Origin of the sequence: Corynebacterium sp. MSK004, assembly GCF_030232515.1 — a bacterium.
Taxonomy (GTDB): Bacteria; Actinomycetota; Actinomycetes; order Mycobacteriales; family Mycobacteriaceae; genus Corynebacterium; species Corynebacterium hesseae.
The window spans coordinates 1-41,152 of record NZ_JASPKB010000013.1; the positions used below are offsets into that span (position 1 = coordinate 1).

General features: G+C 60.9%; 38 protein-coding genes and 5 tRNA genes. 27 read left to right on the forward strand and 16 right to left on the reverse strand.

Translation table 11 applies throughout. The annotated features are described in order from the left end of the window. The coding region (locus QP999_RS12765; RefSeq protein WP_284848436.1) for a hypothetical protein at positions 1-185 on the forward strand (185 nt) is incomplete at its 5' end. 226 nt (positions 186-411) lie between these two features. Here the strand turns inward: QP999_RS12765 and QP999_RS12770 are convergent. Together QP999_RS12770 and QP999_RS12775 are read right to left on the reverse strand one after the other, a co-directional pair. Continuing rightward, on the reverse strand, positions 412-828 hold the full coding sequence (locus QP999_RS12770; RefSeq protein ID WP_284848437.1) for a hypothetical protein: 417 nt from the start codon (positions 826-828) through the stop codon (positions 412-414). A 409-nt stretch (positions 829-1,237) separates the two neighbouring features. After that, positions 1,238-4,066: an ExeM/NucH family extracellular endonuclease gene (locus QP999_RS12775; protein WP_284848438.1), complete on the reverse strand. Its 2,829-nt coding sequence runs from the start codon at positions 4,064-4,066 to the stop codon at positions 1,238-1,240. 230 nt (positions 4,067-4,296) lie between these two features. Here QP999_RS12775 and purS point away from each other — a divergent pair, with 230 nt between their 5' ends. From purS to QP999_RS12795, 4 genes are all read left to right on the forward strand, one after another. After that, positions 4,297-4,527: a phosphoribosylformylglycinamidine synthase subunit PurS gene (gene purS, locus QP999_RS12780; protein WP_070522888.1), complete on the forward strand. Its 231-nt coding sequence runs from the start codon at positions 4,297-4,299 to the stop codon at positions 4,525-4,527. Next, complete coding sequence (gene purQ / locus QP999_RS12785) at positions 4,527-5,189, forward strand: phosphoribosylformylglycinamidine synthase subunit PurQ (RefSeq protein WP_070532362.1); 663 nt, start codon at positions 4,527-4,529, stop codon at positions 5,187-5,189. Before purS ends, purQ begins: the two co-directional genes overlap by 1 nt. 27 nt (positions 5,190-5,216) lie before the next feature. After that, entirely contained in the window at positions 5,217-7,514 is a 2,298-nt protein-coding gene (purL, locus tag QP999_RS12790; protein WP_284848439.1) for a phosphoribosylformylglycinamidine synthase subunit PurL, read from the forward strand. Between the two features lie 128 nt (positions 7,515-7,642). Next, a complete protein-coding gene (locus QP999_RS12795) occupies positions 7,643-8,329 on the forward strand; it encodes a DUF3800 domain-containing protein (protein WP_284848440.1) in 687 nt (228 codons plus the stop codon). Positions 8,330-8,518: 189 nt separating this feature from the next. Here the strand turns inward: QP999_RS12795 and QP999_RS12800 are convergent, their stop codons facing one another. After that, the gene (locus tag QP999_RS12800) at positions 8,519-9,586 is read right to left on the reverse strand and encodes an alpha/beta hydrolase (protein WP_284848441.1); all 1,068 of its coding nucleotides are present in this window, start codon (positions 9,584-9,586) and stop codon (positions 8,519-8,521) included. 244 nt (positions 9,587-9,830) lie between these two features. Between QP999_RS12800 and trhA the strand changes: the two genes are divergently transcribed. Beyond that, positions 9,831-10,532, forward strand: coding sequence for a PAQR family membrane homeostasis protein TrhA (gene trhA, locus QP999_RS12805; protein ID WP_284848449.1), 702 nt, complete (start codon positions 9,831-9,833; stop codon positions 10,530-10,532). Between the two features lie 44 nt (positions 10,533-10,576). Here the strand turns inward: trhA and QP999_RS12810 are convergent, their stop codons facing one another. The 3 genes from QP999_RS12810 to QP999_RS12820 all read right to left on the reverse strand — a co-directional run bounded on the left by QP999_RS12810 (position 10,577) and on the right by QP999_RS12820 (position 14,723). Further along, positions 10,577-11,215 (reverse strand): DUF6891 domain-containing protein, encoded by a 639-nt coding sequence (locus QP999_RS12810; RefSeq protein ID WP_284848442.1) that lies wholly within the window; start codon positions 11,213-11,215, stop codon positions 10,577-10,579. Between the two features lie 96 nt (positions 11,216-11,311). Continuing rightward, the gene (locus QP999_RS12815) at positions 11,312-13,396 is read right to left on the reverse strand and encodes an acyl-CoA dehydrogenase family protein (RefSeq protein WP_070524789.1); all 2,085 of its coding nucleotides are present in this window, start codon (positions 13,394-13,396) and stop codon (positions 11,312-11,314) included. Between the two features lie 28 nt (positions 13,397-13,424). Continuing rightward, the gene (locus tag QP999_RS12820) at positions 13,425-14,723 is read right to left on the reverse strand and encodes an acetyl-CoA C-acetyltransferase (RefSeq protein WP_284848443.1); all 1,299 of its coding nucleotides are present in this window, start codon (positions 14,721-14,723) and stop codon (positions 13,425-13,427) included. Between the two features lie 185 nt (positions 14,724-14,908). On the opposite strand from QP999_RS12820, the gene QP999_RS12825 reads away from it, so the two are divergent. Both QP999_RS12825 and QP999_RS12830 read left to right on the forward strand, forming a co-directional pair. Further along, positions 14,909-16,249 carry a 3-oxoacyl-ACP reductase gene (locus tag QP999_RS12825; RefSeq protein WP_284848444.1) on the forward strand — a complete coding sequence of 447 codons (1,341 nt, stop codon included), beginning with the start codon at positions 14,909-14,911 and terminating at the stop codon, positions 16,247-16,249. After that, complete coding sequence (locus QP999_RS12830) at positions 16,250-17,179, forward strand: MaoC/PaaZ C-terminal domain-containing protein (protein ID WP_284848445.1); 930 nt, start codon at positions 16,250-16,252, stop codon at positions 17,177-17,179. A 38-nt stretch (positions 17,180-17,217) separates the two neighbouring features. On the opposite strand, the gene QP999_RS12835 is transcribed toward QP999_RS12830, so the two are convergent. Next, positions 17,218-18,252, reverse strand: coding sequence for an acyl-CoA thioesterase (locus tag QP999_RS12835; protein WP_070522918.1), 1,035 nt, complete (start codon positions 18,250-18,252; stop codon positions 17,218-17,220). 33 nt (positions 18,253-18,285) lie between these two features. On the opposite strand from QP999_RS12835, the gene QP999_RS12840 reads away from it, so the two are divergent. From QP999_RS12840 to purM, 3 genes are read left to right on the forward strand one after another with little or no spacing between them, the layout of a single operon-like run. Further along, complete coding sequence (locus QP999_RS12840) at positions 18,286-18,690, forward strand: sterol carrier family protein (protein WP_070522921.1); 405 nt, start codon at positions 18,286-18,288, stop codon at positions 18,688-18,690. Positions 18,691-18,724: 34 nt separating this feature from the next. Beyond that, positions 18,725-20,218, forward strand: a complete 1,494-nt coding sequence (gene purF, locus QP999_RS12845; RefSeq protein ID WP_154762622.1) for an amidophosphoribosyltransferase — start codon at positions 18,725-18,727, stop codon at positions 20,216-20,218. 14 nt (positions 20,219-20,232) lie between these two features. Then, positions 20,233-21,285: a phosphoribosylformylglycinamidine cyclo-ligase gene (gene purM, locus QP999_RS12850; protein WP_284848446.1), complete on the forward strand. Its 1,053-nt coding sequence runs from the start codon at positions 20,233-20,235 to the stop codon at positions 21,283-21,285. 108 nt (positions 21,286-21,393) lie between these two features. On the opposite strand, the gene QP999_RS12855 is transcribed toward purM, so the two are convergent. Together QP999_RS12855 and ygfZ are read right to left on the reverse strand one after the other, a co-directional pair. Then, the gene (locus QP999_RS12855) at positions 21,394-21,621 is read right to left on the reverse strand and encodes a DUF3073 domain-containing protein (protein WP_070532434.1); all 228 of its coding nucleotides are present in this window, start codon (positions 21,619-21,621) and stop codon (positions 21,394-21,396) included. A gap of 187 nt (positions 21,622-21,808) precedes the next feature. Beyond that, complete coding sequence (gene ygfZ, locus QP999_RS12860) at positions 21,809-22,870, reverse strand: CAF17-like 4Fe-4S cluster assembly/insertion protein YgfZ (RefSeq protein WP_144676638.1); 1,062 nt, start codon at positions 22,868-22,870, stop codon at positions 21,809-21,811. A gap of 30 nt (positions 22,871-22,900) precedes the next feature. Between ygfZ and QP999_RS12865 the strand changes: the two genes are divergently transcribed. Then, positions 22,901-23,788 (forward strand): aminodeoxychorismate lyase, encoded by an 888-nt coding sequence (locus QP999_RS12865; RefSeq protein ID WP_070522936.1) that lies wholly within the window; start codon positions 22,901-22,903, stop codon positions 23,786-23,788. Positions 23,789-23,805: 17 nt separating this feature from the next. Here QP999_RS12865 and QP999_RS12870 read toward each other — a convergent pair whose 3' ends face one another. Then, the gene (locus QP999_RS12870; protein ID WP_070522940.1) at positions 23,806-24,480 is read right to left on the reverse strand and encodes a heme-binding beta-barrel domain-containing protein; all 675 of its coding nucleotides are present in this window, start codon (positions 24,478-24,480) and stop codon (positions 23,806-23,808) included. A 63-nt stretch (positions 24,481-24,543) separates the two neighbouring features. On the opposite strand from QP999_RS12870, the gene QP999_RS12875 reads away from it, so the two are divergent. Further along, positions 24,544-25,584 carry a diacylglycerol/lipid kinase family protein gene (locus tag QP999_RS12875; RefSeq protein ID WP_070522944.1) on the forward strand — a complete coding sequence of 347 codons (1,041 nt, stop codon included), beginning with the start codon at positions 24,544-24,546 and terminating at the stop codon, positions 25,582-25,584. Between the two features lie 67 nt (positions 25,585-25,651). Here the strand turns inward: QP999_RS12875 and QP999_RS12880 are convergent, their stop codons facing one another. Further along, positions 25,652-26,497 (reverse strand): LmeA family phospholipid-binding protein, encoded by an 846-nt coding sequence (locus QP999_RS12880; RefSeq protein WP_070522947.1) that lies wholly within the window; start codon positions 26,495-26,497, stop codon positions 25,652-25,654. Positions 26,498-26,530: 33 nt separating this feature from the next. Between QP999_RS12880 and mshD the strand changes: the two genes are divergently transcribed. The 5 genes from mshD to pstB all read left to right on the forward strand — a co-directional run bounded on the left by mshD (position 26,531) and on the right by pstB (position 31,684). Further along, entirely contained in the window at positions 26,531-27,445 is a 915-nt protein-coding gene (gene mshD / locus QP999_RS12885) for a mycothiol synthase (RefSeq protein WP_284848447.1), read from the forward strand. A gap of 186 nt (positions 27,446-27,631) precedes the next feature. After that, the gene (gene pstS / locus QP999_RS12890; RefSeq protein ID WP_070522954.1) at positions 27,632-28,741 is read left to right on the forward strand and encodes a phosphate ABC transporter substrate-binding protein PstS; all 1,110 of its coding nucleotides are present in this window, start codon (positions 27,632-27,634) and stop codon (positions 28,739-28,741) included. Positions 28,742-28,890: 149 nt separating this feature from the next. Continuing rightward, complete coding sequence (pstC, locus tag QP999_RS12895) at positions 28,891-29,940, forward strand: phosphate ABC transporter permease subunit PstC (RefSeq protein ID WP_070522957.1); 1,050 nt, start codon at positions 28,891-28,893, stop codon at positions 29,938-29,940. A gap of 13 nt (positions 29,941-29,953) precedes the next feature. Next, positions 29,954-30,871 (forward strand): phosphate ABC transporter permease PstA, encoded by a 918-nt coding sequence (gene pstA, locus QP999_RS12900; protein ID WP_070563989.1) that lies wholly within the window; start codon positions 29,954-29,956, stop codon positions 30,869-30,871. 39 nt (positions 30,872-30,910) lie between these two features. Further along, positions 30,911-31,684 (forward strand): phosphate ABC transporter ATP-binding protein PstB, encoded by a 774-nt coding sequence (gene pstB / locus QP999_RS12905; RefSeq protein WP_070532392.1) that lies wholly within the window; start codon positions 30,911-30,913, stop codon positions 31,682-31,684. A 98-nt stretch (positions 31,685-31,782) separates the two neighbouring features. Here the strand turns inward: pstB and phoU are convergent, their stop codons facing one another. After that, positions 31,783-32,511, reverse strand: a complete 729-nt coding sequence (gene phoU / locus QP999_RS12910; RefSeq protein ID WP_070563986.1) for a phosphate signaling complex protein PhoU — start codon at positions 32,509-32,511, stop codon at positions 31,783-31,785. Positions 32,512-32,577: 66 nt separating this feature from the next. Beyond that, the gene (gene dusB, locus QP999_RS12915; protein ID WP_284848448.1) at positions 32,578-33,723 is read right to left on the reverse strand and encodes a tRNA dihydrouridine synthase DusB; all 1,146 of its coding nucleotides are present in this window, start codon (positions 33,721-33,723) and stop codon (positions 32,578-32,580) included. A 176-nt stretch (positions 33,724-33,899) separates the two neighbouring features. On the opposite strand from dusB, the gene scpC reads away from it, so the two are divergent. Both scpC and QP999_RS12925 read left to right on the forward strand, forming a co-directional pair. Next, the gene (gene scpC / locus QP999_RS12920) at positions 33,900-35,402 is read left to right on the forward strand and encodes a succinyl-CoA:acetate CoA-transferase ScpC (protein ID WP_070522973.1); all 1,503 of its coding nucleotides are present in this window, start codon (positions 33,900-33,902) and stop codon (positions 35,400-35,402) included. Positions 35,403-35,492: 90 nt separating this feature from the next. Further along, a tRNA-Lys gene (locus QP999_RS12925) sits at positions 35,493-35,565 on the forward strand. 66 nt (positions 35,566-35,631) lie between these two features. Here QP999_RS12925 and QP999_RS12930 read toward each other — a convergent pair. Continuing rightward, positions 35,632-35,964, reverse strand: a complete 333-nt coding sequence (locus tag QP999_RS12930; protein ID WP_070563984.1) for a metal-sensitive transcriptional regulator — start codon at positions 35,962-35,964, stop codon at positions 35,632-35,634. A gap of 83 nt (positions 35,965-36,047) precedes the next feature. On the opposite strand from QP999_RS12930, the gene QP999_RS12935 reads away from it, so the two are divergent. From QP999_RS12935 to QP999_RS12955, 5 genes are all read left to right on the forward strand, one after another. After that, positions 36,048-36,123, forward strand: a tRNA-Glu gene (locus QP999_RS12935). A 34-nt stretch (positions 36,124-36,157) separates the two neighbouring features. After that, positions 36,158-36,234 (forward strand) — tRNA-Asp (locus QP999_RS12940). Between the two features lie 251 nt (positions 36,235-36,485). Beyond that, positions 36,486-36,559: transfer RNA gene (locus QP999_RS12945), tRNA-Asp, on the forward strand. A 20-nt stretch (positions 36,560-36,579) separates the two neighbouring features. Then, a tRNA-Phe gene (locus QP999_RS12950) sits at positions 36,580-36,652 on the forward strand. Between the two features lie 52 nt (positions 36,653-36,704). Further along, the gene (locus tag QP999_RS12955) at positions 36,705-37,007 is read left to right on the forward strand and encodes a GNAT family N-acetyltransferase (RefSeq protein WP_070522980.1); all 303 of its coding nucleotides are present in this window, start codon (positions 36,705-36,707) and stop codon (positions 37,005-37,007) included. Positions 37,008-37,019: 12 nt separating this feature from the next. Here QP999_RS12955 and epsC read toward each other — a convergent pair whose 3' ends face one another. Together epsC and cysK are read right to left on the reverse strand one after the other, a co-directional pair. Then, positions 37,020-37,583 carry a serine O-acetyltransferase EpsC gene (gene epsC, locus QP999_RS12960; protein ID WP_070532406.1) on the reverse strand — a complete coding sequence of 188 codons (564 nt, stop codon included), beginning with the start codon at positions 37,581-37,583 and terminating at the stop codon, positions 37,020-37,022. A gap of 120 nt (positions 37,584-37,703) precedes the next feature. After that, positions 37,704-38,642, reverse strand: a complete 939-nt coding sequence (gene cysK, locus QP999_RS12965; RefSeq protein WP_491523165.1) for a cysteine synthase A — start codon at positions 38,640-38,642, stop codon at positions 37,704-37,706. Between the two features lie 253 nt (positions 38,643-38,895). On the opposite strand from cysK, the gene ramA reads away from it, so the two are divergent. After that, positions 38,896-39,735 (forward strand): acetate metabolism transcriptional regulator RamA, encoded by an 840-nt coding sequence (gene ramA / locus QP999_RS12970; RefSeq protein WP_070522991.1) that lies wholly within the window; start codon positions 38,896-38,898, stop codon positions 39,733-39,735. A gap of 21 nt (positions 39,736-39,756) precedes the next feature. Continuing rightward, complete coding sequence (gene murA / locus QP999_RS12975) at positions 39,757-41,025, forward strand: UDP-N-acetylglucosamine 1-carboxyvinyltransferase (RefSeq protein ID WP_070523021.1); 1,269 nt, start codon at positions 39,757-39,759, stop codon at positions 41,023-41,025. The last annotated feature ends 127 nt before the right edge of the window (positions 41,026-41,152 follow it).

Below are 41,152 nucleotides of genomic sequence, written 5' to 3' on the forward strand. Positions count from 1 at the left end.
AAACGTCCAAAAAGCCACTAGACATCCCGTCCAAAAACATCCTGGACTCCGTGTCCAAAAAGTCGCTAGACATCACAAAGCTAGTTCTTGTGGCTAACTTCAAACAGATCATCGCGATGTGCATTGAAGGTGATGGGGTCTTTACAGGTTTACAGCCAACTGCCCGTGTAAACACATGCAGATAAGCGTTTGGCGCTCTTGGGGCAGAGGTTTAAAAGCGTTCATTTGTTTGAAAATGATGTTTTGCTGCTGTCATTAAATGCGCCAGCTTCTCATACGGGCGCGTACGAAAGTACGGTTCCCTCTCGAATTAGGTGTGGTTCATTGAAAAGCGTGTGCCCCCGGGAGGTTTCCCTGGGGGCACGTGCGTGTTTCTCTTAGCTCTTTAGAACCAAGAAAGTTAGGGCCAATCTACTTAACAACAGTCTTTACCATTACCGGCTCGTCATTCACGGTTACTTCCTGACTACCCTCGAGCGCTCGCGCGGAGGAAAGACTGGAAAGCCCTGAACAAGATGCGTTGATGGTATGCGAACCAGGTTCCAACGCGTAGAAGTACACGCCTTTGGCATTAGTCGTGTGTACCTTTTCCTGCGAAAGGCCAAGAAGCTTACATTCGCCTGCCGGGTTACCACTGGAGGTTACAACGCGAATCGTTGATTCTCCTGCATTAGGCTTGGACTGCCCATCGTTGGGGAGGCCTTGGCCGACACTGATTGCAACAACTAGGGAAATAATGCCCAGAACGGTACCAATGAGTCCGAGAAGGTTACTGGGGTTATTAATGAGAGCTTGAACCTGAGCTGGAACCGGGATCTGTGGTTGCATTGTTTTGGATCTCCTTAATGTCATTGAAGGTATTTAGCATGCTTGGGCTTATACGTAGGGCACTGTTTTCAGGGCAGCCGAGATCGCTGATGCCATGCGTGTGAATGCCGATGGCAGCGTTGTCTGTGGCATAGACCGGAGAACCGCTTTGTCCGCCTGTGGTGTCTAAGCTATAGCAAAGTCGAGTTTGGGTTCCTGGATGAAGGATTCCGAAGAGAGAACTTCATGAGTGTCCTTTGCAGGAGAGAGATGATTTGTGGGGTGAGCTGGGGTAAGTCCCTTTCACCTTGTAGTGAATTATGAGGCATCGAAAAGGAGCCTGCAACCGTCAGGCGGTTTGATGTTGCCTTGTGCTCCCCCCAAAAAAAGGGGAGGGGTGGCCTCTTGTTTCATCGGGTCCGGCTGGTCTCTATTCAGATTCGGTTGGGGCGCAGGCCGCGCCGATGATGCCAAGCGCAGCCAGCAGGCCGAGGCCACCGACGGCGTACTGAGCTTCGCGCGGGATGTTGCGGGTCATCGACTCAATCTGCTTCCGGACAGGCTCGAAGCCCGGGATGTTGAACTGCGTGTTGGCAAACCCAAGGAAGGCAACCGGAATGGCGAGGGCTGCGGGGATGGTGAGGCCGAGGGCAGTCGGCAGGCAGTGCTCGCCGGCAGAAGAACCGGAGCTGTGAGTTGGCTTGGTGTCAACCTTGTCGTCATCGTCGGTCTGATCCGGCTCCTCCGACGGAGCCGGCTCCTCAGACGGGTCCGGCTCGTCGGTCGTGGTGCAGTCCTTGAGCTGGTTATCGGTGCGCTTCACCGTCGCAAGGTTAAAGCCCACCTTGACCGGGTCGTGGTCGGAGGAGCGGTAGGGGTTATCGGCCTCAAAGACATCGCCGCCGGTGTAGTTGCGGCGGGAGTATTCCATGGCGATGGGCTCATCGGAGTTGATGTTCCAGGTCTGCGCGGCCTGAGCATCTACGTGCTCGTTGGCCAGGATGTGGTCCAGTGAGCCGAGGCGGCCGGAGAACTGGTAGGAGGCCACGTTCTGCCAGTCCTCTTGCGCGTTGAGCTCTTCCACCGGGATGGTGTAGCCGGCGTTGCGGAAGACGGAGATGGCATCTTCCTTGGAGTAGGTGTTCAAATCACCCATGACAAAGGTGGCCTTCTTCTGCCACTGCGGTTGCTTGGCCAGCCCGTCGAGGACGGCCTGGGCGTGGGCGTTGCGCACGTTGGGGTTGTCGCCTTGGCCGTCGCCGGTATCGGCATCACCGTTCGCTACCGATCCCTTGGATTTGAAATGGTTGGTCACCACCACGAAGGAATCGGGACCTTCAACAGCGCACCTATCGGAAACAGGCTGGAACTCCGCGGCGAGCGGGGTGCGGGCGGTGCCCTTGAAGCGGGCGTCCTCAAGCAAGGTGGCCTCACCCACCGGCTTAACGCGGTCCTTCTTGTAGATGATCGCGGTGCGGATGACGTCCGTATCGGCTGACGCGTTCGCCGGGGCCTTGACGTAGTCCCATTTCTCAGAACCCGCGCGGGAGTTGAGCTCACCCACGAGGTACTTCACGGCGTCATCGTAGGAGCCCCCCACGGTATTCGCGGCGTTCTCGATCTCAGACAGGCCAATGACATCGGCATCAAGGCCCTCCAGCGCGGTGAGGATCTTGCCCTTCTGGTCATTGAACGCGGACTCGGACCACGCACCGCGGAAGGTCCCGCTATCGGAGCCCACGCCGTTGCCAAAACGGTCCTTATACGCCTTCGCGCCGTTGTCCTCGCCCAAGTTGATGAAGAAGTTGAGCACGTTAAACGCCGCCACGGTGTAATCGCCGTCCACCTGCGGGGCCTCCGGACGGGCCGGGTCCCACGTAATCGGCAGGTCCGCGGCGGCAGAGTCACCGGTAATCATCGCGGTGGGTTGGAAGCGCCACTGCTCGTGACCGTAGCCCAGGATGACGCCGGAGTCCGCGAACTCCACCTGGTTGGTGGTGCGGATGGTCTTGACCTCCGAGCCGTTCTGCATGATGTAGGGCAGCTTCGTCGAGGCGCCATCACGGGAGAAGTCGCGCGTGGAGCCGTCGTCCAAAATGACGTACTTCGCCGCGTTAGCAGCCTCCATGTCCTTTTGTTCTTGGGTGCCCGGGGAGACGATGTCGGTGGGCTGACGCAGAGCCTCGGTGCCTGGAGCCAAGCCCAGCTCGCCGTAGCGGTTGAGACCGTAATTGTCGGTCACGGTGTGCACGCCAGGCTTGAGCAGCATGGACTCGAGCTTCTCGCGCTCCTCATCACCTTCCGGCAGGGCGTCGATTGCAAGTGGGGTGACGGCGGGGAGGGCGTCGTCAAGCGTGGAGCCGGCGCTCAGGGCAATCTGGGTCTGCCCAAAGTACTCATCAACGGTGCCGGTGACCTCGACGGAATCCCCGATGGCCGGGTAGAAGCCGGTGCCACCGGTGTAGACGAAGACGGCCTCGGAGGCCTCGGTCGGCGCGGTCTGGCCCGTGCCCGGGGTCTGGATGGTGAAGCCGTTGAGGGACTTCTCACCCTGCCACACCGCGGTAACCACACCTTGGGTGGTGACGTTCTGGCCCTTGAGCGGGGACTCCGCGCCGGTTCCCTGAATCTCCGGGATGGTGACGGTGGAACCCGGCTCAGCCGGGGTTGGGTCCGGTTGCGGGGCCGCGCCGCCGGCAGACTTCGGCGTCGGCGCTGCAGCGCTGAAGTCTGCGGCATTGTCGTCGGTGTCGGAGCCCTCGGCGTCGCGCTGCGCGGAGGTGGAGTTGTCCAGTGCCTGGGCGGGGGAGCCCTCGCTTATCGACGCCTCCCCGTACCCCACGATGTCCACCTCGGCCCCGGAGGCGTCGTAAAGCTTCACCGAGCCCTTGGAGCCGGACAGGTTCAGGTTCCCCTCTGCATCAGGGGAAGGAAGCGGCTCCCCGGTGTCGCCGCCACCTTCCTGGATGAGGAAGTAGCCCCCAGCCGGGAGGGAGCCGGATAGCTCGTGCTTTCCGCCAGAGTTGCCAGAAGCGGATAGGTACTCCACGGACCAGCCAGTGAGGTCGAGGTCAGCGGAGGTGGGGTTATAAAGCTCGATGAAATCATTAGTAAACGCCGCCCCCTTGTTGCCGCCGCCACCGTAGACCTCAGAGATAACGGCGTTGGAGCCGTCCGCCGCCGCACCGGCCTGAGGTGCGACGATGCAGGTAGAGACAAGAGCAGCGATGGCGAGTGAGCCAATGCGTGTGAGATGCATGAGAGGTTCCTTGGATAGGTGAGAACAGGACAATGCATCTCGTTCTACCCGGGTTTCGCACCGAGTGATACCGGAGCGCACTAGGTGAGCTGGGGGTTAAGGTGGGATTCCCCAAGAATTCTTCAGCCGTTTGGTTTGAATTCATCACCCCCAAAGATTCCGAATCTTTCTTGCCGGCGGGATAGACTGGCGGGGCACCTATACTCACGCACAGTAAGGCAAAAATTTTCATGGCTCGTGTAGTTGTCAATGTCATGCCCAAGGCCGAGATCTTGGACCCGCAAGGTCAGGCCGTTGTTCGCGCGCTGGGCCGCCTGGGGGTTGCTGGTGTCAGCGACGTGCGCCAGGGCAAGCGCTTTGAAATTGAAGTCGATGATTCGGTCAGCACCGAGGAGCTGGAGAAGGTTGCTTCCACCCTGCTGGCCAACACCGTGATCGAGGACTACGAGGTCATCCAGTAATGAAGATCGGCGTTATTACCTTCCCCGGCACGCTTGACGACGTCGACGCGGCCCGCGCCGCCCGCACCGCCGGCGCCGAAGTCGTGTCCCTGTGGCATGCGGACGAGGACCTGCGCGGCGTCGATGCCGTCGTGGTTCCCGGCGGTTTTTCCTACGGTGACTACCTGCGCTCCGGCGCGATTTCGGCGCTCGCCCCGGTGATGCGCGCGGTCGTCGATGCCGCTAACAAGGGCATGCCGGTGCTCGGCATCTGCAACGGCTTCCAGATTCTGACGGAGGCTGGCCTGCTGCCCGGCGCCCTGACCCGCAACCAGGGCCTGCATTTCCACTGCGTGGATACCTACCTCGAGGTGGAGAACGCACAGACCTCCTGGACCAGCGAGTTTGCGCAGGGGCAGCGCATCCTCATCCCGGCGAAGCACGGCGAAGGCCGTTTCCAGGCGGATGCGGAGACCGTGGAGCGCTTGGAGGGCGAGGGCCGCGTGGTCTTCCGCTATACCGATAACTTCAACGGCTCCATCAATGGCATTGCCGGCATCACCAACGAGGCCGGCAACGTGGTGGGGTTGATGCCGCACCCGGAGCATGCCATCGATCTTCTCACCGGCCCGTCCACCGACGGTCTGGGTTTGTTTGTGTCCGCCCTCAAGGTCGTCGCTTAACCCGCGCCGACGGTTAAAGGAGAAACAATGACCGTACACAACGACACCGTCGAGCAGGCATCCGCGCAGCCTGAACTGGACCAGCCCTACCGCGAATTGGGCCTGAAGGATGACGAATACGCGCACATCCGCGAGATCCTGGGTCGCCGCCCGACCGATGCCGAGCTGACCATGTACTCGGTGATGTGGTCGGAGCACTGTTCTTATAAGTCCTCCAAGGCGCACCTGCGCTACTTTGGCGAGACCATGACGGAAGAGATGGGCTCCAAGATCCTCGCCGGCATCGGTGAGAACGCCGGCGTGGTGGACATCGGAGACGGCAACGCCGTGACCTTCCGCGTGGAAAGTCACAACCACCCCTCCTACGTGGAGCCGCACCAGGGCGCCGCGACGGGCGTGGGCGGCATCGTCCGCGACATCATGGCCATGGGCGCGCGCCCGATTGCCGTGATGGATCAGCTGCGCTTCGGCCCGGCGGATGCGCCCGACACCAAGCGCGTTCTGCCGGGTGTTGTCGACGGCATTTCGCACTACGGCAACTGCTTGGGCTTGCCCAACATTGGCGGCGAAACCATTTTTGATGAATCTTATGCCGGCAACCCGCTGGTGAACGCGCTGTGCGTGGGCACGCTGAAGGTCGAGGACCTCAAGCTGGCCTTCGCTTCTGGTACCGGAAACAAGGTGATGCTCTTTGGCTCGCGCACCGGCCTCGACGGCATCGGTGGCGTGTCCGTGCTGGCGTCTGACACCTTCGAGGATGGCGCGGAGCGCAAGCTGCCGGCTGTCCAGGTGGGTGACCCGTTCGCGGAGAAGGTTCTCATCGAGTGCTGCCTGGAGCTGTACAAGTCCGGCATCGTGGTGGGCATCCAGGATCTGGGCGGTGCGGGCCTGGCCTGTGCCACCTCCGAGCTGGCTGCGTCCGGCGACGGCGGCATGGAGATCAACCTGGACAACGTCCCGCTGCGTGCGAAGAACATGACCGCCGCAGAGATCCTCGCTTCCGAATCCCAGGAGCGCATGTGCGCCGTGGTGACCCCGGAGAACGTGGAGAAGTTCAAGGAGATCTGCGCGCACTGGGACGTCACCTGTGCCGAGATCGGTGAGGTCACCACCGGCAAGCACCTCATCATTCGCCACCAGGGCGAGGTCGTCGTCGATGCCCCGGCACACACCATCGCCAACGAGGGGCCGGTGTATGACCGCCCCTACGCGCGCCCGGAGTGGCAGGATGCGCTGCAGGAATTCGAGGGCGTCGAGAAGCAGGACATCACTGTGGCGCTCAAGAAGCTCGTGGCCTCCCCGGCACTGTGTTCACGTGATTTCATCACTGAGCAGTATGACCGCTACGTGCGCGGCAACACCGTGCAGTCCCACCACGCGAACGCTGGTGTTCTGCGCATTGATGAGGAGACCGGCCGTGGTATCGCGGTGTCGGCTGACGCGTCTGGCCGCTACACCAAGCTGGACCCGAACATGGGCGCACGCCTGGCTCTGGCGGAGGCCTACCGCAACGTCGCCGTCACCGGCGCCCGCCCGGTCGCCATCACCAACTGCCTCAACTATGGCTCCCCGGAAAACCCGGACGTGATGTGGCAGTTCCGCGAGTCCGTGCATGGGCTTGCTGACGGTGCCGTGGAACTCGGCATCCCCGTGTCCGGCGGCAACGTCTCCTTCTACAACCAGACCGGCGAGGAGCCGATCTTGCCGACGCCCGTCGTGGGCGTCCTGGGCGTTATCGACGACGTCCACAAGTCCATCGGCAACGAGCTCGGTCTCGTGGAGGAGCCGGAGGTTCTCGTGCTCCTGGGTGAGACCAAGGATGAGTTCGGCGGTTCCATCTGGCAGCAGGTCAGCGCTCGTGAGCAAGGAAATGACTCGGAGAATGGTTTGAATGGTCTGCCGCCGCAGGTGGACCTGGCCAACGAGCAGCGCCTCGCGGACTTCTTCGTGGGTAACGAGGGCTTAACTGCAGCTCACGACCTCTCTGAGGGCGGCCTTGCTGTCACCGCATTCGAGATGGCTAAGCGCAGCGGCGTAGGCCTGAGCCTGGACCTGTCCAAGGTTCACGAGGATGCCTTCGTGGCAGCCTTCTCCGAGTCCGCCTCCCGCGTGCTGGTAGCAACGACCGCTGACCGCGTCGACATGCTGCTGCAGCGCGCCGAGGAGTGCGGCGTTCCGGCCGTCGTCGTGGGCCAGACCACCGACAACGGTGAGCTGGAGCTCGGCGGCGAGTCCATCGCCGTTTCTGATCTGCGCGAGGCATGGGCAGCAACCCTGCCGGACCTCTTCGGCCACGCGGTGGGCGCCAACTCCGTCGTGGAGTAGACCACACATACAACACTGCAACCGGGCAGGGTTCTCGCCAAGGCGAGGCCCTGCCCGCACTGTCTAATTGCTCCAGTCAGCGTTGTAGACTGTTAGCAATAGCTGCGTACGGGGGCTGGGGAACAGAGATGGAAGACGTGAAGAGAAAAAGAACTTTGTATGTTTTTCTCGATGAGTCGGGGGATATGCAGTTTGGTGCAAAAGCCTCCACGCACTTCTTAATCACAGCATTTTGCACTTTCGATCCAGCAGGCACTGCGATAGGACTGCAAGCGCTGAAGTATGAACTTATGGCAGCGGGGAGTAAAGACCTTGAGTTTCATGCAACAGAAAATTCGAAGGGAACGCGAAAGCGGGTAATAGACCGAATTAATGAGCTTGATCGGTGCCGTGTCCACACGATCTGGGTGGATAAGCGAATGACGCATCCGACTTACCAGTCTCCACCGCAGCTTTTAGGGCTCTTTGCAGGTGCAATGGGGAAGTGGATTAATGCGGTGTGGGGAGACTCAGAGGTAAGCGACGTAATTTTAATTTTCGACTCGGTTCTTACTGGCAAGGAAAGATCGGCATTTGAAAAGAGGATAAAGCCTCTGTTGAAAGGTCTACAGCTAAAGTTCCGTGTGCTCTTTCATCCAGTAAAACAGGATTTGAACGGTCAGATTGCTGACTACTTTTCTTGGTCCTGGTTTCAGAAAATGGAACGAGGCAAGGGACAGTACGTTCAAGCACTTTCGCAGCGGCACAATTGGGATCAATTCAATATGTTTTCGGCGGGAAAGACCTATTACTGGAGTGGTCCGGTCCGAAAATAAGCGACCGCCCCACCTACCGGCGTAAGCCGGAAAGCCTTCAGGGGCTCTTTCAGTGGGGCGGAACCTTTCGCCTTGAGTTTAGACCTTCATCGTGTGGGGAGGCAAGGGAGCTATTAGGAAATGCCGAAGGCAGGAGCGAGGGGCCGGCCCCGCCCGCCGTGAGGCGGCAACCTCCTAGGAACCAACCAACTAAGCGCCGATGGTGCGGGCGATGGTCTGATCCCAGCTCAGCTTCATCTGGTGGGAGAAGAGGTTGAAGGTGTGCGAGCCCTGGGGGCTGAAGTAACGGTTCACTCGCACCCCGGCATTGCGGGCGTTGCGGGTGAATTCCTCTGAGCACTGGTTAGCAACCGTCTCTACCGCGCAGGGTCCGAGCCACTGAGCGGGGTTGTTGGTGCCATCGATAGGACCCGGAGTGCCGGAGGCCGAGCCCACGAAGACCTCGACGTCGCGCAGACGCCCAGGGTTGGCGTTGGGGTCGTGCTCGAACCACTGTGGGGAGCCCGGCAGGCCCCATGCATTGAAGGAAGATCCGCCGCCATAGGCGATCATCGCGGTGGAGGTAGGGAAGCCAATCGCGCCGGAGCGCACCGGACAACCGGAGTAGGAAGCCGCTGCTTTGTAGCGCTGTGGGGCGTGGCCGGCGATGTCAAGTGCGGCGCCGCCCGTGGAAGAAATGCCGCCGATGGCATCGCGACCGGTGCCGTGGAACTCGGCGTCGATTAGCGGGGGCAGTTCAGCGGTCATGTAGGTGTTCCACTTGTTGACTCCCAGGATGGGATCCTCGGCATTCCAATCGGTGTAGAGAGAGTAGGCGCCGCCGAGCGGCATAACGACGTTGACGTTTTTGCCCACGGCCCAATTGCGAATATCGGAGTGGGTCATCCAGTTCATGCCCGCCTGGCCGCCTTCCACGCCGGGAAGCAAGTAAAAGGAGGGGCGCGGCTTATCGCCCTCGGGGAGCAGAACGTTATTAGCAATTACCGCGCGATTGGCCGGGGACCACACGTCCACCACCCAGTGGTTGCCGCCCATATGGCGCTTTGCGGTGATGAAGGGCTTGTCACCCAGCCAGGGCTGCGGGTTGGTCACGCGCGAGGAGGCCTCGCCGAGGGTGCTGGACTGTGCGGAAGCGGAGCCGACGCCTGCCGCCGCGGCCGTCCCCAGCGCCATCATGGCAGCCGCGAGCAACGCCGCAGCGCGGCGAGAGTGTGAGACAGCCGCGGTGCGGCGAGAACCTGAGACATAGGAAAGCATAATGCGCGTAGTTTACGCCGTTAGCGCAATCGAACGGCAACTCTAAGCAGAAAAACTGGTGCTAATTTTTCCCTCCACCCTTGTCTGCTGTGGCGCGCGGCCGTATATTTACGGGTACGTAAGTTTTGGGGGTGAATGCGTTTTGCGCATGACCCGCACTTCAGGCAAGGCAAGGCCCCTCACTATGAACGCACCCAGTGCCCAGATATCCTCCCCGCAAGAATCAACGGTTGAAGAAGGCTCTATGCGCGATCACAGCACAATGGAGCAGCTCATCCAGCGCACCTATTGGATGGCGGACCGCGGCCCACGCCCACTAACACGCGGCTGGGGCCACTTCTTTGCGGCCATCGCGTCCCTGGTCGCATCGACGGTTCTGATTACTTTCGCGTGGATGACGCTGCCGTGGTGGCAGGGGCTCGCGGTGACGGTCTATGGCGTCGGCGTGGTTGGCCTCTTTACGGTCTCGGCGTTGTACCACCGCTGGCCGTGGGTATCTATGCGCGCGGTGCAGTGGTGGCGGCGTGCTGACCATGCGACGATTTCGGTGTTCATCGCGGCGACCTACACGCCCTTGTGCGCCATCGTGCTGGAGCCAACGCAGGCGTTGTGGATGCTGACCTCGGCGTGGGTGGGCGCCATCATGGGGGTTGTCTTGAATCTGGTGTGGATCAATCACCCACGCTGGCTGGACGTGGTGGTCTACTTGGTGCTGGGATGGCTCATCCTGCCGCTATTGCCGAACTTGTGGCAGTCCGCAGGGCCGGCCGTCGTGTGGCTGCTTTTTGCGGGTGGCGTGGTCTATTCAGTGGGTGCGTTGATGTACGGCTTCAAGTGGCCGGGGCGCAACGCACGTTGGTATGGCTACCACGAACACTTTCACACCGCGACGATTGCCGCGGCGGTCGTGCACATGGTAGCCATCTGGATGGTTGTCGCGGGCTAGCCGAATGCGGGGGCTAGCTTTATGGGCTCTATGGAAAGCGCCTATTAGGCGTTGGTGAGGTCCTCCGCGAGGGGGAATTCGACGACTAGGCCTTGGCACAGCACGCGTGCGTTAGGGGTGCCATCCCACGTGGGGTTGAAACCAACCGCACGTAGCGCTTCGACGAGTTGCTCGCCAACGGCCACAGGTGTGCTGAGCTCGTCATCGGTTTTCATGGTGCCGAAACCAAAGAAAAGGTCTCCGGTGTGGATCAACCTGTCGACGTCCTGCATGTGGCAATACACGTATCCTGCGGCATCCTCTTCTTCCGCCTTTTCGGCGCCGCATTCAGCGCCGTCGGAGGCGTCCCAGCCTTCGTCGAAGCTGAAAGCTAGGTTGCGCTGCTGCAGTTCATCACGGAGGGCGTCGAGACGTTGTGCGTCTGCGGACTTCTCAGTGACTTTCTGCGCGTATTCGGCGGCCACTTCATCGATGATGGAATCGAAATCTTCAGGAAACGGTTCTTCGCGGGTGCTTTCCCATTCAGAGGGATCGTCGAGAAGTTCGAAGAAGTCGTTATGAATGTCCTGGCGTGAATGGCCGTGGCACAGATGAAGCGAGATGTCGTTGCGGAGGGTACCGGAGACCAAGATGTCTTCGGAAGGTGGGAAGGAACTGGAGAACATGGCGTGTGATGTGGTCATGCCTGTGGACGGTAGATGCGTGATACTGCGCGTGACTGAAAAGCAGGGAGGGCACCCCGCCAGGTGGCGGAGGTGCCCTCGAGATGCGTGGAGTGACTAGACGTGGAGCGGATCCACACCAGCCTCGGTGAGCATCGGGATGTTGTGGACCTCAGGCGGGACGCCGAAGGCATCCACGAGAACGACGGACCACGGTGCCAGCGAATCAACAAGGTCGTTGATGGCGGCGCGGGCAGCCTTGATGCGGCCAGCCGGGATCAGGTTGTGCTCCTGGTACCAGCCCGCGTGCTGAACCAAGGTGTCGAAGACGAAGAGGTGGCGCAGCTGCTCAAAGACCTGGCGCGCCAGCGAACCTTCCTCAAGACGCTCCTCTGCCTCAATCATGGCCTGGACCAACAAAGTATCCACACGAGCCCAGCCGGCGGCGATGAGGTGATCCTGGCACTGGTCAACGATGGCAGCAGCCTGCACCTTATCGGCCTTGCGGGCCGGCTGGATGCGGCGCACGAGGGAGAAGAGGATGGACTGGGCGCGGTCGTCGATCAGCTTGGCCTGGTAGGTGGCGTCGAAAAGCGAAGCCTCAGAGGGATTCACGCGGTCCACCAGGCTTTGCAGACGGGTGGTGAAACCGTAGCGGCGACGAACCACATCGGTGGCGGTGGAGGCTGCGTACTTCACGGTGTCCCACGGGCTCATGTCATTCATCGCGCGGCCATAAGCGGTGAGCAGGTTCTTGCCCACCATCTGAATGAGCACCGTGTTATCACCCTCGAAGGTCGCGAAGACATCGGAATCGGCGCGGTAGGTGGTCAGGCGGTTCTCTGACATATAGCCGGCGCCGCCGCAGGCCTCGCGGCATTCCTGAATGGTGCGTGTAGCGTGCTGGGTCTGTGCAGTCTTGATGGCTGCGGCCAGAGACTCCATCTCGCGAGAGGCGAATTTCTGCTCTTCGGTCGGTTCCGTCACAGACCAGGTACCAGCCTCGTGCTGATCGTTTTGCTCCTGGTAGCGCTCCAGAATCTGGTTGTAGAGCAGGTGCAGTGCGTACGTACGGGCCAGCGGAATGAGCAGGCGGCGGCGGTGCTGGCGGTGCTCGATGAGGCGCTTTTCCGCGCCGGTGGCGCCTTCGAACTGGCGGCGGCGGTTGGCGTAGCGAATCGCAATGTCCAGGGATGCCTCGGTGGCGGCACCCGCTGCGCCGGATACGCCGATGCGGCCGCGGATGAGAGTGCCCAGCATGGTGAAGAAGCGAGCATTCTTGGACTCGATGGGGGAGGAGTACTTGCCGTTCTCGTCCACATCGGCGAAGCGGTTGAGCAGGTTTTCGCGCGGCACGCGGACGTTGTCGAAGCGCAGGGTGCCATTATCGACGCCTACCAAACCACCCTTGTGGCCATGATCGCCCAAGGTAACGCCTGGCAGCTCCTTGCCTTCTTCATCGCGGATGGGGACGATGATGGCGTGGACGCCGTGGGAGCGGCCGTCGCTATCCGGGGTGATGAGCTGGGTGAAGACGACGGCCGCGCGGCCATCCTTGGCGGCGTTACCGATGTAGTTCTTCACCGCGGAATCGGAGGGGGTGTTGATGATGAACTCATCGGTATCTGGGTCGAAGGTGGCGGTGGTCTCGAGGGATTGCACATCGGAACCATGGCCGCGCTCAGTCATGGCGAAACAGCCCGGCAACTCCAGGCTGGCGGCCTTCTCAACCCACTTGAGGTGGCGCTCGGTGCCTAGCTGATCCAGCGCTCCACCCCACAGGCCCCACTGCACACCGGACTTAATCGCCAACGAACCGTCGACCCACGCCAAGCCCTCGAGCGTGAAGGTGGAGAGATTTGGCTTGCCGGCACCGCCGTTGGCGCGGCGCAGGCCGTGGTTGAATCCGCCGAAGTCACGAACCTTGGAGAGGTTCTCAAAGGTGTGTAGGCGCTGCTCCGCCATGGGTAGATCCGGGTTCGGGAAGAGCGAAGGATCGTTGAGGAAGGTGCGCAGCTCCTGGCGGAAGGCGGCGTGGGGGCCGTCGAGAAGCGCGGCAAGCTCGGTGGCGACGGAAGGCTTGGGGGTGGTGGGCAGGCGGTGTGGGCTGCGGGCCTCGGCCTTGGGTGCGTCGGTGGAGGCCTGGTTGTTGAGCTCTGGGGAGACGGGTTTCTTGTCCGAGGAGGACTTGGTGAGTGCCATGGTGGGGTCCTTTCTGGGAGGGAAGTTTTTAGCGCTCGACGATGGCCGCGACACCCTGGCCGCCGGCGGCGCAGATGGAAATGAGGGCGCGTCCGCCGCCGTTTTCTTCAAGAATCTTGGCGGTGGTGGCGAGGATGCGGGTGCCGGTGGCGGCGAAGGGGTGGCCGGCAGCTAGGGAAGAGCCCTTGACGTTGAGCTTGGCGCGGTCGATGGGGCCCAGCGCGGACTGCAGGCCGAGGCGCTCGCGGCAGTAGGTTTCGTCCTCCCATGCAGACAGGGTGGCGAGTACCTGGGAGGCGAAGGCTTCGTGGATCTCGTAGAAATCGAAATCCTGCAGGCTCAGATTGTTGCGCTCCAGCAGGCGAGGAACCGCGTAGGTAGGGGCCATGAGTAGGCCATCTGGGCCGTGGACAAAGTCGACGGCCGCGGTTTCGGAATCCACCAGGAAGGCGCGGGGCTCGATGTTGTGCTCAGCCGCCCACTCTTCAGAGCTGAGGAGAGCGACGGAGGCACCGTCGGTCAGCGGCGTGGAGTTGCCTGCTGTCATCGTCGCCTGTGTGCCGTGCTGCTCGGCATCGCGTTTACCAAAGACCGGCTTGAGCTTGGCTAGGGACTCCAGGGAGGAATCCGGACGCAGGTTGGTATCGCGATTGACGCCGAGGAAGCCGGTGGTGAGGTCATCGAAGAAACCCTCCTCCCAGGCCTTGTGGAGGTTCTGGTGGGAGGCGAGTGCCAGCTCGTCCTGGGCTTCGCGGCTGACGTTCATCTCGCGGGCGGTGATGGCGGCGTGGTCACCCATGGAGAGACCGGTGCGGGGTTCGCCGTTCTGCGGCTGTTCCGGGGCCAGCTGCGACGGGCGGATGGAGCCGATGAGCTGGGCGCGCTGCGCGGCCGTCTTGGCGCGGGTGAGATTGAGTAGTGTGCGGCGCAGCGTGTCATTGACAGCCAGCGGGGCATCCGAGGTGGTGTCCGTGCCTCCTGCGATGCCGGCGGAGATCCGGCCTTGGGCAATGGCATCACCGACATGGATAGCTGCCGCAAGAGAAGTGCAGCAGGCCTGCTGCATATCGAGTGCTGGGGTGGTCGAGTCGAGCGCGGAACCGAGGACCGACTCGCGGGTCAGATTGAAATCGCGGGAGTGCTTGAGCACAGCGCCGGCGGCGACGAGGCCGAGGCGTTCGTCGTGAAGCCCGTAACGTGCGACGAGTCCATCCAGCGCACTGGTGAGCATGTCTTGGTTGGACGCGTGGGCGTACTGCTTATTGGAGCGAGCAAAGGGAATGCGGTTACCGCCGAGGATGGCTACGCGGTGCGGGGGGTTGGTCATTGAAAACTCCTTCGCGAGTGGTCTGGTGCGAATCGTCCCAGCGGGAGGGGGGAGCAACCCGACTGTTCATTTCGCGTCACAACTAAAGTGATATTGTTAGTTCTATCACTCAATTAACTAACCTTGCAACCAGCTCAACAAAGCTCGCAAGGTTGTGAAGAATCGAGAAAGGAACATGCCAGCCTATGTCGAACGTCACATTTGCTGAGAAGCTCATCAACTCACCGCTCGCCGCCAAAGCAGGAGTACCCCAAGGCCACCCCCTGCGTCGCCACAAGGCTGGGGAACCAGCGCTCGATGGCCCCATCGTCATTGGCGGCCAGGGGCGCATCGCTGAGTTTCTGAGTTCCCAGCTAGCCGTGGACTACCAGGTCATCAATGCTTCCGCGGAGGCGAAGCGCGCCGCCCTCGTCTTCGACGCCACCGGCCTGGACACCCCCGAAAAGCTGCGCGAGCTCTATGATTTCTTCAACCCGCAGATGCGCAACCTCCTGCCGTGCGCGCGCTTGGTGGTCGTCGGCACCACCCCGGAAGCTGCGGACACTATCGACGCCCGCATTGCCGCCCGTGCCCTCGAAGGGTTCACCCGTTCCCTGGCCAAGGAAATGCGCAAGGGCGGCACCGTAAACCTGGTCTGGGCAGACCCCGCTGCCACCACAGAGGTGGAGTCCACGCTCCGCTTCTTCCTTTCTGGGAAGTCGGCCTTCGTGGACGGGCAGGTTGTGCGCGTCAGCGCTCAGGGACACGATTCCCCGGCATCCAATGGCGAAGCGCAGAACTGGGAGCAGCCCCTTGACGGGCGGTTGGCGGTGGTGACCGGTGCGGCCCGCGGCATTGGCGCCACCATTGCTGAGGTGCTGGCGCGTGATGGTGCGAGCGTTATCTGCATCGACGTCCCGCAGGCCAGCGAGCATCTGGCAAAGACGGCGAACAAGGTCAAGGGCACCGCGCTGCCCCTCGACGTCACCGACCCCCAAGCCGCAGATAAGATTGCTCAGCACGCGCAGGAGCGCCACGGCCGAGCCATTGACGTCATCGTCCACAACGCCGGAATTACCCGTGACAAGCTGCTGGCCAACATGAATGAAGGCCAGTGGGATGCTGTCCTGGCCGTTAACCTTCTGGCGCCGGTGCGCATCACCGAAAACCTCCTGGAGTCTGGCTCCCTCGCGCCGGGTGCCGCAGTGATTGGTGTGTCCTCCATGGCGGGTATTTCCGGCAATCGCGGCCAGACGAATTACGCCACCACTAAGGCCGGAATCATTGGGCTGGTCGACGCCCTGCGTCCCGTCCTCGCTGAGAACGGCTCCACCATCAACGCCGTGGCGCCGGGCTTTATTGAAACCGCCATGACCGCGGCGATGCCGACCGGCCCGCGCGAGATCGGCCGCCGCCTGAACTCACTGCAGCAAGGTGGCTTGCCTGTCGACGTCGCCGAGACCGTCGCCTTCTTCGCCTCGCCGGCCTCCGCCGCGGTGAGCGGCAACACCGTCCGCGTTTGCGGCCAGAACCTCATGGGAGCCTAAATGAACGTCACCACACTCAACGAGATTCCAGATCTTCCTGCGCTCTATCGCAAACTCACGGTGGGCGCGGTGCCCATCCCCGGGCTGGGGGCAGGCAAGCGCAAGGTCGACGACCCACAGACTGCTTACCGGGTCGCGGGAGTGCGCGTAGACACCGAGCACCTGGCTCGCTACTGCCAAGCCACGGGCCTGCGCCTGGGCAACGAGCTGCCTGCTACCTATCTCTACGCGCTGGCCTTCCCGCTCGCCATTAAGGTCATGGCAGCACCGGACTTTCCGTTCCCAGCCGTGGGCGTGGTGCATCTGTCCAACCGCATCGAGCAGAAACGCCCGCTGCGCGTCGACGAGCGCTGTGACATCGCGGTGCACGCGGAAAACCTGCGCCCGCACCGCAAAGGGTTGGTCATCGATATGGTGACCACGTACAGCGTTGGTGGCGAGGAGATCTGGCGCCAGACGTCAGTCTTCCTCGGCCAGGGGGCCAAGTTCACCAAGGACACCCCGCGACAAGTGAGAACACGTCCGGAGGCCGAGCGCTTCCTCGACTTCCCCGGCGATGAGGCGGGAACGCCTACGGCAACGCTGCGCTTTAGCCCCGAAAGCACCCGCGTCTATGCCGCCGCATCGGGGGATAAGAACCCCATCCACGTGTCCACGGTGGGTGCCAAGCTCTTCGGATTCCCCGCGCCCATCGCGCACGGCATGTACACGCACGCTCGCATGCTGTCGGTGCTCGATGGCACCCTCCCCGGTGCTGTGCGCATCAGCGCGGACTTCTACAAGCCCGTCATCCTTCCGGCGACCACAGGGGTTTACGTAGCGCCCGGCGGTACCACGGACAGCGGTAGTGAAGACCGGACCGTCACCTTGCGCAAGGCCAAGGACCCAAGCTCCCTCCACGTGGCGTGCCGGGTTGAGCCTCTAAAGTAGGCGCGGCCCAGTGGATGAGCCTCGGGCTCATCCTTTTGTTAATCCACGTGCTGGTGCTTTGGTGCCACCACCAGTGGCTTCGGGGAGTATTTGCCGCGCAGTCCGCGAAGGATGCCGGCGTGCTCCCAGAGGCGCTTGTCTTCCTCGGTGCGGGGAGTGAATTGGCGAGCAGCTAGCGGCTGCCAGTCAGCGTCCATCGCCATGTAGGAAACGGTGGCGTGGATGGCGGTCTCCAGTTTTTCGCGGCCGCCGCGCGGGTTGCCCGAGCGCACGTGGACGGACATCTGCATCGAGCGGGTATCCGTGCGCATCATGCGGGCATCCACCTCGATGAGGTCTCCAATATGAATTGGCCGGTAGAAGCGGATGCCTCCGGCATAGACCGCGACGGTGTGCTCGCCGGACCACTCCATGGTGCAGGCAGCGCCCGCCTCATCAATCCATTCCATGGCGGTGCCGCCGTGGACGTTGCCGCCCCAGTTGACGTCGGTGGGCTTGGCCAAGAAGCGGTTGACCATGCGAGGAGCGTCGGACGGGCCGTCATAAGTCTGCTTTTCCATCTCCGCCTCGATGGCTTTGCGCAGCTCGATGCGGGACTCTGCAGCCTCCCATACGCGCTGGTGCTCAGTGGAATCCGGAACGAGCGGCGGAACGGCCATCGACTTTCCGGTCTCAGTGTCCTTGGCCACGAAGATGACGAGGCAGTCGCAGGCGCGTGTGAAGATGCCATCGCGCGGGTCGGCGGAGAGCACCTCGTTGACGATGTGCATGGAGGACCGCCCGGTCATCGCGATGCGCGAGCGTACCTCCACCAAGTGGCCCGAAGGAATTGGGCGCGTGAAGTGGATGTGGCCCACGTAGGCCGTCACGCAGTAGGTACCGGACCATTGAACCGCGCACGCATAGGCGGCCTTATCGATCCATTCCAAAACACGCCCGCCGCCGATGCCTTGGGCGCCGGCGATGGTGAGATCTGTCGGGGCGGCCATAAACCGCAGCGTGATGGAGGGGGACTTCCCGGTCGGGACAGGCTTCTTTTCTTCCGAGGAGCTTGGTGGCATGGTTGGTGACATGGATAACAAAGTATCAGGGAGTGTGCATAGCGTATGAAAAAGGCCGTTGATGCCGCCACCACCCGTGCTGCCGTCGAAGCGGTGGCGGAGTGGATCCGTGACCCTGAGAGGACCGAAAAACCAGGTCGCTCTGCTCTGGCAAAGGCCACCCGCACAACAGCCCGCCTGGTGGAGGCGGACGCGCCGGGACATTCCGTGGAGTTGCGGGTCCCCCCATTCGTGGCAGTCCAGTGCATCGCCGGTCCCCGCCATACCCGGGGTACCCCTCCGAATGTGGTGGAGATGGATCCCCTGACATGGCTGCAGCTGGCAACGGGAGTCATTGGCTGGGAGCAGGCGCTTAACGCTGGCCGCGTAGACGCCTCCGGATCCCGCTCCCACGACATTGCAGCCTGTTTGCCCGTGATTCCGTTAGTTTTCACAGGCCCAAACAGCTAGGATTGGCGCCGTGGTAGCTGAACACGTCCAGAGCATGACTAAGCCCTTGTCGACGGATCCCAGCCTGGATCCGGAACCCCGCGAAGAATGCGGAGTCTTCGGTGTTTGGGCACCAGGAGAAGAGGTTTCGAAGCTAACCTACTTCGGGCTTTTCGCCCTCCAACACCGCGGACAGGAAGCCGCCGGTATCGCGGTGGGCGATGATGATCGCATCGTCGTCTTTAAGGATATGGGCCTTGTCTCCAATGTCTTCGATGAATCCATCCTGAGCTCGCTGCATGGAAACGTGGCCGTCGGCCATACGCGTTATTCCACTGCAGGCGGCAAGGAATGGTCGAATGTGCAGCCGATGTTCGGGACGTCGCCCAGCGGTGTTGACATCGCGCTCGGCCACAACGGAAACCTAGTAAATTACCTGGAACTGCGCGCAGAGGCCGTGCGGCGTGGGCTGATCAAGCCGCAGGAAGAGTCCGTCTCGGATTCCATGTGCTTGTCCATCTTGTTGGCGGACGGCGTCAACGAGGACAACACCGTCTTTGATTCGGCCCTGCAATTGTTGCCCACGGTGAAGGGTGCATACTGCCTGACCTTTACGGACGGGCACACTCTCTATGCCGCACGCGATCCGCATGGCGTGCGCCCGCTTGCCCTCGGCCGCCTCACTACCGGCTGGGTGGTAGCCAGTGAGACCTGTGCGCTCGACATCGTCGGCGCGCAGTTTATCCGGGAGATCGAACCAGGCGAGCTCGTTGCCATCGATGAGACCGGAATCCGCTCCGAGCGCTTCGCCGAGACCAAGCGCCATGGTTGCGTCTTCGAATACGTCTACCTAGCGCGGCCGGATACGAATATCAAGGGCCGTTCTGTCAACGCCACGCGCGTGGAAATTGGGCGTCGTCTAGCGCGCCAGTACCCGGCACCCGATGCGGACATGGTGATCCCCGTTCCGGAGTCCGGCAACCCGGCTGCCGTCGGTTATGCCCGCGAATCCGGGTTGACCTTCGCGCACGGCTTGGTGAAGAACTCTTATGTGGGCCGCACCTTCATCCAGCCCACGCAGTCCCAGCGCCAGATGGGTATTCGCCTCAAGCTCAACCCGCTGCGGGAGGTCATTGAAGGCAAGTCCATCGTCGTGGTGGATGATTCAATCGTGCGTGGTAACACGCAGCGCGCGCTGATCCGGATGTTGCGGGAAGCCGGTGCTGCCGAAGTCCACGTGCGCATCGCCTCCCCGCCGGTGAAGTGGCCGTGCTTCTACGGCATCGACTTCGCCTCCCCAGGCGAGCTCATTGCCAACGCCAACCCTTCCGATGATCCGGAAGAGGTAGCACAGACCATTTGCACCGCGATTGGCGCGGATTCGCTGGGATTTGTCTCCACCGATGAGATGGTGGCGGCTACTCAACAGCCGCGCAACGAACTGTGCTGCGCATGTTTCGACGGTAAGTACCCACTCGGACTGCCTGCCGGAAACCCCAATGCTGAGGCCGTGCGCACCCTGCAGGGCTCGACGACAACTAACGAATAAGGACTAAGTCACTCATGAGCGAGAACACGTATGCTGCCGCCGGCGTCAACATTGAGGAAGGCGACCGCGCAGTAGAGCTAATCACCCCCCACGCCAAGCGCGCCACCCGCCCCGAGGTTATGGGCGGGCTCGGCGGATTCGCCGGCCTATTCAAGCTGGGGGAGTACAAGGAGCCGGTCCTTGCGGCTGGCTCTGATGGCGTAGGCACCAAGCTGGCCGTGGCCCAGGCCATGGACAAACACGACACCATCGGCATCGACCTCGTCGCCATGTGCGTGGACGATCTTGTCGTGTGCGGCGCTGAGCCGCTCTTCCTGCAGGACTACATCGCCGTGGGCGAGGTAGTGCCGGAAAAGGTAGCGGAGATTGTGAAGGGCATTGCTGAGGGCTGCGTCCAGGCTGGTGCTGCCCTCCTCGGCGGTGAGACCGCGGAGCACCCAGGTGTGATGGGCAAGGATGAATACGACGTTTCCGCCACCGCCGTTGGCGTGGTGGAGGCCGATGCGCTCCTCGGACCAGACAAGGTACGCGACGGCGACGTCCTGATCGCTATGAAGTCCTCTGGCCTGCACTCTAACGGCTACTCCTTGGCGCGCTACGTCCTCCTAGAGCAGGCTGGTTTGCCGCTTGACGGCTATATGGAAGACCTGGGCCGTACTCTCGGTGAGGAACTGCTGGAGCCTACCCGTATCTACGCCAAGGACTGCCTGGCCCTGGTCTCTGAGTGCGCGGTGTCCACCTTCTGCCACGTCACCGGCGGTGGCCTCGCTGGCAACCTGGAGCGCGTCATCCCGGAGGGCCTGACCGCTGAGGTGAGCCGCTCGACGTGGACTCCGGGCCAGATCTTCAAGACCATTTCCTCGGTGGGCAAGGTTGCGCTCGAAGAGATGGAGAAGACCTTCAATATGGGCGTCGGTATGATCGCCGTCGTTGCGCCGGAGGATCGCGAGCGAGCATTGGCTATGATGACCGCCCGCCACGTGGAGGCGTGGGAACTGGGCACCGTTCGTGCTGCCGAAGAGGGCGAGCCGCGCGTTGTCATGACCGGCGAGCACCCAGGGTTCTAAGTCCTGAGAAAAGGAACAAGGCCGGAGGCGCTTCCCCTTAAGAAGAGGGGGAGACGGCTCCGGCCTTTCGCTTAAGTGATGTACAGGGTGGGACAGTGACTCGCGCGCCTAGCGCGCGTCGGAATCATCCTCATCCCACTCATCCGAGTCCCAGCGATCTGCGTAGTCCTCGTAATCCGCGTACTCCGAGTATTGGTCTTCGTCCTCATCGTGGGAACGCTTGGAGTTCTGTGAGGCGAGCTCACGCTGGAGCGAATCCAGATCCATCTCGGGCGAATTGTACTTCAGCTGGCGTGCAACTTTGGTCTGCTTTGCCTTTGCGCGTCCGCGTCCCATGTGCATGACCCCCTTGAGGTGTGTAGGGCGGTCCAGGGATTCTTGGCCGCCCCATCGTCTTAGTCAGATATGTGTATGTTCCTGTAAGACACCATAGCCTGTGTGAAGAAAAAATTCCGAACTACCCCCCAGTGGCGCGTGGAAAAGTGTGCTAGCCCGCGGCCAACGGGCAGTGTGCATTTCGCCACTATTTTCCGCGCAGCCGGTCCACAGCGGCGCGCCCGGCCTTGGGGCCCTCGTCGGCGGGGATGGAGTCCGGCTCGACCGATGCCGCCACTGGACCAATGCTCAGATCCCCGTGGTTGAGGGCGCTGCGTTTCACTAGACCAAGCGCGATGGGGCCATAATCGCAATCCTCGACCACGGTGCCGAGCTTGCCGACGCGCCGTCCCCCAAGCGTAATATCCGCCCCGCTTACGGGGAGCTCCGGAGCGGAGCCGTCGAGGTACAGCATGACCAACAGGCGCGGAGAGCGCCCGAGGTTCTCTACGCGCGCGACCGTCTCCTGCCCGCGATAGCAGCCCTTCTCCAAGTGGACGAACGCGGGGTTATCATCGCTGCGTCGGATCCACTGGGGAACCTCGTGGGCGATGGTTTTCGCATCGAGGTCAGCGGCCAATTCTGGTTCGCGTGCGCGCACTCGTTCGGCGGTATAGGCCATGAGCCCCGCTAATTTTCCGCCCTGCTTTTCCAACTCTGCGACTGCTGTCTCCAGCTCACCCCGCGGCACGAGGAAATCCTGGCGCGGGCAGCCCGGCCAGTGCACGCAGCGCTCCATCACGGCGCTGGAAGGCTTCTGTAGCGGCTTGCCCAGCACGGTGATGATCGCCGCGTCTGCTTCCTCCACGGTGACCTGGGACCAGAAAATCATGGCGGTGAGGAAGTCCCGCAAAGATTCGAACTGGGCCGGTGGCACATCGAGGTAGAAGGTTTCCCCGTCGAAGGACAGGTCGATATGGTGTAGGACGTGGCCCTGCATGTCTAGATCAAGGGCGCCGGCAGAGAATCCGGCGTCCACGTCATCGAGCTTCTGGCTCAGGAGGTTGTGCAGGAAAGCCCGGGCATCGGGCCCGGAAACGGCAATGACCCGGCGTTGGGAACGGTCGATGATGGCGGAACCTGTCTCCACCGCGCGCTGCTCCACGAGGGGGTTGCCGTAATGCCAGGGGATACCGGAGACGTCGACAAGCGTGGTGCCCTGGAACTCAGCGGCCCCGGGCCGGGAAAGAAGTGGCGAAGTATAACTCACGCCCTCCGATGGTAGGGCATAATCGGGTCTATGAGCCTTCAGCGTAGGAAAGAGCCGGTCATCTACGTCGTGGAACCGTTTGGAGGGTCGGTGCGGCGTCATATGCCGAACCTACCGTTGGTCTATTGGGACGATGCTGCGGTCACACGCGGTGATGGTATCTTCGAGTCCCTCCTCGTGCGTGACGGCAAGGCGGCCAATTTTCATCGCCACGCGGAGCGCTTCCGGCATTCCGCGCGTGCTCTCGATCTTCCGGAGCCACCCATCCACAAGTGGAAAGAAGCCACCGAGCTGGCCATCGCGGACTATTGTGGTCCCGCCGCCGGGGAAGGCGAGGACGGTTTAGCGCGAGAGGCCAAGTGCACGTGGACCTATACCCGCGGGCGGGCCTCGACTGGGGTGCCCACGGCATGGGTGGTGGTTCAGGAGATTCCGGATGACGTTGTGGCGCAGCGTGATACCGGCGTCAAGGTGATGAGCACGCCGCGTCTGTGGCAGGTGGCGGAAGAGTTGCCGGCGAAGACGCTGAATTATGCGGCCACGATGGCCACGCTGCGCCTGGCCCGCGAGCGTGGATTTGATGATGTGATTTTTACCGATCCCGATACGGGGCTGGTCTTGGAAGGGGCCACCTCCACCGTGGTGGCGGTCAAGGGTACAAAGCTGCGCACCCCGGCGGGCAAGGGAATACTGCCTGGCACCACGCAAGCTGCGCTTTTTGAGTATGCCTCTGAACAGGGATATCGCTGCAAGGCGAAGGAGCTGAATCTGCGCTACCTCGAGGAGGCTGACTCAGTGTGGCTTGTCTCCTCGGTGCGCACTGCGGTGCGTGTGACGCGCCTGAATGAAAAGAAGCTCAAGGCGCCGGCGAACGCGGAGAAGATACGCGCGCTGATCGACGCCGCCCTGGCACGCTAACTTCGCCGCATTGCTAGTTAGCCAGCCACACGGGTGAGCTCGGCGGACATGTAAGGGCGCATTTCGCCGTCGACAAGCCGCTCATCCACCCAGCCGAGGTTGTTGTTCGGCATGAGGCCATACATGCGCTTGCCGGGGCCGAGGTTGGCGGGGCCGGTTTCGGTGACCATCGTGGACGCGGACTCGAGCTGCCAGGCGCGCTCGTTAAACAGCGAACCATAGAAGATCTCGTTGATGCCGTTGGATGAGGTATAGGTCATCTCAATCTCGTCCTTGAGTGAGATGCGCCAGAACCCGGACTCGCGGACATCGGGGCCAACCGGGTTGCCCTCGGAATCAATCTTCCAGGTGCGGGACGTATAGGTCAGGTAATTCTCACCGTCGTGGGCGATGATGAGCTGCTGGCCAAAGGCGTACTGTTCACCGTCGGTGCTGTGGGCTTGGCCTTCCCCTTGCCATACGCCGACGAGAGGGAGAAGCCCGAGCAGACCATCGTGCAGCGACGGGCCCTGACGCAAGTTCGCCGTCTCATCCGGCAGGGGATTATCTGCTACATCAACGGTGGGAATGTTGCGGGAGGCTGCATCCTTCCATGCCTCCGCTGCCTGGTTGACGGCCGCGTTGCCGTCTACCTTAGTGTTCTCCGGGTGGGTGTTTTCCGTGTTTTTCTCGCTATTTGTCTGTTCGCTCATGCTGCCCCAGCGTAGTCGTGGCAGCGCCGCGGAAACCACTAGGCTCCAGTAGTCTAGGGAGCCATGCGCGCTTTGCTGATTTCAAACCCTAATTCTACGAGCCAGAATGCGGCTCTCTTCCGAGAGGTTTTGCCCGTCATTCGGGAGGTGGATGGGTTGCAGCTGCTTGCTCGCTTCACGCACTACCCGGGCCACGCAGAAGACATGGTGCGCGGTATGACCCGGGAGGACTTTGACGTCATCCTGGTCTTCGGCGGCGATGGCACGGTCAATGAGATCGTCAACGGGTTGCTCGGCCCGGCGAATTTCGCCCAGCGCCCTAGCCCTCAGGAGATCCCGGCGCTAGCGGTGATCCCTACTGGTTCAGCAAACGTCTTCGTTCGCGCCCTTGGTTTCCCCAATACCCCTGTCGAGGCGGCACACGTGCTGGCTAGGATGCTGGAGCGAAACACCCGCCGCACCGTGTCGTTGGGTATGTGGAATGACCGGTGGTTTGCGGTCAATGCTGGTTTCGGGCTGGATGCAGACGTGCTGGCTCGCGTGGACCGTGCACGGGAGATGGGCTTTTCAGCCACCCCGCTGCGCTACCTGGCGGTGGCCTTTCAGGCCTATCAGCGCGCCCGCATCCGCCCACCGCGCATTAATGTGCGTGCGCGCTCGAGCTCGGGCGAAACCTTCGCGGCCGATGACGTTCCCGTCATGTTCACCTCCAACACCAACCCGTGGACCTTCCTGGGGCCGCTGCCGGTGGTGACTAATCCGCGCAATTCCTTCGATCAGGGGCTTGGCCTTTTTGGTGTGTCGGACCTCGGCGGGATTGATGGTCTCGTGGGCGTTCTCCACCTGTTCGGCGTGGATCACCGTCACTGGTTGAATAAGGTCACGGATGCCCGCACGCTGCATTTTGAGGATGCCGTTGAGGTGGACCTGGTCTGCCCCAAGCCGCACCGCTTCCAAGCGGACGGGGAGTCGGAAGGCACCTTTACGGAGGTGCACTTGGAGTCGGAAGCAGACGCGCTGGAAGTCTTTGCTCCCATCGACCCAGCCCCGCCCATTCACCGCAGCTTCCGCCGAGTCCTGCGAGATCTCATCCGTATTAAGTAGCCGGCGGTAGTAACAAGTCTGCGGTGCGGGTACCGCTGGTGCACCGTCGGCTTAGTTTTGCATCGGCTTAGTTCTGCCTGTTTTGGCGCCAGCTCGGCGGCGTCGTCGGCGCGCTGCCCACTTCGTTGGCGGTGTCTTGCGCTTTTTGCGCGGCATCCTCGACGGCCTTCTCCTCCGAACCATCGATCTCCAGCGGGGAGAGTTGTGCTGTTTTTAGCGTGATATTGCGTCGCTGTACCTCGAAGGTGATGGAGCCGCCGTGTAGTTTCACGGAGGTGGCTTGAGAAGGCAACGGGAGTTGGCGCGTGTCCAAGACCAGGCCGAAGGCCTTTTTCAAGCGTTCGTCATCAGTCCCGTAGACACTCATGCGAAACTCTGGGCCGACGAGGCGCAGCGTCACCGTCGCGGTGGACTTGGTGGTATCCCCCGGCAGCGTGCCAGTGAGCTCAGCCTCGGCGGAGGGCCCGCCGGTGGGGGACATATTATCGGGGTTGGCAATGGAGAGGTCAGTAATACCCAGCATGCGGCCCAAGGCCACTCCGTCGAGGCTGATGCTGCGCGTATAGGTGGATACCGGTGAGCCTTCCAGTTCGCCGCTGAAGAGTTGTTCGGGGTTAATTGTGATGTCGCGCAGTGTTGTGGAGGCATTGACCATGCCGAGTTTCGGAACTTCCACGTCGGAGGAGTTGACCTCCAGGTATGGAATCTCTTTGGTTAGCGCGGCAAGGGAGAAGGGGACGCCGCCGATGTAGACATTCGGGGTGTTTTCCAATTGGGAGCTGGCTTTGGCTTTCTGGGCCACGGTGTGTTCCGCGTGCATCGCCACCGCTGAATCCGCCAGCCATGCTGTCAGGGCCACACCCGCAACGGCGGCAAGGCGTACGGCAGTGCGGTTGAGGTAGATGACAGTCACCCCTCTATTACTACCGCACGTAGGGTGGGAAGCATGAATATTGAGACCAAGACTCTGCCACTGAACCCAGATGTGGCCCAGCGCGTGGAGGAGCTGGCCACTGCTGCTGAAGCTCACGACGGCTTTGCGCCCCTCTCCGAGCAGTTTCTTTTAGGGCTCAGGGATGAACGCCTTGGGCACCATCATCTTCTCGCAATTGAAGATGGTGCGGTAGCTGGCGTGGCTGCCCTCGATGGGCAGACTGTAGAGCTCTTTGTTGGCGTGGAACACCGTGGGCGAGGGGTAGGGCAGGCGCTTGTCGACGCCCTCCCAACCTCCCCCCAAATCTGGGCCCATGGCAATCTTCCCGCTGCGCAAGCGCTGGCGAAGCGCAACGAGATGGACGTCGTCAGGCGCCTGCTTGTCATGGCGATTGAGGGGAAGGACTTGCGCGCGGCCGAGGAAGCGCCGGCAACGGTTGATGGCCTAGAGATTCAGACCTACGCCGAGTCAGTGGAGCGCTTCGGGCGCGAGCACGTCGAGGCGGAATGGGTACGCACCAATAACGAAGCCTTCTCCTGGCATCCGGAGCAAGGAGGCTGGGATCTGGAGCGCCTGCACCGCGGGATGGAGGCAGAGTGGTTCGATCCTGCCGACGTGCTTTTCCTGTGGGATTCTCCGAATGACTCCCACAGCCGCCCGGTAATGGCCGGCTTCCACTGGCTGAAGTGGCACGACGAGGCTACCCCAGCCTTCGGTGAGGTCTATGTTGTGGGATTGGGTGAGGACTATCGCGGGCGCGGGCTCGGTGGACCGCTGCTGAGCGCTGGGCTGCAGCGCATGGCGGCTAAAGGCGCGGACAAGGTCATTTTGTATGTCGAGGCTGATAACGCTCCGGCGGTAAAGGCCTACGAGCGTTTGGGCTTTGGCATCGCTGAGGAACACTGCGTCTGGGCGAAAAGTGACTAGCCTCACCGGCTTTTGGTACAAGTTCACCGATTGTTCATCTCTTGATCCCTGTGGGGTTAACCCGCCCTGTATAGCTTTACAACACGTGAGTTAATCGCGCTCGTCTCAAGAAGATCGCTCAAAGAAGAGTAGAGGGCGATTTGCTCGGACAATCATTCTCTTGTATCCGCACCGGAAAGGTTTCCCGTGATCCGCAACTTCAAGCGCACCGCCGCTATCTTCGGCATCGTCGCCGCCACCTCCACCGCTCTCGTTGCCTGCTCTGAGTCCAACGAATCTGGCTCCGCTGAAGGCGGCTCCGATGGGGCAGAGGTTTCCGGCGACCTCTCTGGTGAGGGCGCATCCTCCCAAAAGTCCGCTATGTCCGTCTTTGAGAAGGCATTCCTGGAGGCATACCCGGATGCTAACTTCTCCTACACTTCTTCCGGCTCCGGCGCTGGTGTGAAGGCTTTCAACGGCGGCACCGTTGACTTCGCCGGTTCTGACTCCGCTCTGAAGGAAGATAAGGGCGAGGTTGAGGCCGCCAAGGAGCGTTGCGGTGGCAACGACGCATGGCACCTGCCGACGACCATTGGCCCCGTCGCCATCGCCTACAACCTGGGTGACACCGAGGTCAACCTCTCCACCGAAACCCTCGCCAAGATCTTCAAGGGCGAGATCACCAAGTGGAACGATGACGCCATCAAGGCTGAGAACGAGGGCACCGACCTTCCGGACAAGAACATCACCGTTATCTTCCGCTCTGATGAGTCCGGTACCTCCGATAACTTCCAGAAGTTCCTGAAGTCCGCTACCGGCAACTGGGACAGCGAAGGCAAGCAGTTCCCGGATTCTGTTGGTGAGGGTGCTAACGGTTCCTCCGGTGTGGCTGACCAGGTTGCCTCCATCGAGGGTGCTATCACCTACGTTGAGGCTGGCTACGCTCACCAGAAGGAAGCCGATGGCGTCAAGATTGCCAAGATTGACTTCGGCAACGGCCCAGTTGAGCTTAGCTCTGAGTCCGTCGGTGTCGCTCTCGACCACCTCGCTTTCAAGGAGACCAACTCCGAGCACGACATGGTCGTTGACTCCGACAAGCTCTTTGCTTCCAAGGATGAGGGCGCTTACCCGCTCATCCTGACCACCTACAACATCGTCTGCTCCGCTGGCTACGACGAGGAGACCTCCGCTCTGGTGAAGGCCTTCTTCAACACCGTCTTGGACAATCAGTCCGAGGAGCTGGAGAAGGCAGGCTTCATTCCGGTTTCCGGTGACCACCTGGAGCGCCTGAAGGCAGCCGTCGAGGCTATCCAGTAAGAGCGCGTTACTACGCGGGTTTCTTTGAACCCCCGTAGTGTCCGTTTGAACACACACCTCCGCCCCCAACCCGCCCTTCACGAGCGCTTTGGGGGCGGCAGCATGTCCCGTATTTTCATTGTTTCCGTTGAAAAGGATTCCCTAGTCTCATGGCAGACAACAATCTCACCACAGCGTCGTCCGTGAAGGAGGATGCCGTTTCAGCGACTCGCCCTAGCGCGCATGCGTCCGAGGCGGACGCCACCTCTACGCCCGCCGTCAAGTCCGGTGTGAAGCGCCCTGGTGATCGCATTTTTGAATTCCTGTCCACTGCGTCCGCAACGCTGATCACGGTGATGATCGCTGCCATCGCAGCCTTCCTGATTTGGCGTGCGGTTCCGTCACTGTCCGTCAATGAGGGCGGCATTCTGGGCTTCTTCACCTACGGTGACCGTTGGGAGACCAACGACACCGATGCTATGAAGTTCGGCATCCCGACCATGTTCGGCCACACCGTCTTGATTTCCATCGTGGCTCTCATCATCGCGATGCCGGTCGCGCTCGGTATTGCCATCTTCCTGTCCAACTATGCACCGGCCAAGCTGGTCAAGCCGTTGGGATTCTTGGTAGACATGCTCGCCGCTGTGCCATCCATCGTGTACGGCCTGTGGGGCTGGCAGGTGCTCGGCCCTGCACTGTCCGGCTTCTACACCTGGCTGCACTCTTGGGCTGGTGGCTTCTTCCTCTTCAAGGTCTACGACAACTCCCCGAACTTTGCGACGGGTCGCAACGTCCTCACCGGTGGCATTGTTCTGGCGGTGATGATCCTGCCGATCATTGCTGCCACCGCCCGCGAAGTCTTTGTGCAGACCCCTCCCGGTCAAATCGAGTCCGCCTTGGCCCTCGGCGCCACCCGGTGGGAAGTCATCCGCATGACGGTCCTTCCTTTCGGCATGTCCGGCTACATCGCCGGCTCCATGCTGGGGCTGGGCCGTGCGCTGGGTGAGACCATGGCGCTGTACATGGTTGTCTCCCCGCTGGTGGACTTCCGCTTCTCGCTGTTCGACGGCGGTACCACCTTCGCAACGGCCATCGCCCTGGCGGCTGCTGAGTTCGGTAATGAGATGCGTGCCGGTGCGTATATCGCCGCAGGACTCATGCTGTTCCTTCTGACCTTCTTGGTCAACGCTATTGCCCGTTCCATCGTGAAGAGCAAGTAAGGAGGGCTCAGAGATGACTACGACTACAACTTCCAACTCTGTCCCAGCATCTTCCGGCCCGACCTTCCTGGATATCTCCTCGAGCCGAAAGACCACCAATACTGTTGCCACCGTTCTCGTGTGGGCAACGATGATCATCGCCATGATTCCGCTGCTGTGGGTTCTCTTCGAGCTCATTTCTCGCGGTTCGGGCGCTATCCTGAACCCCGAATGGTGGACCCACTCCCAACGCGGAATCCTTGATACCGAGGCCGGCGGCGGTGCGCTCCACGCTATTATCGGTACCTTTGTGCAGACCGTCATCGCGACCGTCATTTCCGTTCCGATCGGCATCTTCACCGCGATTTACCTGGTGGAGTACTCCCGCGGTGGAACGCTCAGCCGCCTTACCACTTTCATGGTGGACATCCTCTCCGGTGTGCCTTCCATTGTTGCGGCCCTGTTCATCTTCGCCATGTGGATTACTCTGTTCGGCTTCAAGCGTTCCGGTATGGCGGTGGCGCTATCGCTTGTGCTCCTGATGATTCCGATTGTGGTCCGCAATACCGAAGAGATGCTCCGCGTGGTCCCGATGGATCTGCGTGAGGCTTCCTATGCTCTCGGTGTGCCGAAGTGGAAGACCATCGCACGCATCGTTCTGCCGACCGCACTGTCCGGCATCGTCACCGGCATCATGCTGGCCGTGGCCCGCATCATGGGTGAGTCCGCGCCGGTGCTGGTGTTGGTGGGCTCCACCTCCTCCATCAACTGGGACGCACTCAAGGGTGCGCAGTCCTCGTTGCCGTTGATGATGCTGGATATGTACAAGTCCGGCGCTGATCCGGCCGTCCTGGACAAGCTGTGGGGTGCCGCCCTTACGTTGGTTCTCCTCATCGCGATTCTCAACATTGGCGCGCGCATCGTTTCGGCGAAGTTCTCCGTCAAGAAGTAACCGTATTCACTTTCTACCTACCCCATAGGAGCACTACTCATGTCCAAGCTTGAGCTCAACGACGTGAACATCTACTACGGTGACTTCCACGCCGTACAGAACGTCAACATGCAGATCCCGGCGAAGGCCGTGACTGCCTTCATCGGCCCTTCCGGCTGTGGTAAGTCCACAGTCCTGCGCACCCTGAACCGCATGCACGAGGTCATCCCTGGTGCTTATGTCAAGGGTGAGATTCTCCTGGACGGCCAGAACATCTACGGGCCCAAGGTCGATCCGGTGTCCGTTCGCAATACCATCGGCATGGTCTTCCAGAAGGCCAACCCGTTCCCGACGATGTCCATTGAGGATAACGTTGTTGCCGGCCTGAAGCTGTCCGGCGAGAAGAACAAGAAGAAGCTGAAAGAGGTCGCCGAGAAGTCCTTGCGCGGCGCCAACCTTTGGGATGAGGTTAAGGACCGCCTGGACAAGCCGGGCGGCGGCCTGTCCGGCGGCCAGCAGCAGCGTCTGTGCATTGCTCGCGCGATTGCCGTGGAGCCGGAAGTCCTGCTCATGGACGAGCCCTGCTCGGCGCTCGACCCGATTTCCACCTTGGCCGTGGAGGACCTGATCCATGAGCTGAAGGAAAACTTCACTATCGTTATCGTTACCCACAACATGCAGCAGGCAGCCCGCGTGTCGGACAAGACCGGCTTCTTCTCCCTGGAAGCCACCGGCCGTCCTGGCCACCTGGTGGAGTTCGATGACACCACGAAGATCTTCGAAAACCCCGCAAAAAAGGATACCGAGGATTACATTTCTGGCCGCTTCGGCTAAACACTGACAGCGCCGAAAGCCGGCATTTCTTCTAAAGGTCTAGAAGAGGTGCCGGCTTTGTGCATGCACTGTGCGCTAGGTGTGGCGAGCGGTAGGGGCTAGCGGTGAAACTGGCGCTCCAGCTCCGCCATGCGGGCCTCCAGCTCTGCCTCTCGTTGCTCCTGATCGCGCTTGCGCATGTAGCGGTCGGGGTCCAAGCCCGTTGCCAGGTAAATGATGCGGCCGGCAGCTGCTGCGCAATGATCGGCGAAACGCTCGTAGTAGCGCGAAAGCTGCGAGGTTTCCACGGCCTGGCGCACCGTTCCTTTCCACTCCCGCTGCGTCAACATACGAAGCAGGTGTTGGTTGATGTCATCGACGGCGTCGTCGTCCTCGGTCAAACGGAGCGCCAGCTCCGGATCGCGGGTGATGAGGATGTCTTTGAGGCCTGAGGACATGTCGAGAACGAGACGTGTGTATTCCTCGAAATAGCCCATAATGTCTGACGGAACAACTGATTCAGGGTGGCGGCGGCGGGCGCTGGTGGCAATGTGCTGAGACAAGCGGCCCATGCGGTAAAAGTCTTCCACAATATAGATGGAAGCGATGACCTGGCGCAGATCCTTGGCCATCGGGTTTTCCAAGGCCAGAAGGGACACCGCACGGTCTTCGCAGCGCGAGCGGACTTCATCCAACTCATCGCGCAACGACAGGGCCTCCTCAGCTGATTGCAGGGAGGATTCGATTAATGCCTGAGAGGCAAGAGTCATCAGCTTATGAACCGCAGTGCTCATGATGATGAGGTCATGGGCAAAGTTGTCCAACTGTTCACGGTAGGCAGCGCGCATGTCACGTACTTTAGCTGAACAATTGGTCTAGTGCCTGTCGAGCGACACAAAAGGGGACTTTCGTGGCTAGCCGCCGGAATGCATAATCTCCGCGCCTTCCGGAACGGTTGCGTCCTCCGGATCGTCGAGCCACCCCTCGGGAAGGACCACCTTGGCGGGGGAACCCTGGCGGCCGCGGGCGCCATCGGCGTCGTCGGCAAGCGCAGGCGAATCAGCCCACGGCTCGAGCAGCTCCCGGAGAGCGTCGAGGGAGTTCACGCGGGACAGGCCAGCACGGACCTGACCTCCCACGGGAAAACCGCGTAGGTACCAGCCGATGTGCTTGCGGATATCGCGGCTGGCCTGGTCCTCGCCCTCGTGCTGCGCCAGCAGTTCTACGTGGCGAATCATAATCTGCGTGACCTCACCCAACGTGGGCTCGGCCGGCACCGGCTCGCCACGAAGGTGGGCGGAGAGCTCCGCGAAGAGCCAAGGACGACCCAGACAACCTCGTCCCACGACGACGCCGTCGCAGCCCGTTTGTTCCATCATGGCGCGGGCATCCGTGGCCTTGAAGATATCGCCGTTACCCAAGACAGGGATACCGGTATGGGCCAAGTGCTCCTTAAGGCGCGCAATTTCATTCCAGTCCGCATGGCCCGAGTAGCGTTGCGCGGCGGTACGGCCGTGGAGCGCGACTGCCGACGCCCCTTCTTCCACCGCAATGCGGCCGGCGTCGAGGTGCGTGTGGTGATCCTCGTCGATGCCCACGCGCATTTTCACGGTGACCGGGATATCGGTGCCCTCTGTGGCCTTGACCGCTGCGGCGACGATGTTGCCAAAGAGGCGGCGCTTATAGGGGAGTGCGGAGCCTCCGCCGCGGCGCGTGACCTTGGGAACCGGGCAGCCAAAGTTCATATCGATGTGGTCAGCCAGATTCTCATCCACGATCATCTTCGCCGCCTTGTAGGTGTACTCCGGATCGACGGTGTACAGCTGCAGCGAGCGCGGATTCTCCTGTGGATCGAAAGTGGTCATGTGCAGTGTCTTGGGATTTCGCTCTACCAAGGCGCGGGCGGTAACCATTTCGCAGACATAAAGGCCGGAGACGGTGCCGGTCTTCGCTATCTCTTGCTCGCGACACAGCACGCGAAAGGCCACGTTGGTCACGCCCGCCATGGGGGCGAGGACAACGGGGGAGTTGAGCTGGATTTTTCCGATAGCAAGAGTCACGCCGCCAATTGTGCGCGGAAAGAGCCTGGGGTGGCAAATTCTCACGAGGAAAGTGAGGGGTGCACACAGTTTGGGGCAGAGTGCGGTAAATCCTCCACCGATTCGCTAGTGTGGTGCATGTAACTAACAGGAAAGGACCGTAACGTAGGTCGTTTCTGCACATAAAAGGAGGACTAATGTCTGAGAGAATTGCATACGCACCGTTTGAGAAGCTCGTGATGAGCGCTGACGAGGCCGCAAAGTTCGTCAACCACGGTGACCGTGTGGGAATCTCCGGCTTTACCGGCGCTGGCTACCCTAAGGCGTTGCCGACTGCCATCGCGGAGAAGGCGAAGGCAGCTCATGAGGCGGGCGAGGAGTTCAAGATCGATGTTTTCTCCGGTGCCTCTACCGCTCCGGACTGTGATGGTGTGTTGGCTGAGGCAGACGCCATCCGCTTCCGCTCTCCGTATAACTCTGACCCGGTTTTGCGCGGCCGCTTCAACGACGGCTCCGCCCTGTACCAGGACATCCACCTCTCGCACTCTGGCCAGCAGGTGGAAGAGGGCTTCTACGGTGACTTCCAGGTAGCCATTATTGAGGCCGTTCGTATTGACGAGAACGGAAATATCGTTCCGTCCTCCGCTGTGGGCAACAACCTCGAATACATCGATGCCGCCGACAAGATCATCATTGAGATCAACGAGTGGCAGTCCCTCAACCTCGAGGGCATGCACGATATCTACAAGATCGAGAAGCTGCCGAACCGCCAGCCAATCCCGATTACCAAGCCGGCTGACCGCGTCGGTACCACCTACATCGAGATTCCGGAGGAGAAGGTCGTGGCTGTGGTCAAGACCAATGCCCCGGACCGCAACGCTCCGTTCAAGGCCCCGGATGAGGTTTCTGAGAAGATTGCTGCGAACTTCATCGAGTTCCTCGAGGGTGAGGTTGCTGCCGGCCGCCTAGAGTATGACAAGTTCATCATGCAGTCCGGTGTGGGCAACGTCCCGAACGCCGTGATGGCAGGCCTGTTGGACTCCAAGTTCGAAAACATTCAGGCCTATACCGAGGTTATCCAGGACGGCATGTTGGATCTTATCGACGCCGGCAAGATGACCGTCGCCTCCGCAACCTCCTTCGCCCTGTCCCCGGAGTACGCGGACAAGATGAACGCTGAGGCTGATCGCTACGCCAAGCACATCATCCTGCGCCCGCAGCAGGTATCCAACCACCCGGAGGTTATTCGCCGCGTGGGCCTGATTTCTTCCAACGGCATGATTGAAGGCGATATCTACGGCAACATCAACTCCACCAACGTCTCCGGCTCCCGCATCATGAACGGTACTGGCGGCTCGGGTGACTTCACCCGTAACGCCTACATCTCCACCTTCGTCTCCCCGTCGGTGGCCAAGGGCGGCGCTATCTCCGCCATCGTGCCTTTCGTTTCTCACACCGACCACACCGAGCACGACACCATGGTCATCATCACCGAGTATGGCGTTGCGGACCTGCGCGGTTTGGCCCCGAAGGAGCGCGTGGAGAAGGTCATCGCCGTGGCTCACCCGGACTACCGCCCGATGCTGGAGGAGTACTTCGAGCGCGCCAAGGCTAACAAGTTCCAGCACACCCCGCACGATCTGAAGACCGCCTTCGATTTCCAGGTGAACTTCATGGAGAAGGGTGACATGCGCGGCTAAGTCTTAGACCCGCAAGGTTGTGGCCCTTACCACTGAAGGTGAGGGCCATTTCCTTTTCTTTGGTGCCACCGGCTAGGATAGGTGAGCGTTGGGCCTTTAGCTCAGTTGGTAGAGCTACGGACTTTTAATCCGCAGGTCGTGGGTTCGATCCCCACAGGGCCCACAAAAAGAGCCGCCTTCGGGCGGCTCTTTTTTGTTTTGGGGCCCAAGCGCAGGGCTGGGTTCAGGGCTAGCTCTTAACGAGCTTCCTGATGGCCCGCATGGCCTCCTCGAGCTTCTCTGTGGCTACTTGTCCGTCTTCGGCGGCTGCTCCCGCCACACAGTGTTCTATGTGGTCCTCCAAGAGCGCTAGGGAAACGTTCTCGAGCGCTGAAGTAACCGCTGAGATCTGCGTGATGATGTCGATGCAGTATTGGTCCTCCGCGATCATGCGGTGGATGCCTCGGGTTTGGCCTTCGATGCGCTTGAGGCGAGCCAAGTACTTTGCTTTCTGCTCATCATTGGAGTTGTAGCCGTGCACACCCGGCTCGTGACAGGAACAGGTATCCCGCTGGTCAGCCATGGTTTTCTGCCTTTCTGCCAGGACGATTTGGTTAAGTGAGGATGTCTCCAGTATATTTTTACAAAGTTGCCTCAAGGCAACGGGCCCCCATCGTCTAGCGGCCTAGGACACCGCCCTTTCACGGCGGCGGCACGGGTTCGAATCCCGTTGGGGGTACCAACACTTTTGTGTTGGTGCACAAGAAAATACTTATGGCCCTGTGGCGCAGTTGGTTAGCGCGCCGCCCTGTCACGGCGGAGGTCGCGGGTTCAAGTCCCGTCAGGGTCGCCATATTTCAGCCTCGGAGCATTGTTTATAGAACATATGCCTCGGGGCTTGTGTCGTTTTATGGTGGTGTGTGGAGGCTCCTGCAACGTCGCAAATGGCGCATAGATCTGTATAGGTCTAGGCGCTGTGGTGACAGTGTGTATTGAGGGGCTGCATCACCCTGAAAACGGTGAATGACATGCTGATTTGGTGTGCTTATCTAGCTTTGTGTAGAGTACTTATTCGTGCCCAGCGCACAACAGATAATTGAAAATGGCCCTGTGGCGCAGTTGGTTAGCGCGCCGCCCTGTCACGGCGGAGGTCGCGGGTTCAAGTCCCGTCAGGGTCGCCGAAGTCCTCGTGGCTTCTGGCCAGATAGCTCAGTCGGTAGAGCACACGCCTGAAAAGTGTGGGGTCGCCAGTTCGATCCTGGCTCTGGCCACAAGACAGCCCCTTCCATTGGAAGGGGCTTTTTTGTTGCTCTTTTTGGTTTAATGGGCGGCATGACTACTTCAGTTGCGCACCAAACCGATCAATCCCGTTTCGTCATCACCGTTGATGGGGAAGAAGCAGGCTTCGCCGAATACAGTGATTCCGCTACCACACGCGAATTCACGCACACGGAAATCTTCGAGTCATTTCAGGGCCAAGGACTGTCCAAGCCGCTAATTAAAGCGGCACTGGATGATGACTCAACGGCCGGCCGCCAAGTCATTCCAACGTGCAGCGCCGTGGCGCGCTTCATTGAGAAGAATCCCGATTACCAGCGGCTGACTGCCCGTGAAGGCAGCCTTTAAGGGCACGGTCTATTAGATGTAGTAGTCCGGGTCCACCAGCTTGATGCGCTCATCCTTCTTGCGCGGGCGGTTGGTGGCCGGGATACCGATGGCAATGTGCTCCGGTGGCACGTCCTTTGTCACCACGGCGTTGGCACCCACAGCGGAGCCGTGGCCGATGGTAATCGGGCCGAGCACTTTGGCGCCCGCGCCAATGGTGACGTTGTCCTCAATTGTTGGGTGGCGCTTAGTCTGTGTCAGCACCTGACCACCGAGCGTGACGCCGTGGTAAAGCATGACGCCATCGCCAATTTCGGCGGTTTCACCGATGACGATCCCCATGCCGTGGTCAATGAAGAAGCGCCGGCCAATGGTAGCGCCGGGGTGAATCTCGATTCCGGTGAAGAAGCGGTTAAGCTGCGCCAAAATACGGGCTGGCCCACGCCATCCACGTTTCCACATGCGGTGGGCGATTCGGTGCGCCCAAATGGCGTGAAGGCCGGAGTAGACCACGGCATTTTCGACGTCGCCGCGCGCGGCCGGATCATGCTCGCGCGCGTTGGCGAGGTCTTCACGAATCATCTTCAAGATGTGCATGCGAACCATCCTATCTAGAAAGAAAAAGCGCCCCCTAGCACAGAGGGCGCTTTTATTCGGAGGGCTTTCCACGGCGCCGTGCTTGGCGACGTCCCGTGGAAAGCCACGTTAGCGTTTTCCTTAGGCCTCGCGAATGTCCTCGAAGAGGATGGTGGAGACATAGCGCTCACCGAAGTCCGGGGCGACGACGACGATGGTCTTGCCCTTGAACTCTTCGCGCGCAGCCAGCTTGAGTGCCGCAGAGACGTTGGCACCGGAGGAAATGCCGACGAGCAGTCCTTCTTCGGTGGCCAGCTTGCGTGCGGTGGAGACGGATTCCTCGGTGGTTGCGGTGAGCACCTCGTTGAGGATCTCGCGGTCCAGAACCTCTGGGACAAAGTTGGCGCCGATGCCCTGGATCTTGTGGGGGCCAGCGTGTCCCTCGGAGAGGACGGGGGAGTCGGCGGGCTCAACGGCGACCAGGTAGGTGTCGGGGTTCTGGGAACGCAGGTAGCGGCCCACACCGGTGACGGTGCCGCCGGTGCCGACGCCAGCGACGAAAGCGTCGACCTTGCCCTCAGCGTCGTCCCAGATCTCGCGGCCCGTGGTTGCCTCGTGAATCTTCGGGTTTGCCTCGTTGGCGAACTGGGAGGCCAGGATGGCGTTGGGGGTCTCAGCGATAATTTCGTTGGCCTTCTCGACAGCACCCTTCATGCCGGCAGCGCCCGGGGTGAGCACGATTTCAGCACCATAAGCGCGCAACAAAACCTTGCGCTCGTTGGACATGGTCTCCGGCATGGTGAGGATGACCTTGTAACCCTGGGCGGCACCGACGAGTGCCAAGCCGATGCCGGTGTTGCCGGAGGTGGCCTCAACGATGGTGCCGCCTGGCTTTAGCTCGCCGGATTCTACGGCGGTGTCGACAATTGCCTTGGCAATGCGATCCTTGACGGAATTAGCGGGGTTGAAAGACTCAACCTTCACCAGTACCTCGGCGCCGAGGCCTTCGGTCAGGCGGTTGAGGCGGACAAGCGGGGTACCGCCGATGGTGTCGAGGATATTGTTGTATACAGCCACGATGTGGACTCCTTGAAGATAAGTTCTGATGTACAGCAGACACTCTACACCGTGGCAATAGACCAAGTGGTATATAGATTCTGAACAGATCATTCGGGCATGGCATGTGGGATTTGAGGCGTCTCATGAGGGCGAGGCGTGATTTAGAATTACCCCCGTCGGCCGGTTATACTTCGCAAATAGTGTTCGCCTACCCCCGTTTCAGGCGGGAAATGTGGGTGCACCTGCTGGTTACCCCCGAGTAAGAGAGAGTCTCATGGAGCCGCACCGACTCAAGGATGACGACGAAGCCGTACGCGCAGCGCTCTCGTCACTAAAGACCGCAACGGGAATCCCCGTCACGATGTACGGGACCTTGCTGCCGGACAATCGCCTGCAGATTACCCAGTGGGTAGGGCTGCGGACCCCGGCCTTGCAGAATTTGGTGATTGACGCGAACGTGGGCGTCGGCGGGCGCGTTGTCAGCACTCGCCGCGCGGTTGGTGTGTCCGACTACACTCGTGCCACCACAATTAGCCATGAGAATGATCGCCATATCCAGGATGAGGGACTGCATTCGATCGTGGCGGTGCCGGTCACCGTTCAGCGTGAAATCCGCGGTGTCCTCTATGTTGGTGTCCATTCGCCGGTGCGCTTGGGTGACAAGGTAATCGAGGAAGTCACCATGACTGCTCGGTGCCTCGAGCAGGATCTGGCCGTTAATTCCGCGTTGCGTCGTGCCGACGGAGGCAAGGGCGGCGCTGCTCGCGGTCACGTGATGAACGGGGCTGAGTGGGAGCAGGTGCGCTCAACGCACTCCAAGCTCCGCATGTTGGCTAACCGAGTCAACGATGAAGACCTCCGTAAGGAACTAGAGGCTCTTTGCGACCAGATGGTCTCCCCGGTGCGCGTTAAGCAGTCCACCAAGCTTTCTGCTCGCGAGCTGGATGTTCTTTCCTGCGTGGCATTGGGGCATACCAATGTCGAGGCGGCCGAGGAAATGGGTATTGGCGCCGAAACGGTGAAGTCCTATTTGCGCTCTGTCATGCGCAAACTGGGTGCACATACTCGCTATGAGGCGGTTAATGCGGCCCGTCGTATAGGCGCGTTGCCCTGATCGTAGGTAAGTTGGGTGGGCGTGAAAGACCAATTTATTGTCTCCGGTGGGGCGCGCCTGCAGGGCACCGTCAAGGTGGACGGTGCCAAGAACAGTGTGCTGAAGCTGATGGCTGCGGCACTGTTGGCGGAGGGCACCACCACGCTGACCAACTGTCCTAAAATCCTTGATGTTCCACTGATGCGAAAGGTCCTTGAAGGCCTTGGCTGTTCAGTGGAAATCGATGGCCACACCGTGCAGATCACCACGCCGGCCACGTTGCATTCCAATGCAGACTTCGATGCGGTGCGCCAATTTCGCGCGTCGGTGTGTGTATTGGGGCCGCTGACGGCGCGTTGTGGTCACGCAAAGGTAGCTTTGCCAGGTGGCGACGCCATTGGTTCCCGCCCACTGGACATGCACCAATCTGGGCTAGAGAAGATGGGCGCTAGCACGCGCATCGAACACGGCGCCGTTGTAGCAGAGGCGGATCAACTCCATGGCGCGAACATCAAGCTCGATTTTCCCTCGGTAGGCGCTACCGAAAATATTCTTACTGCTGCAGTCCTTGCGGATGGCGAAACCCAACTCCACAATGCGGCCCGCGAACCGGAAATTGTGGACCTGTGCACGATGCTCAAGGAAATGGGCGCCGACATCTCTGGGGAGGGGACATCCACCATCACCATTCGGGGAGTGGACAAGCTGCAACCGACGGAGCACGAGGTTATCGGTGACCGTATTGTTGCGGGTACGTGGGCATATGCTGCCGTAATGACTCGCGGGGATATCACGGTGGGCGGTATTGCTCCCAAGCACCTGCACCTGCCGTTGGAGAAGCTTAAGTCCGCCGGTGCGGATATCGAGGACTATGTCAATGGTTTCCGCGTGCGCATGGACCGGCGTCCAACTGCTGTGGACTACCAAACGCTGCCGTACCCCGGCTTCCCCACGGATCTTCAGCCGATTGCCATCGGGCTCTCCGCGGTCGCGGAAGGTACATCCATCATCACGGAAAATGTCTTTGAGTCGCGTTTCCGGTTCGTCGATGAGATGCTCCGCCTTGGCGCTGATGCCCAGGTGGATGGACACCACGTAGTTATCCGCGGTCAAGAGCGCCTGTCCTCGACGCATGTCTGGAGCTCCGATATCCGCGCAGGTGCCGGATTGGTCCTCTCCGCTTTGTGTGCGGATGAGACGACCACCGTGCACGATGTCTTTCACATCGACCGCGGCTATCCGAACTTTGTAGAGAACCTGCAGGCCTTGGGCGCCACCATCGAGCGCACTCAAGAGGAGGAGCTCTACTAAGGAGCATTGCTTGGCGACGTCCCTATGTGGCGCACCTTTTCGGTGTGTCACCTGGGGATTTGTTGTTTGTTGGGGGTGTGCGTATATTTATCCGAGTCGCCGCGAGGTAGCCGGGAGGTTAACTGGT

Coding starts and splice junctions, on each gene's coding strand:
- QP999_RS12770 (WP_284848437.1), bottom strand. CDS start 828: ATGCAACCACAGATCCCGGTTCCAGCTCAGGTTCAAGCTCTCATTAAT.
- QP999_RS12775 (WP_284848438.1), bottom strand. CDS start 4,066: ATGCATCTCACACGCATTGGCTCACTCGCCATCGCTGCTCTTGTCTCT.
- purS (WP_070522888.1), top strand. CDS start 4,297: ATGGCTCGTGTAGTTGTCAATGTCATGCCCAAGGCCGAGATCTTGGAC.
- purQ (WP_070532362.1), top strand. CDS start 4,527: ATGAAGATCGGCGTTATTACCTTCCCCGGCACGCTTGACGACGTCGAC.
- purL (WP_284848439.1), top strand. CDS start 5,217: ATGACCGTACACAACGACACCGTCGAGCAGGCATCCGCGCAGCCTGAA.
- QP999_RS12795 (WP_284848440.1), top strand. CDS start 7,643: ATGGAAGACGTGAAGAGAAAAAGAACTTTGTATGTTTTTCTCGATGAG.
- QP999_RS12800 (WP_284848441.1), bottom strand. CDS start 9,586: ATGCTTTCCTATGTCTCAGGTTCTCGCCGCACCGCGGCTGTCTCACAC.
- trhA (WP_284848449.1), top strand. CDS start 9,831: ATGCGCGATCACAGCACAATGGAGCAGCTCATCCAGCGCACCTATTGG.
- QP999_RS12810 (WP_284848442.1), bottom strand. CDS start 11,215: ATGACCACATCACACGCCATGTTCTCCAGTTCCTTCCCACCTTCCGAA.
- QP999_RS12815 (WP_070524789.1), bottom strand. CDS start 13,396: ATGGCACTCACCAAGTCCTCCTCGGACAAGAAACCCGTCTCCCCAGAG.
- QP999_RS12820 (WP_284848443.1), bottom strand. CDS start 14,723: ATGACCAACCCCCCGCACCGCGTAGCCATCCTCGGCGGTAACCGCATT.
- QP999_RS12825 (WP_284848444.1), top strand. CDS start 14,909: ATGTCGAACGTCACATTTGCTGAGAAGCTCATCAACTCACCGCTCGCC.
- QP999_RS12830 (WP_284848445.1), top strand. CDS start 16,250: ATGAACGTCACCACACTCAACGAGATTCCAGATCTTCCTGCGCTCTAT.
- QP999_RS12835 (WP_070522918.1), bottom strand. CDS start 18,252: ATGTCACCAACCATGCCACCAAGCTCCTCGGAAGAAAAGAAGCCTGTC.
- QP999_RS12840 (WP_070522921.1), top strand. CDS start 18,286: ATGAAAAAGGCCGTTGATGCCGCCACCACCCGTGCTGCCGTCGAAGCG.
- purF (WP_154762622.1), top strand. CDS start 18,725: ATGACTAAGCCCTTGTCGACGGATCCCAGCCTGGATCCGGAACCCCGC.
- purM (WP_284848446.1), top strand. CDS start 20,233: ATGAGCGAGAACACGTATGCTGCCGCCGGCGTCAACATTGAGGAAGGC.
- QP999_RS12855 (WP_070532434.1), bottom strand. CDS start 21,621: ATGGGACGCGGACGCGCAAAGGCAAAGCAGACCAAAGTTGCACGCCAG.
- QP999_RS12865 (WP_070522936.1), top strand. CDS start 22,901: ATGAGCCTTCAGCGTAGGAAAGAGCCGGTCATCTACGTCGTGGAACCG.
- QP999_RS12870 (WP_070522940.1), bottom strand. CDS start 24,480: ATGAGCGAACAGACAAATAGCGAGAAAAACACGGAAAACACCCACCCG.
- QP999_RS12875 (WP_070522944.1), top strand. CDS start 24,544: ATGCGCGCTTTGCTGATTTCAAACCCTAATTCTACGAGCCAGAATGCG.
- mshD (WP_284848447.1), top strand. CDS start 26,531: ATGAATATTGAGACCAAGACTCTGCCACTGAACCCAGATGTGGCCCAG.
- pstC (WP_070522957.1), top strand. CDS start 28,891: ATGGCAGACAACAATCTCACCACAGCGTCGTCCGTGAAGGAGGATGCC.
- pstA (WP_070563989.1), top strand. CDS start 29,954: ATGACTACGACTACAACTTCCAACTCTGTCCCAGCATCTTCCGGCCCG.
- pstB (WP_070532392.1), top strand. CDS start 30,911: ATGTCCAAGCTTGAGCTCAACGACGTGAACATCTACTACGGTGACTTC.
- phoU (WP_070563986.1), bottom strand. CDS start 32,511: ATGCGCGCTGCCTACCGTGAACAGTTGGACAACTTTGCCCATGACCTC.
- scpC (WP_070522973.1), top strand. CDS start 33,900: ATGTCTGAGAGAATTGCATACGCACCGTTTGAGAAGCTCGTGATGAGC.
- QP999_RS12930 (WP_070563984.1), bottom strand. CDS start 35,964: ATGGCTGACCAGCGGGATACCTGTTCCTGTCACGAGCCGGGTGTGCAC.
- QP999_RS12955 (WP_070522980.1), top strand. CDS start 36,705: ATGGGCGGCATGACTACTTCAGTTGCGCACCAAACCGATCAATCCCGT.
- epsC (WP_070532406.1), bottom strand. CDS start 37,583: ATGCACATCTTGAAGATGATTCGTGAAGACCTCGCCAACGCGCGCGAG.
- ramA (WP_070522991.1), top strand. CDS start 38,896: ATGGAGCCGCACCGACTCAAGGATGACGACGAAGCCGTACGCGCAGCG.